The organism is Chondromyces apiculatus DSM 436 (assembly GCF_000601485.1).
GTDB classification, from domain to species: domain Bacteria; phylum Myxococcota_A; class Polyangia; order Polyangiales; family Polyangiaceae; genus Chondromyces; species Chondromyces apiculatus.
On sequence record NZ_ASRX01000022.1, the window covers coordinates 57,672 to 115,342 of the forward strand.

The window sequence follows — 57,671 nt, forward strand, 5'->3', positions numbered from 1 at the left end:
CGCCGTCGACGCCAAGACCGAGGCTGCGATCCTCGCCGCCATCGAGCGCCAGGCTGCGCGCCGCACCGTCGTGCTCATCACCCACCGCGTCGCCGCCGCCCGCCGCTGCGACCAGATCGTCGTCCTCGATCAGGGCCGCGTCACCGAGCGCGGCACCCACGACGAGCTCTCCCGCGCCGGCGGCCTCTACGCCTCCTTCGCCGAGGAGCAGCGCATCGAGGAGGACCTCGCCATGATCGATCTCCCGCCCTCGTCACGCGCCCCCGAGGCGCCCCCGGGGGTCGCATGAGCGAGCCTCAGAAACCGGGCGACCGTGCCTCCACGGGTGCCCCTGCGGGCACCTCCGCGCGTCCCTCCGCGGGCACCTCCCCGCGCGGCCTGCCTCCCCCGCGGGGCCGCATGCCGAGCACGGGCCCCCGCGCCAGCCGCACCGAGGAGGCCCTCACCCGCTTCCACGAGGAGTCCACCCTCGGCCAGTCGTACGACGCGCGCAACCTCGTGCGTCTCTGGCCCTTCGTCCGGCCGCACGCGCGCTTCCTCGTCATCTCTCTCGCCATCCTGGTGGTCAGCTCGCTCCTGGCGCTCCTGCGCCCGCTCATCATGCGCAGCGCGCTCGACACCCTCGACGCCCCCGACGGCCTCGCCCACCTCACCCGCGCCGGCTGGATCCTCGCCGGAACGCTCCTCACCGAGCAGCTCCTCGCGTTCCCGCAGCTCTACACCATGCAGCTCGCTGGCGCGCGGGCCATGGCCGACCTCCGCGCCCACATCTTCTCGTTCCTCCACACCCGGCGTCTCGCCTTCTTCGACCGCACGCCCGTCGGCCGCCTCGTCACCCGCGTCACCAACGACACCGACGCCATCAACGAGATCTTCGCCTCGAACGCGCTCAACGCCTTCGGCGACCTGATCCGCCTCGTGGTCATCGTGGCGATCATGCTCTCGATGGAGTGGCACATGTCGCTCATCGCCTTCGTCGCGGTGATCCCCGTCGCCATCGGCGTGAACTGGACGCGCCGCCGCATCCGCGACGCCTTCCGCGAGGTCCGCACCAAGACCTCCCGCATGAACTCGTACCTGAACGAGCAGGTCTCCGGCATGGCCATCGTCCAGGCCTACGCGCGCGAGGACCACGCCGCCGCCGAGTTCGACGACATCAACCGCGCCTACCGCAGCGCCAACAACCGCTCCATCGTCTACGACGCCACGCTCGACGCCGCCATCGAGATGGTCTCCAGCGTCTGCGTCGCCATGGCCCTCTGGTACGCGGGCCGCTACGCCGGCGTCGAGAGCCTGAAGGAGGTCTCCTTCGGCACCCTCTTCGCCTTCGTGGCGTACATCGACATGTTCTTCGTCCCCATCCGGGACCTGTCCTCGCGCTACACGCTCCTCCAGTCGGCCATGGCCGGCGCCGAGCGCGTCTTCGAGCTGCTCGACAACCGCGACGAGGACGCCGCGAGCGGCGCGCACCAGGCGCAGGACGCCACCGTGGCCGGCGCCGCGGAGGGCGACGCGAGGGTGGCCGACAGGAGCAACGCCTTCGCGCTCGAAGGCGTCACCTTCTCGTACAAGCCCGGCGTCGACATCCTCCACGACGTCTCCATCACCGCCCGCGCCGGCGACAAGGTCGCCCTCGTCGGCGCGACCGGCGCCGGCAAGAGCACCGTCGCCTCGCTCCTGCTCCGCCTCTACGACGTCCACACCGGCGTGATCCGCGTCTTCGGCCGCGACGTCCGCGCCTACCCGCGCGACGAGCTGCGCCAGCAGTTCGCCGTCGTCCCCCAGGACGTCTTCCTCTTCCCCGGCACGGTGCTCACCAACATCGCCGCGGGCGACAGCACGCCCGACCGCGAGCGCGTCGTCCGCGCCCTCCAGCGCATCGGCGCCCTCGACCTCTTCGAGCGCCGCGAGGGCGGCCTCGACGCCCCCGTGCTCGAGCGCGGCCACAACTTCAGCGCCGGCGAGCGCCAGCTCATCGCCTTCGCCCGCGCCCTCTACCGCGACCCGCCGATCCTCATCCTCGACGAGGCCACCGCCAACATCGACAGCGACACCGAGGCCAAGCTCCAGCGCGCCCTCGAGGGCGCCATGAAGGGCCGCACCGCCCTCATGATCGCCCACCGCCTTTCCACCATCCGCGCCGCCGACCGCATCGTCGTCTTCCACAAGGGACGCGTCGTCGAGCAGGGCACCCACGATGAGCTGCTCGCCATGGGTGGCATCTACAGCCGCCTCTACCGCCTCCAGTTCGCGCGCGAAGCCCAGGAAGCCGGCGTCCCCTCCTCCAAGGCCAAGCCTCCCGCCGCTGCCGCGCCCGCCGCCGCTCCCTGACCCTCGCGCGTGCCCCCCTACGTCGCGCGCGCTGCTGCGAACGCCGCCACGCGCGCGCCCGCGTTCTGCCGCAGGTTCATGAAGAACATCTGGTACTCGATGGGGTGGTAGTTCCCGGCGCCCATCAGGCGATCGAGGATCCGGCTCGGCATGTCGCGGGGAGCCACGTCGACGCGCTCGACGACGAGCGTCCCGTCCACGCACCGCGCGTCCGCGAACCCTGGGCGCGGCGCCGGATCGTCGCTCTCCAGGAACACCGCGCCCAGGTTCAGCGCACGCGCCGCGGGAGCGCCGTCGAGGCGCCAGGTCAGCGGGTTCGTGCACAGCCGCTCGCGCGTGTCCGGGCGGTGCATCTCGTACTCCGATGCCGTGTAAGTGGGGCTCCGCGCGTTCCAGGCGACGACGCAGTGAACGTCATCGGGCGCGCGACATGCCGCGACGTCCCGAGCCCGCTCCGCGAGACTGGCGGTGCCGACCCGGCCTCCGATCAGGTAGGCCGCAACGAGCTGATCCCGGAGCGCGGTGCCAGAGATCACCTCGTACAGCAGTCGCTCCGCCATCACCGTCCCCTGGCTGTGCGCGGCGAGGATGAACGGCCTCCCGGCCCCGCGTCGTGCATGGAAGGCCTCGAAGGCTCTCCGCACATCCTCGTACGCCACCTCGATCGCGCGATCCCCGTCGGCCGAGGGGCGCACGAACGACGTGCTGTTGGCCTGCCGGTACCGCGGCGCGTACACCGCGCAGCAGGCGTTGAACGCCGACGCCTGGATCCCGGTCGCGACCCGGTCGGTGGCCTCGTTGAGCGACGCATCGTCGGTCGGCGCGTTCCAGCGACTGCCCACGTACGAGGTCGGGTGCACGTAGAAGACATCCGTCCCTGCCTGGCGCGAATCCATCGCCGGGGAGCCCGTGGGCGCGCGGTCCGCGAAGTCCTCGCGTTCCGGAAGCGCGCTCCAGCTCCGGGCGTCTGCGTAGTCGGGCGCAGGCGGTGTGGCTCCGGCATCGAACGGATCACGCGGCGTGATCGCGAAGCGCACCAGCCCGTCGATGTTCCACGCGGCCAGCACTCCCAGCCCGACCACGCCGAGCCCCACCCAGCCCGCGACCCGTCCCACCTTCTTCCACCTGCTCATCGGCCACCCTCTCCTCGCGGGACCCCTGTCTGCTTCGTCGCGTCGATCCGCCGGAGAACTTGCCACCTCCTCTTCGTATTCCTCGGCATTCGCTCTGCGGGTCACCCACCTCGCCACCGCTCAGGTGCTTCGCGCTAGCGCCCAGGGCTTTCCAGCTCGGTGCCCACCTGCAGCCGGTCGAGATAGTCCTGGTACACGAGGGCGCGGTCCCGCTTCTTGCCGGTGCTCTCGACCAGAATGCCTGCCTGCGTGAGCAGATCGACCGCGCGACCGGCCGTGGGCTTCGTCGTTTTCAAGGCCTCTATGACGGACGCGATCGTCACGATCGGATGCTGCGGCAGAAGCTCGAAGAGGCGCATGGCAGCGACCGAGATGTCGTCGCGTGCAAGGAGGCGTGACCTCGCCGTGGCGACCAGCGCGAACAACTCACGCGCTGACGCGATGGCCTCATCGGCGATGGTCGCCACACCATCCAGAAAGAAGTCGAGCCAGCCCTCCCAGTCGCCGTCGCTCCGCACGGCGGTGAGGCGCCGGTAGTACTCATCGCGGTGCCGTAGCTGCTAGTAACGCAAACGTGTCTAGCGGAACGAGATAAGAACGAATCCTTTACCAGCGAGCCGTCCGCTCTGGGCAGGAACGCAACCCACCCACCTCACCTCAATCTTTTCGGCCACTTACGCCCCCCCGCCGAAAAAAAAACGCAAGGCGTGCTCCGGCCATGTCGAGAACCGAGCCCGGGCTCCGACTACGGGGTGAAGGCGCGCTCCACCGAGGGGCGCCCGCGCTGAACGCACGCAACGACCCGAACGAAGAAGGAGCCCACCATGAAATTCATGCTGATGATGCACACCCCGAACGGCGGCCCCTACCAGATCGCGAGCTGGCCCCACCAGGACATCAAGGGGCACATCGCCTTCATGATCGACCTTGCCAAGAGGCTCGGCGCCTCGGGCGAGCTGGTGTTGGCCGAGGGCCTCTCCGGTCCCGAGGAGGCCAAGCTCGTCCGCGCTGGCAAGGACGGCAAGCCGATCACCGACGGCGTCTTTCCCGAGACCAAGGAGTTCCTCGCCGGCTTCTGGATCGTGGACGTCGAGAGTGCCGAGCGCGCCTACGCCATCGCCGCGGAAGCTTCCGCCGCGCCCGGGCCTGGCGGCGCGCCCCTCAACATGGGCATCGAGGTCAGGCAGGTGCCGAGCGGCCTGCCGGCGGACATGATGCCCTGACGTGACGACGCCGCGCGCCTCCGCCTCCTCCGTCCAGCACCTGCTCCGCGACCTCGCGCCGCAGGTGCTGGGCGTCGTGGTCCGCCGCTTCGGCGACTTCGCCGCCGCCGAGGACGCGGCGCAGGAGGCCTTGATCGCCGCCGCGACCCAGTGGCCGCGCGAAGGGATCCCCGAGAACCCGCGCGCGTGGCTCGTCCACGTCGCCTCGCGCCGCATCGCCGATCACATCCGCGCCGAGAGCGCGCGCCGCCGCCGCGAGGCCTTCGTGGTGAGCCTCATCCCCCCGGAGGACCAGCTCGCCCTCGCCCCGGACGACGAGGCTCCGGAGCGCGACGACACCCTCGACCTCCTCTTCATGTGCTGCCACCCCGCGCTCTCGCCCGCGTCGGCCATCGCCCTCACCCTGCGCGCCGTCGGCGGCCTGACCACCGCCGAGATCGCCAGCGCCTTCCTGGTGCCCGAGGCGACCATGGCCCAGCGCATCAGCCGCGCGAAGCAGAGCATCAAGACCTCCGGCGTCCCCTTCGCCATGCCCTCGCCCGAGGAGCGCGACGCCCGGCTCGGCGCCGTGATGCACGTCCTCTACCTGATCTTCAGCGAGGGCTACACCGCGAGCGCCGGCCCCGAGCTGTACCGCACCGACCTCTCCAGCGAGGCGCTCCGCCTCACCCGCATGCTCCACCGCCTCGTCCCCGACGATGGCGAGGTCGCTGGCCTCCTCGCGCTGATGCTCCTCACCGACGCCCGTCGCGCTGCCCGCAGCGGCCCTGCTGGCGAGATCATCCCGCTCGACGAGCAGGACCGCGCGCTCTGGAACCGCGACGCTATTACCGAAGGCGTCGCGCTCATCAGCGCCACCCTCTCCCGCGGCGCCGTCGGTCCTTACCAGCTCCAGGCGGCCATCGCGGCGGTGCACGACGAAGCCCCGCGCGCCGAGGACACCGACTGGCCCCAGATCCTCGCGCTGTACGATCTCCTCCAGCGCATGAGCGACAACCCCATGGTGACGCTCAACCACGCCGTCGCCACGGCCATGGTCCAGGGCCCTGCCGCGGGCCTCGCCTGCCTCGACGCCATCGCCGACGACCCCCGCCTCCGCGACCACCACCGCCTCGATGCCGTCCGCGCCCACCTCTTCGAGCGCCTCGGCGATCGCGACCGCGCCGCCGCGCACTACCGCCGCGCCGCCGACCGCGCCACGAGCATCCCCGAGCGCAACTACCTCCTCGTGCGCGCCGCGCAGGCCGCGGAGCCTCGGTCCACCTGAGGCGACCCCTCCCGCCCGGAGAGCGCCGCGCTGAGGTCACTGCCCCTTCCGCCCGGAGAGCGCCGCGCTGAGGTCACGCCTCCTGCCGCTCCCGACGCCTCACGGCGCATGATCCCCCTCGGGCCCTGACGCGGTAGGCTGCGCGTGCGCGGTGGATCGCGCGCATCGGGTGCAGGTTGCCACGAGAAGAGGCAGCGCCCGGCCACCCAGCACAGGGGAAGCGATGACGACGAGCAGCAGGTTTTGCTGGTACGAGCTGAGGACCACGGACACGGCCTCAGCGCAGGCGTTCTACACCGACGTGGTCGGCTTGCAGGTGCGCGACGCCGAGGGTGCTGCCGCGTTTTGCCTCGCGGACAGGCCCGTCGCCACCCTCATGAAGCTCTCCGAGCGCGCCGCGGCCCAGGGCGCTCCGGCGCACTGGCTGGGGCACCTCGGCGTGGACGACGTCGACGCCGCCGCGCAGCGGGTGATCGCGCTCGGGGGCGCACAGCTCGGCCCTGCGCAGCGCACGGCCGACGGCACGCCGCTCGTGCTCCTGCGTGACCCTGGCGGCGCGGTGCTGGCGCTGCGCCCCCGGATGGACGAGGCGAGCAATGCCGTCATCTGGCACGAGCTGCACACCGTGGATCGCGAGCGCGTCTGGCCGATGTACGCCGAGCTGTGCGGCTGGCACGTGACCGACTCCCTCGATCTCGGGAGCGAGGCGGGCACCTACCAGATCTTCGGCTGGGATGAGGGCGACCTCGGCGCGGGAGCGATGATGAACAGCGCCCGCTCCCCGGGGATCCACCCGCACTGGCTCTTCTACTTCAGGGTGGAGGATCTCGACGCCGCCGTCGCCAAGGTCCGCACCCGCGAAGGCAAGGTGATGTTCGGCCCCATGCCCATCCCCGGTGGCGGGCGGATCGCGATGTGCGAAGACCCGCAAGGCGCAGCCTTCGCCATGCTCGAACCCATGCCCGGCTGACGACGCGTCCGCGCCCGCGTCACTCCTCGTCGGGCAGATCGTCGGGCGGCGTGGTGTCGGCGCCGCCGGCGACGAGCAGCAGCCAGTACTCGGAGCAGGTCGCGTTGACGAGCGTGATCACCGTGTCGTCCACGTCGCGCACCTCGACCTGGTTGCCGGCGGCGATCGCGAGCGACTCGGTGTCCGAGCCGTACCTGTCGAAGGAGAGGTAGGCCGTCCACCAGCGCGGCACCTCGCCGAGGTGGTGCGCGATCTCGTAGCGCATCCCGCCCGGGAAATAGAGCAGCTCCTGCGCCGCCTTCGGCGCGTCGAGGTCCCACGTCGCGCTCATGTACACGCCCGCTTCCACGGTCCCCTCGGTGTAGGGGATGGGCGGGTTCGCATCGATGGACCTGTCGCAGTTCGCCGGCCCCAGCTTGGAGAGCACGTTGCAGCCCATGCCGGAGAGCGTGAGCGCGAGCGCAGCGACGCCCATCAGCGCGCGCCGCACCAGCGCGTGCTCCTGCCGCGCCACGTCACACCCCTCCATCATCCGAGCCACCGTGACGCATCGAGCGCGTGGTAGGTGAGGATGAAGTCGGCACCGGCGCGCCGGATCGAGGTGAGCAGCTCCAGGACGGCGCGCCGCTCGTCGATCATCCCCCGCTCGCTCGCGGCCTTGATCATCGCGTACTCCCCGCTCACGTTGTATGCGCCGAGGGGCAGCGGGCTCGCCTCGCGCACCTTGGCCAGGATGTCGAGGTAGGTGAGCGCCGGCTTCACCATCAGCATGTCGGCGCCTTCCTCCTCGTCGAGCGCGGCCTCGCGCAGCGCCTCGCGCGCGTTGCCTGGATCCATCTGGTAGCCGGCGCGGTCGCCGAACTTCGGCGCGCAGTCTGCCGCCTCCCGGAACGGCCCGTAGAACGACGAGGCGTACTTCACCGCGTACGAGAGGATGGCGGTGTGCGTCAGCGACTCGGCGTCGAGCGCGCGCCGGAGCGCACCCACGCGCCCGTCCATCATGTCGCTCGGCGCGACCACGTCGGCGCCTGCCTGCGCGTGCACCACCGCGGCGCGCGCCAGCACCTCCAGGGTGGCGTCGTTGTCGACGTCCATCTCCCCGCGCGCGTCGGCCTTGAGGATCCCGCAGTGCCCGTGGTCGGTGTACTCGTCGACGCACACGTCGGTGATCACCAGGAGCTCCGGCACGGCGTCCTTCATCGCCTTCACGGCGCGGGGCACCGGGCCCTCCGGATCGTAGGCCGCGGCGCCCGTGGGGTCCTTCGCCTTGGGCAGCCCGAACAGGATGACCCCGCCGATCCCGTGCTGCTTCGCGAGCCGCGCCTGGTCCGCCGCCGCCGACACCGGGAGCTGCGCCACGCCGGGCATCGTGGAGATGGGGCGCGCCTCGTCCAGCACCTCGTGGAAGAAGAGAGGAAGGATCAGGTCCCCCGGCGCCAGGGTGGTCTCGCGCACGAGCGCACGAACTGCAGGGGTACGCCGGAGCCTCCGCGGTCTCTTGGTGGGAAACACGGCGCGAAGCATACCACCCGGGCGCCGCGCACCCAGTCCGTCCTGAGACCTCGGCGGCATGTCACGGAGTGCGCCCAGAAAGTCTTGAGACCTCGGCGGCATGTCACCGAGTGCGCCCGAAGAGTCGTGAGACCTCAGCGGCATGTCACCGAGTGCACCCAAAAGGTTGTGCGCCTTCAGCGGCATGTCACCGAGTACGCCCGAAGAGTTGTGCGCCTTCAGCGGCATGTCACCGAGTGCACCCAAAAGGTTGTGCGCCTTCAGCGGCATGTCACCGAGTGCACCCAAAAGGTTGTGCGCCTTCAGCGGCATGTCACTGGGTGCGCTCGAAGAGTCTTGCGACTTCAGCGACATGTCACGGAGTGCGCCCAGAGAGTCCTGCACGCTCCGAGGAATGCCGCTGAGCCGCCCAGAAGATCTGTGCGACTCCAGGAGCGTGTCTCCGAGCCCCCAGAGTCGGGAAAGAGGGCGCAGCGAGGGGCCGGCGGTGACAGAGGTCACAGACGGCGAGGCTGCTGCGTCTGCTCAGGGGCGGTACGTGTGGGTGATGCGCGGCAGCGTCGGGCGTGAATCCCGGCCGGAGTCGGGAGGACGGGCCGTCATCCAGGCAGGGATGTGCGGGAGTGTGGGGCGTGCGTCGGAGTCGATGCCGTCGGTCCAGGGCTCGTCGCCGTACTCGTCGAAGGTCCCGTCGAAGGCCCTCGCGAACGAGCTGTCCGAGCTGTCCGAGCTGTCCGAGCTGTCCTCCGTGTCGGGTGAAGGAGGAGGAGGGAGCGTGGTGGTGCCCGCGGCGAAGACGGGAACGGGCGGGGCGGGCGCGGCTGTTCGGGTGTGGAGCGTGGGAGCGCGGGGTGGCGACAAAGTCCCCGGAAGCTGGGGAGGTCTGGGCAACGGGATGGGCGGAGCCACCTTCACGACGGCGATGTCGGACAAGGGACACCACACCGTCCACGACTCGTTGCGCACCAGGCAATCAAGCGGCACTTTGCCGGTCTCGATGCCCCGGGCGAGCAGATCGATGCTCACCGGACCGACGGAGCCCTCGTCGGTCGAGACGTACCATTGATCCGAGATCCCGCCGGACACAGCCCCTGTCAGAAGTTGAACCGAGCGCATGTCACACGTCGCCCCCTCTGGTGCGGCATCCCACCTCGTTGTAGGCGCCGTCGTCGGGTCGTAATGCACGGTGTCAACCAACAGAGAGCGGGCTTTATGCGCACACGCGAGACGTTGCAAGAGGCGCAGGACACCCATCATGGCCACTGAGCAGGAAACTGACGCGCCCGTGAATGACGCGCGCACGCCGAGCACGCCGCGCACGCCGCGCACTCCGGGCGCCGCGCGCGCGGGGGTGGTGTACCTGGTCGGCGCAGGGCCGGGCGATCCAGGGCTTTTGACGGTGCGCGCGTCGGAGCTGCTCGCCTCCGCCGAGGTGGTGCTGCACGACGAGCTGGTACACCCCGCTCTTCTCGACGCCGTCGGGTCCGATGCGGAGGTGCGCCATGTTGGGAAGCGGGGACACGATCGGGTCGCCAAGGATGCGAAGCAGGCGGAGATCGACGCCGAGCTGGTCGCGCTCGCCCGGGCCGGTCGCAGCGTGGTGCGCCTCAAGGGCGGAGATCCATTCCTGTTCGGACGCGGCTCGGAAGAGGCGGAGGCCCTCGCGCGCGCGGGGCTTCCGTTCGAGATCGTGCCGGGTGTGTGCTCGCCGCTCGGCGCGGCGGCGTATGCGGGCATCTCGCTCACGCACCGTGACCTCGCCTCCAGCGTGACCATGGTCAGCGCGTTGAGCCGCGCGGGAGCCGCGTACGACTGGAGCGAGCTGGCCAGCGTGCGCGGGACGATCTGCGTGCTGATGGGCATGCACGCGATCGACACGGTGGTGGCAGGGCTGCTCGGGCCAGGGCGCTGCGCACCGGACGCACCCGTGGCGGTGATCCAGTGGGGGACGCGCGCGGCGCAGCGGGTGGTGACCGGGACACTCGCCGAGATCGCGGGCCTCGTGCGCGCGGCGGGGCTCGGGAGCCCGGGGCTCATCGTGGTGGGTCGGGTGGTGTCGCTGCGGGAGACGCTGCGCTGGTTCGATGCGCGTCCGCTCTTCGGCAAGCGGGTGCTGGTGACGCGGCCGAAGCGGCAGGCAGGCAGCACCTCGCGCCTGGTGCGGCTGCGCGGGGGCGAGGCGGTGGAGCTGCCGACGATCGTCATCGGTCCTTCGCCGGATCCGGCGCGCATGGCGGCGGCCGCGGAGGCGGTGGGCAAGTACGACCTCGTGGCGTTCACCAGCGACAATGGCGTGGACCGCTTCTTCGCCGAGCTGGGGCGGCTCGGGGGCGATGCGCGCGCCTTCCGTGATGCGCGCGTGGCAGCGATCGGGACGGGCACGGCGGCGGCGCTCGCGGCGCGTGGGGTGCGCGCGGACATCGTGCCGGGGGCGTTCGTCGGCGAGGCGCTGGCGCAGGCCATCCTGGAGGATCCGGTGCTGGCGGCGAAGCGCGAGGCGTGGCGCGCGCAGGAGGCGGAGCGCGTGCAGGGCGGGGAGCGCGCGCAGGAGGCGGAGCGCGCGGCGCCGGTGCGGGTCCTGATCCCGCGGGCGCTCCTGGCGCGCGAGGTGTTGCCCGAGCGGTTGCGGGAGGCGGGGTGCGAGGTCGACGTGGTGCCGGTTTACGAGACGTTCCCGGCGCCGGTGGAGCAGCGGGAGGCGCTGCTGCGTGCGCTCGAAGCCCGGGAGATCGACGTCGTGCTGCTGACGTCGAGCAGCACCGCGACCAGCCTGTGCGACCTGCTCGGGGCGCGCGCCGTCGCGCTGCTCGCGCCGGTGCTGGTGGCGAGCATCGGCCCGGTCACCACCGCCTCGGCCGAGAAGCGCGGCCTCACGGTCGGGGTGACGGCGACGGTGAGCACCGTGGCCGGTCTGATCGAGGCGGTGGAGCGACACCTCGCCGCAGCGTTGCCGGACTGATCGAGGCGGTGGAGCGACACCTCGCCGCAGCGCTGCCCGGCAGCGCTTCAGTCGAACTGGGCGCGCACGAGGAGGAACTTGTTGTTCAGCTCGGGGGTGGTGAGCCGGTCGAGGTGGGGGCCGCCAAGCTCGTTCGAGAGTGAGTTCACGCGGCTGTGCTCGGTGACGAAGTAGAAGGTCTTCACGCCCTCGCGCTTCTGGCCGTTCACGTACTCCTGGAAGCGCTTGCCGCTCGAGACGAAGGCGGGGATGTGGTTGCCCGTGTAGAAGTTCTCGCCCTTCCAGTTCATCTGGTAGGCGGCGATGGGGCCCTGGATCTCGTGGTTGGCCTTCACGTAGGCGAGCATGGTCTCGCGCTGGCCCCAGTGCGGTGAGGTGCGGACGAAGTAGACGTCGATGGCCCAGGCGGTGAAGGCGACCGCGAGGCCGGTCAGCGCCCAGACGAAGACGCGGCGGGTGCGGGCGATGGCGAGGAGCAGGGTGAGCGCGGCGGCGGCGGCGGTGAACACCCAGAGCGCGGTGCTGAAGTCGAGCGTGGCAGGCCAGACGCGCTTGTAGTTGTACGTGAAGAGGTGCAGGAGGCGGCCCTGGCTCGGCTGGCCTTCGCGCACCATGGCGAGGTCGCGGCCCACGAGCGCCACCAGGATCGCGCCGCCCACGGCAGCGGCGCCGAGCAGCACCCGGTCCATGTCGGCGGCGCGCCCCTTCACCCGGGTGAGCGCGTCGTCGAGCAGGACGCCGGTGAGCATCGCCGCCGGGGGGAGGGCCGGCAGGATGTAGTGGTGGAACTTGGTGAGCATCAGCGAGAACAGCGCGAAGGCGAAGAAGAACCACATCGCCAGGAAGACGGCGGCGTCGCTCTGCGTCGTCTCCGCGTCGTCGCTCGACGTCGCGTTGATGAGGCCCTTGGTCTCGTCGGCGGTTCGCTCGCGGAGGCGGAGCCAGCGGGTGAGGGCGACGGGGACGAGGCCCGTCCAGGGGAACATCGCGTAGCCGAGCTGCCAGAGGTAGAACCGGAAGCTCACGTCGTCGCCGTCGTTCGTGTCGTGCACGTGGGTGAAGGCGCGTTTGTACATGTCGTGGAACAGGAGCCGGTCGGTGAACGGCTGACCGTGCCGCGCGTACATGGCGACGAACCAGGGCAGGGCGAAGCTGGCGAGGAGGAGCAACCCGGCCGGGATCTCCATCTTGAGGAGGTCGCGGTAGCGGCCGGAGACCGCGACGTACACGAGCGCGCAGAGCACGGGCAGGCCGGCGCCAGCGGGGCCCTTGGCCATGGTGGAGAGCGCGGCGAAGAACCAGGCGGCGAGGAAGAGGAGGCGCTGAACGCGGCGCTCTCCCCAGCTCACGTAGAGCAGGATGGCGAGGGTCTGGGCCCAGACGAGCGCCTGCAGTGCCGGCTGGAGCCCGCGGATCACGGGGTCGCTGGCGCGGCAGGCGTCGTTGCCGGGGAGCATGCAGTTGCCCGGCGAGCCGGCGCTGAAGACGTCGCCGTGGATCTTGAAGACGAGGGGGCTCGGGCGGATCTCGAGGTTGCGCGAGAGGAGGTAGAGGATCTGCGGGAGCGCGCAGGCGACGATGACGCCGAGGACGAGGTGGTACGCCGAGAGGCGGAGCCGCAGGGGGCCGGCGTCGAGCTGGTAGAGGCGCACCTCGTCGGTGTCGCGGGTGTGGATGCCGAGCAGGAACAGGGCCATCGCGGCGGACATGGTCGCGACGAACGGCATGTCGGTCATGGTCTGGTGCGAGACCAGGAACCACTGCGGCATGGTGGTCAGCGCGAGCGCTCCGAGCAGGCCGGCGCGCCTGCCCCAGATGCGCGCGACGGCCTTGTAGAGGAGGTAGGTGGCGACGAGGGTGAGCAGGAAGATCGGGAAGCGCACCGCCCACTCGGGCCAGGGATCGCGCCCCTCGGCGGCGGCGGAGAGCATGGCGCCGGGCTGGAAGCGGACGCCGAGCGTCGACATGCCGAGCGCCTGGATCCAGAAGATGAGGACAGGCTTGGACCAGAACCAGCCATCCTGGGCCCACCAGAGGGAGATCCAGTCGTTGCGCGCGAGGATCTCGCGGGCGACCTCGCCGTAGTGGGTCTCCCATGGATCGGAGAGCGAGTGGCTCCCGAGCATGGGGAGGTAGAGGACGGTGACGGCGACGACGAGCCAGAAGCCGTGGCGGCGGAGGAGCGGTCGAGGCGCGCCGCGGGCGTCCGCGCGGGCGTTCGCAGAGGAGCCGGTCGGATCGGCGGCGGGCGTGTCACCCGGGGCGGTGTCGAAGATGCCGAGGCGCGCGGCGAGGCGGTAGGCAGCGACGACGACCGCGAGGAACGCGGCAGGGATGAGCAGGGCGCTCGACCGGTGCGGGCCCGCCTGGAAGCCCGGGGCGAGGTGGCCAGCCACGGATGCGCGGAGGAGGAGCACGAGGACGGTGACGCTCGCCGCGAGCACGGCGAGGGGACCGAGGAGGCTTTTCAGGGGGCGGCGGGCGGCGACGCGGTGGTCCGGATCGTCGAAGGTGCCGAGCAGGTCGAGGATGCCGAAGGTGGCGATGGCGATGCCGAGCGCGCCGACGGGGACACCCCAGGCGAGCTGCGGCTTGAGGGCCATGATGCAGAAGGTGAGAAGGGAGCCCACGCCGAGCGGCGCGAGACCCCGCCAGCGGAGCGGGTTGCCGAGGGGGATGAGCCGCGGTTCACCTGGAGGCGGAGCTGCGCTCTCGGTGAGAGGCGGAGCTGCGCTCTCGGCGAGGTGCGAGGCTTCGCTCTCGGTGAGAGGCGAGGCTTCGCTTTCGGCGAGGTGCGAGGCTTCGCTCTCGGCGAGATGCTGAGGCTCGCCCGGAGCACCCGCGCGCTCGGCGTCGGGGCGTGGCTCGCCCGGTGCATCTGCGCCTGGCGCGGGGTGGTCCTCTTCCGGGTCGCTTCGGCGCGGCGGATCGCTCATGTGGGCTGTGGGCGGGTGGGGTCAGTCCAGCTCGGCGGCGATCTTGCGGGCGTGTTCGAGGCCCGCGCGCTTGTCGCGGAGCGCGGTGAGCTGGGCGTGGGACTCGGCGACCACCTCGGGCGGTGCCTTGTCGGCGAAGGAGGGGAGCGCGAGCTTCTTCTCCAGCGCGGCGATGTCCTTCTCGGCCTTCTTGATCTCGCGCTCGATGCGGGCGGCTTCCTTGTGGCCCTCGACGAGGCCGACGAGGGCCACGAGGACCTCGACGCCAGCGGCGACGCTCATCACGGCGCCGCGGGGGCGCTCGGCCTCGCGGGGACCGATGGTGGGGTCGCCCGCGCTCTTGACGAGGGTGCGGATGGCGACGCTCTGGCTGGTGAGCAGGGCGCGCAGCTCGGCGTCGTCGGTGCGGAGGGTGAGGGGGACCTCGGCGCCCGGGTGCACCTCGTGCTCGCTGCGGACGCTGCGGGCGGCGCCGATGATCGCCTGGACGACGGCCATGTCGCGCTCGGCGGCGGCGTCGCGGGGGGCGACGGTGTCGTCGGGGAAGTGCGCGAGGCCGAGGGAGAGCGGGGGAGACTCGGGCCGGGGGAGGCGGTGCCAGAGCTCCTCGGTGATGAAGGGGACGAAGGGGTGCAGGAGCCTGAGCGCGGCTTCGAGGGTGTAGGCGAGCACGTCGCGGGTCTCGATGGCGGCGGCGCTGGTCCTGTCGGCGAAGACGGGCTTGGTCAGCTCCAGGAACCAGTCGCAGAGCTCGCCCCAGAAGAAGTGGTAGAGGCCGAGGCTCGCGTCATCGAGGCGGAAGTCGTCGATGCCGGTGCGCGAGGCGGCAGCGACCGCGGAGAGGCGGGAGAGGATCCAGCGGTTCGCGAGGAGCGTGGCCGGGGGCGCGGTGGCGCCGACGCGGGCGCCTTCGAGGTACGTGAGGGCGAACCGGGTGGCGTTCCAGATCTTGTTGCAGAAGTTCCGGTTGCCCTCGATCTTCTTCGGCGAGAGCGGGATGCGCTTGGCCTGGGGGGAGTAGGTGGCGAGCGTGAAGCGGAGCGCGTCGGCGCCGTAGGCGGCGAAGCCCTCGCCCATCTGTGCGGTGGAGGGGTAGGCCTTCTTGAACTTCTTGAGCGCCTCCTGGAGGGGCGCGCCAGGGAGCGCCTTCTCCACGACCTGCTCGAACGTGGCGCCGTGGATGAGGTCGAGGGGGTCGATGACGTTGCCCTTCACCTTGCTCATTTTCTCGCCGGTCTCGTCGACGACGAGGCCGTGGAGGAGGATGCGCTTGAAGGGCGGCTCGCCCATGAAGTGGATGCCCATCATCATCATGCGGGCGACCCAGAAGAAGAGGATGTCGTAGCCGGTCTCGAGATCGCTCGCGGGGTAGAAGCGCTTGAGGGCGAGGGTGTCGTTGGGCCAGCCGAGGGTGGAGAAGGGCCAGAGCGCCGAGGAGAACCAGGTGTCGAGGACGTCCTCGTCCTGGTGGATGTCGGTGGAGCCGCACGTCTCGCAGGCCTTCGGGGACTCGTCGGTGGTGACGGTGATGTGGGCGCAGCCGCTGCAGTGGAAGGCGGGGATGCGGTGACCCCACCAGAGCTGGCGGGAGATGCACCAGTCGAGGATGTTCGACATCCAGTGCTCGTACGTCTTGCTCCACTCCTCGGGGATGATCCTGGTCTTGCCCTCGCGGACGGCGGCGAGCGCGGGCTCGGCGAGGGGAGCCGTCCTGACGAACCACTGGGTGGAGATCATCGGCTCGACGATGGAGTTGTTGCGCTCGCTCCGGGGCAGGACGAGCTGGTGCGGCTTGGTTCCGCGGGCGAGGCCCTTCTCGTCGAGGGCCTTCTTCACGGCCTTGCGGGCGGCGAAGCGGTCCATGCCGGCGAAGTCACCGCCGATGGCGTTGATGGTGCCGTCGGGGTTGAGGATGGAGATCTCTTCGAGCTTGTGGCGCTTGCCGGTGGCGAAGTCGTTGAAGTCGTGGGCCGGGGTGACCTTGACGGCGCCGGTGCCGAACTTGGGATCGACCAGCTCGGCGTCGGTGATGATCGGGATGAGGCGGTCGACGAACGGGTGGCGGACGCGCTTGCCGTGGAGGGCCTTGTAGCGCTCGTCGTCGGGGTGGATGGCGACGGCGGTGTCGCCGAGCATGGTCTCGGGGCGGGTGGTGGCGACGACGATCTCGCCCGTGCCGTCTTCGAGGGGGTAGGCGAACTCGAACAGCTCGCCGTTCGCGGGCTCGTTCTCGACCTCGAGGTTGGAGAGGACGGTGCGGGCCTCGCAGTCCCAGTAGATGAGGCGGGTGTCGCGGTAGATGAGGCCCTCGCGGTGGAGGCGGACGAAGGCCTCGCTCACGGCGCGAGAGAGGTCCGGATCCATGGTGAACTTGGAGCGGCTCCAGTCGGCGCTGACGCCGAGGACGCGCTGCTGTTCGAGGATGCGATCCCCAGCCTGGACGCGCCACTGCCAGACGCGCTCGATGAACTTCTCGCGCCCGAGGTCGTGGCGGCTCGTGCCCTCGCGCTGGAGGAGGCGCTCGACGACGAGCTGGGTCGCGATGCCGGCGTGATCGGTGCCGGGCTGCCACAGGGTGTTGTGGCCCGTCATGCGGTGGTAGCGGCTGAGGATGTCCTCGATGGTGCAGAAGAGGGCGTGCCCCATGTGCAGCGAGCCGGTGACGTTCGGCGGCGGCATGGGCAAGACGTAGGTGGGGCGCGTGTCGTCGGGCGCGTCGCTGGCAGCGAAGACGTTGTTCTCCGTCCAGTAGGTGTACCAGCGGGTCTCGACGTCCTTGGGCTCGTAGGCTTTTGCGAGATCGGTGCTCATGGGGGATGCGGCAGGGCCGCCTCGATAATTCGCGTTCGCGGGAGTGAGTGCGCGGAGCGTGCCACAACGCGCGGTGCTGCGTACCCTGAATCAGGGGCCGTCGCCCGTGGTGTACGCGCGGTGTGTGCGGGGTGAGGGGCGCGAGCCGTGCGGCGCGCGAGGGGGGGAGGCAGGGAAGAGGGGAGGCAGGGAGGAGGGCGCGGGCGACGCTACTTGGTGAGCCGCGCGATCTCTTCCTTGATGAGCGACTCGGCGAGGACCGGGACGACCTCCCACACGATCCGCTCGACGACGTCGCGGGAGATGGCCGCGACCGCGTCGACCTGGGCAGGGGTGAGGCCGAGGCCTTCGAGGCGCGAGGCGATCTGGCCGGTGCCCGCGAGGGAGGCCGCAGCGGCCGCCGCGGCAGGCGCTGCTGCAGCGGCTGCGGGCTGGCGCGCGGGCGCGTTGCCGGCCGTCGCGGTGGAGACGGTCTTCACCGCGGAGCCCTGGGCTGCAGGCGCGGTGGCTGCGGCGGGAGCACCGCCTCCGGCAGGCGCACCAGGTGCAGGGGTGCCCGCCGTGTAGATGAGGGTCTTGGCGCGCTGGAGTGGGCTGCCAGGGGTGCCCGCGCCCGCTGCACCAGCGGCGGCAGGAGGTGCGGCCGGGCTGCGCGCGACGGCCTGTGCGGGGGCCGGGGTGGCCGCGGGAGCGGTGGCTTTGGGCTGCACGGCAGCGGGGGCCGGGGTCGCTGCGGCCACGGGCTTGGCGGGCTCCGGCTTGGCGTCGGTCGCGCCGCCGAGCAGCTTCTTCACCTTGTCGATCATCACCTGCGTGTCGAAGGGCTTGTCGATGTGGTCATCGGCCTGTGCGGCCGAGGCCTTGCCCTGATCGAACGGGTTGTGCTTCGACGACAGGATGAGGACCGGCGTCGACGGCGAGGCCTGCTTGATGGCCTTGCAGAGGTCGTAGCCGTTCTTCGGCTCCAGGGAGACGTCGGCGATGACCACGTCGGGCTTGTCGCTCTTCAGCTTCTGCAGGGCAGCGTCGGCGCTGTTCGCCGTCACGATGCGAAATTCCGGACCCGCAAAGGTGATTTCGAGCACTTTGCGTAGGGTCACGCTGTCATCGACGGCGAGGACGGTGCTGGGCACGAAGGGAGCTCCTCTCAAGTGGCCGGAGATCAAGTGGCCGGAGATCAGGTGGCCTGATCTCTGATGGCCAGACAATCAGCCTGCGCCGCTATCTTCGGCCCCTGCCGCGCGATGTGTCAACATCGCGGTGGTTTTCATTCCCCCCGGCCAGTTTCCCCGAGCCACTCCTGCATGAACCGACGTCGCACCGCCGAATCTTCCGCTGCACGAACGACACGTATTCCCCCGGGACAGCAAGGCAGGCGCGCGCCCCGCCCGGTCGGGGTAGGTGGCCCGGATGCGCGCGCGACAGCGGCGCAGGCAGGGCCTCACGAGGTGTCGGAGGCGCCGGGGGACCGGGCAGGGGTGGCGGTCGCGGATGGGCCGGGGATCTCGGCTGCCTCGGGGGCTTTCGAGGGGCCGGAGCGGGTGGACGGGGGGGAGGCCGCGGTGGCGGAGGTGGCGGAGGTGGCGGCGGCCGCGGCGGCCGCGGCGGTCAAGGAAGGCGTGCAGGCGCTGAGAGATGGGACCTGGACGGTGCCCAAGGAAATGAAGGGGCGGCCCCTCGACGGGGTGGTGCGCGCGCTCCTCGGGGTGACGTGGGCAGAGGCGCGGCGGCTCGTGGCGTCGGGGAAGATCCTGGTCGGGGAGGCGGTGATCACCGACGCGCGGCGCCTGACGGCGGCGGGGGCGAAGGTGTCGCTGCGGCTGCGGGCGCCGCGGCCCGAGACTGCGCGCCGCAAGCAGGTGGAGGGCGATCTGCTGGTGCACGTGGACGCCGCGGTGGTGGTGGTGAACAAGCCCGCCGGGATCAGCTCGGTGCCGTTCGGGGATGAGCCTTCGGAGGAGGTGACGCTCGACGCGCTGGTGCGCGAGGTCCTGGCGCACCGGGATCGGATCCGGGGGCGGGCGCCGCTCGGGGTGGTGCACCGGCTGGACAAAGGGACGAGCGGGCTTCTGGTGTTCGGGCGGACGGTGGCCGCGAAGCAGCACCTCGGACAGCAGCTCCGGGAGCACTCGACGTACAGGCGCTACCTGGCGATCGCGCACGGGGCGGTGCGGAGTGGCACGGTGCGCTCGCACCTCGTGGAGAATCGAGGGGATGGGCTGCGGGGATCTGCGCCGCGAGGAGCGCGGGAGGGGCAGCTCGCGGTGACCCACGTGGAGGCGCTGGAGGCGCTCGCGGGTGGGGCGACGCTGGTGGGGTGCCGGCTGGAGACGGGAAGGACGCACCAGATCCGGATCCACCTGGCGGAGGGGGGACATCCGATCGTGGGCGAGCAGGTGTACGTGCGGAATTACCGGGGCGTGAAGCTCGCGGCGCCGCGGCCGATGCTGCACGCGGCGGAGCTCGGGTTCGTGCATCCGACGAGCGGGCGAGAGATGCGTTTCCAGGTGGATCCGCCCGAGGATTTCGTGAAGGTGCTGGAGCGGTTGCGGCAAGGCGGCGGCTGAGCGCGCGAGGGAAGCGCGCGCCGCTCAACGCAGGCGGGCGCGGGCTTCGCTGACGGCGGCGGCGGTGGCGTCGACGAGGGGCATGACCTTGGCGTAGTCCATGCGGGTCGGGCCGATGACGCCGACGGTGCCGGCGAAGCGACCGTTCTCGGTGTAGGGCGCGGCGACGACGCTGAGCTGACCGCCGCCCATGCCGGCCTCGCTGCCGACGTACACGGCGATGGCGCCGGTGCCTGCGGCGAGGGTGCGGTCGAGCAGGTCGAGGATCTCCTCGCGCTCCTCCAGCGCTTTCATGAGCATCTTGAGGCGGTCGACGTCGGCGTATTCGGGCAGGTCGAGCAGGCGGTTCTGGCCCTCGATGACGACCTCGCCGCGGCGACACATGTCGGCGGTGGCGAGGTGGCCGAGTTCGAAGGCGCGGCGGCGCAGGGCGTCGAGCTCGTGGCGCTCGTCGGCGAGGCGGCTTGCGAAGAGGTCGCGGACCTCGCCGAGGGTGCGGCCGCCGATGACGTCGGAGAGGAGGTTGTGGATGCGGAGCAGCTCGGCTTCGGGGATGGGGCCGTCGATGGAGATGAAGCGGTTCTCGACGGAGCCGTCGGCGAAGACGAGGACGGCGAGGAGCTGGTTCTGGCGGGTGGTGATGAAGCGGAGCGTGGAGAGCGCGCGGACGGCGGTGCTGGGTGCGGCGATGACGGCGGCGGTGCCGGCCAGCTCGGACAGGTAGCGGCCGGTCTCGCGGAGAGGGTCGCTCGCGCTCGTGTAGATCTCGTGGAAGCGGGCGCCCATCTCGGCCTGCTGTGGCGGGATGGCGCGGACTTCGAGGAGGGTGTCGATGAGCACGCGGAGGGCGCGATCGGTGGGGATGCGGCCCGCGGAGGTGTGCGGCTGGTGGAGGTAGCCGGCCTCTTCGAGGTCGGCGAGGACGTTGCGGATGGAGGCGGCAGAGAGGTCGAGGCCGTAGCGGCGCGCGAGGGTGCGGCTGCCGACGGGGATGCCGGTGGAGATGAACTCGGTCACCGCGGCGAGGAGAATTTTCCTGGAGCGGCTCGGTAGATCGTTCTTCGGCGGGTCGCTCATGGTGCTGCGCGGGGCCTGGACGGACCTGATTTCTATAGCTTTCCTGGTGGGCAGGTCAAACGTGGCAGAGGCCTCCCGCGGGCTGTGGAAGACGGAAAGTCGGGGTAGGCTCGGGCGTGGTCGGAGGGCGTGGTCGGGAGCGCTTCAGGATGTCGTCGGGATGACGAGGATCTCCGTGGGTCGAACCTCACCGGTGTGCCTCAGCCGTGGGCGTCTCGGGGGAGTGCCGTGACCGGGCGTGCGGGTCTTGTGATCGCCGTGCTGGTGGCGGTCCTCGCCGGGGCGTTGCCGGTGATGGGAAAGCCGAAGGTGCGTTACCAGCAAGGCTGGGCCGGGAGGCCGTGGGCGCGTCATGCGGCGATGTCGGGGCCGCAGTGCCTCGCGGAGCTGGAGCGGCGCGGGGTGCGGGCCGTGCGCGCCCCCGCCGAGGGAGCGCAGGGGGTGATGGCGCCGGTGCGGTTGCCCGAAGGGGCAGGGAGGGTGATGTACAGGACAGCCGCTCCAGCGCACGTGAGGGCGCGTCAGCCGGGGGACGTGATGGACTGCCGGATGGCGCTGTCGCTCGCGGAGTTCAGCAAGGTATTGCGCGCGCACGGGGTGGTGGAGGTGCAGATGGCGTCGGCGTACCGGCCTGCGCGCGCGCTGGGGACCCAGGGAGCGCGGGGAGTTCAAGGAGCGCGGGGGGGTCAGGGCGGGGCGGTGCTGGAGGGGCTGGGGCTGCGGCACGCGGGGGGGCTCGCGGTGGACGTACTGCGCTTCGGGAAGGAGGGGGGGAAGGGGGCGCTGGTGTGGCTCGACGTGGAGCACGATTTCGGCGGCACCCTCGGGGCGCCGGTGTGTGGGGCGGGGCAGGAGGGCCTTGCGGGCGCGGCGAAAGCGCTGCGGGCGTTGATCTGCGAGGCTGCGGCCCGCCACCTGTTCACCTCGATCCTCACCCCCAACTACGATCGGGCGCACAAAAACCACGTGCATCTGGAGGTCACGCCCGGCGTCCAATGGGAGTTGCTTCGTTAAGAACGTTGAGTGCCGTCGACGCATCGGAGGCAAGCCGGCTATGTTTACGCGCGTGACAGCCCGAAAACCTTCCCGAGTCCGTGGCGCTGCGCTGACGCTCGCCGTCATGGTCGTGGCCCTGTCGTTTGCGGGCTGCCCTTGCATCAGTGGCCCGGTCAACGCGAGTCCCGCGCTGCGGTGGTTCCTGTTCTCGAACTTCGCCGCGAGCAAGATTTGCCCCGAGATGTTGAAGTCGGGGATGTCGCTGAAGATGCAGGACAGGGCGCCGGCGATCGGGCGCTTCTTCCCGATGCAGTGCACGTACAGCGTGGACGACAATGCCAAGACGGTGACGGTGCACCTCGGGGGCACGGGCTACGGGTATCTGCAGCCTGCGAAGCGGGTCGGGTTCTCGCTCACGGCGTCGGTGGAGTACCGGCCCGACTTCCAGATCGCGGGCGATGACATCTACCTGTGGGGGAAGCTGAACCGGGTGGTGCAGGGGCCGAACTTCCAGCTCGGCTACGTGGAGAACCCGGTGGTGGACGTGATGGCGAACATGCCGCCGTTCGGCAGCCTCGCGAACTTCCTGGGAAGCCAGGTGGTGTCCGGGTTCATGAGCCGCGGGTTCACGGTGGTGTACAACGAGGACACCGGCAAGGAGTTCACCCTGGGGACGCTCCTGCCGCCGAGCAAACCGCACCGGCCGTTCGACGTGACCTCGACGGAGTACTACACGTTCGCGAACGAGGTGATCGAGGTGAACGCGCAGCAGCGCGACTACCTCGGGCCGTTCGAGGTCGCGGACTCGGGGCAGTCGATTCAGCTCAAGATCAGCACCGAGGGGGCGCCTGTCGACGTGATGATCGTGGACAAGGTCACCGGGGACGTGTGGCGCGATCAGTACCAGACTGGCAAGCCGCTCGGCCCGCCGCTCGGGAATGTGCTGGCGGGGGGGCCGCTCCAGCCAGGTATCACGGAGAACCGCAAATATCCGCTGCCGCCAGGGCTCTACTACGTGGTGATCGACAACACGAGCGCTGCGGGGCTGGTCAGCCCGCCGATCAACATCCTGAACCCGCTCGGGGGCTCGGCGGCGCGCGTGAGCTACCTGGCGCAGCTCGTGGAGTGAAGGGCGGACAGAGGTAGTCGAAAAGGGTTATCGGTTTCCATCTCCCGCGTCCTCTCGCGTCCTCCCGCGTCGGGTTTCTGCCGGGTGCGCGCGCCGGCTGCCTTGACGCCCCCGACGACCGCGGGATAACTCCCCCATGGTGCATGCGCCGGGAGAGGAGGAGCGGGTGACTCACGTCGACGAGGCTGCTCTCGAACGGCTGCGGACGCGGCTTCAGACGTACATGGTGGAGAAGGGCCTGCGGTCGACCGCGCAGCGCCGTTTGATCATCGACACGTTCTTCGAGGGCGCGCCGCACATGACCATCGAGGAGCTGCTGCAGCAGGTCCGCGGCGTGGACAGGGGCATTGGCTACGCGACGGTGTACCGGACGCTGAAGCTGCTCGCGGAGTGCGGGGTGGCTTCGGAGCGGCGCTTCGGCGACGGGTTGAGCCGGTACGAGCTGGCGGATGACGCGAGTTCCCACCACGACCACCTGATCTGCCTGAGCTGCGGCAAGATCATCGAGTTCGAGGAGCCGCAGATCGAGGCCCTGCAGGACGCGATCGCCGAGAAGTACGGGTTCCTGGTGACGTCTCACAAGCACGAGATGTACGGCGAGTGTGCCGACTGCCAGCGCACGAAGAAGAGCGCCGCGTCGGAAGGCGCCGACGGCATGCGAGACGGCGCGTAACCGCGACCGCTGTTCATCGCGACATCTTCTGCCGGGTAGCGACCAACGGGAGCGTAGGGGCCGCAGGCCCCTGATCCAGGGTACGCAGTACCTCAGCTCTTGGCGTCGAGGGCGCGGGCGTGGATGACGGCGACGATGCCGCCGAGCAGGGCGGCGATGGGCGCGTAGGAGGGGGGCAGAAGGCCGACGGCCACCACGGCGGCGCCCACGAGTGCGGGGACCACGGAGAGGGAGAGGCCCGTGCGCGCTTCGAGGCGCGTACGGTGGGCGAGGGCGAGGGAGAGTGCGGCGTCGCGCACGTCGTCGGAGGCGAGGGTGATGGCGAAGTCGCCAGGGGTCGAGCCGGCGGCGCCGAGGGCGACGGAGACGTCGGCGGCGCCGAGGGCTGCGTCGTCGGCGCCTGCGTGACCGAGCACGCCGACGCTCATACCGGCGTCGATGAGACGCCGGACCTCGGCGCCGCGGTGCGCGGGCAGCACCTCGGGGCGGATGTGATCGATGTCGAGGGAGCGGCCGATGGCCTCGCAGGTCTCGCGCGCGTCGCCTGACATGAGGACGGGCTCGATCTGAGCGTCGAGCAGGTGCTGGATGGCGGCGCGGGCGCCGGGGCGCAGACCGTCTTGCAGACCGATGAGACCGGCGAGGCGGCTGCCCACGGCGATGAGCACCACGGTGCGGCCGAGGGCTTCGAGCTCGGCGATGCGCTCCTCGGCGGCGGCGATGGACACCCGCTGTTCGAGGAGGAGGGCGCGGTTGCCGACGCACAGCTCCTCGCCTGCCGAGGTCACGGCGGTCACGCCGAGGCCGGGGAAGCTGCTGAGGTTGCGCACGCCGTCGAGGCGGACGCTGCGGCCCCGGGCGGCGCGGACGATGGCGGTGGCCACGGGGTGCTCCTCGGTGCGCTCGGCGCCGGCGGCGAGTGCGAGGATGCTCTCGGGATCGAGCTTGCCGCCGATGGCTTCGAGTTCGGCGAGTTCGGGTTCACCGAGGAGGAGCGTACCCCGAGCGCAGAACACGGAGACGGTGACCCGGCCTGCGCGGTCCCAGGCGTCGGCGCTCTTGTAAACGATGCCCCGCCGCAGGGCGAGGAGGATGCCGCGGGCCACGTGCACCGAGGTGATGGACGCGGCGACGGCGGTGGTGAGGGCGGCGAGCACGGCGACGGTGGCCATCGCGATCTCGACGGGGGGCCGGCCGGCGACGAACGCGGAGAGCGCCCCGATCGCGGCGGCGGCGAAGGCCCAGCGCTCGGTGAGGGCGCGGGAGGCGCCGGCGATGGGCGCGAGGGCGTCGGCGCGGCGGCGGGGGTCGAGCAGCACGCGGGCGACGGCGCGGTCCATGCCGGTCCAGGTGCAGGCGCCGCGGAGGCGCCCGCGGACGACGGTGGCGCCGGCGATGATGGGATCTCCGGCGCGGCGGCGGACCGGCGTCGTGGCGCCGAGCCAGGGGAGGACCTCGACATCGCCGGAGGTGACGGTGAGATCCACGGGGACGACCTCGCCGGGCTCGACCTGGACCTGCTCTCCGGGGCGCAGATCCCAGGCTTCTTCGCGGGCGGATTCGGCGCCCGGATCGTCGACGGGGCGGCGCCCGGGGATGGAGAGGACGGTGGCGATCCAGGCGCGCTCGGCGGCGATGCGGTGGCGCGCGCTCTCGATGAGCCAGGCGCTGATGGCGCTGGCGGTGGCGATGACGCCGGCGAGGGAGGCCGCTTCGGCGGCGAGGGCGCGGTCCTGGCCGAGCAGCGCCCAGGCTGCGATGAGGAGGCCGCCCAGGACTGGCGCGAGGAGGGCGGCAGGGTGCGGGTCGGTGGACTCGCGGGGTGTGGTGGCGGCGCGTCCGACGAGCATCCCGGCGCCGACGGCGGCGAGGACGATGCGCGCGCCGATGACGATGGTGGCGTCGCCCGCGAGCGCGAGGGCGACGGCGAGCGCGCCGGCGACGATCGCGAGGACGAGCAGCAGGGCGCCGACGTCGCGGGTCTCGGCCTCGTGGCGCTGGTGGTCGTCGCCCAGGTGGAGCGCGGAGCTGCTGCCGGCGTCGAGGATGGTCTGTCCCAGAGGCTCGAGCAGGGCGCGGTCGTCATCGATGGCCGGCGGCTCGGGGGGGCTCTGATCGAGCGCGACCGGGGGGTAGGCGTCGCGGATGGCGGCGTCGAGATCGGCGGGGCGCGTGGCGAGGTCGATGCGGGTCGGGGAGACGCGGTCGAGGGACGCGCGGCCCTCGCGGAGGCGGTCGTCCGAGGCGCGGCCCTCGCGCTCGCGGAACACGTCGTCGAGCGGGGCTCCGGCGACGGTGGGCCGCGGTGCGGGCTGGGGCAGCTCCGGGGAAGGCTCGGGCGTGTGACGGGGCTCGTCGGCGCGGAGGCCGCGCGCGACGAGGTGCGGCAGCACCTCGCGGGTGAGCGCGGGCACGGGCTCACCGAGGAAGGTGAAGCGGCAACGCGCGTTGCAGAAGTAGTGGAAGCGGAGGTCGAAGATCGCGACCTGACCGGCACGGAGGGGGTCGATGAGCTTGCCGCACCCGGAGCAGGGGAGGGGATCGACGGCGGGGCCTGAAACGCGCGTTGCTGCCAACGGGCGTCTCTTACGCGAATGCTTCGGTGAGCGCGATCTCTACCTTCTCCAGGGCCTCGTCGATCTGCGCCTCGGAGATGATCAGGGGTGGGGTGAAGCGGAGCGCGTCGGAGCCGGCCACGGTGAGGAGGACCCCGCGGTCGCGTGCGGCGTTGAGGGCCTTGCGGGGATCGATGCCGGGGGCGAGGACGAGCGCCCGGAGGAGGCCGCGTCCCCGTTCGCCGGTGGCGAGGTGCGGGTGGCGCGCGGCGATGCCGGCGAGGCCCCGGGCGAGGTGGTCGCCGTTCCTGGTGGCAGCCGCGCAGAGGCCGTCCTCTTCGATCACGGCGAGCACGGTGCGGGCCGCGGTCGAGGCGAGCGGGCCGCCCCCGTACGTGGAGCCGTGGGCGCCGGGCGGCAGGGCGCTGTTGAGCTGCTCGCGGAGGACGAGCGCCCCGATGGGGAAGCCCCCGCCGAGGCCCTTGGCGAGGGCGGCGGCGTCGCCGCGCACGTCGTCGCCGTGGCTGCCGAGCCAGTGGCCGGTGCGGCCGATGCCCGTCTGGACTTCATCAAGGAGGAGAAGAGCGCCGTGCTCGTCGGCGAGGCTGCGCATGGCGGCGAGGAAGCCGGGGGGCCCGGGGATGACGCCGCCTTCGCCCTGCACGGGCTCGACGAGGATGCCGGCGACGTCGGGGCCCATGGCCGCGCGCACCGCCTCGACGTCACCGTAGGCGACGTGGGTGACGCCCTGGAGGGGCGGCCCGAAGCCCTCGCGGTACTTGGGGGTGCCGGTGAGGGCGATGGCGCCCAGGGTGCGGCCGTGGAAGGCGTTGTGGAAGGCGACGATGCGGTAGCGGTGGGCCTCGCCGCGGTTGAAGAAGTGGCGGCGCGCCAGTTTGAGGAGCGCTTCGTTCGCCTCCGCGCCGGAGTTGCAGAAGAAGGCACGGTCGAAGCCGGTCTTCTGACAGAGCTCCTCGGCGAGCAGGAGGTTCTCCTGGTTGTAGAAGTAGTTGGAGGTGTGGATGAGGCGACCTGCCTGGGCCGCGATGGCCGCGGTGAGGCGGGGGTGGGCGTGGCCGAGCGCGCTGACGGCGACGCCCGCGCAGAGGTCGAGGTAGCGGCGACCCTCGGTGTCGAACAGCTCGCAGCCTCGGCCGTGCTCGAGGACGAAGGGCGCCTGGCGGTAGTTGCCGAGGAGGCGGTGCTCTCCGGAGGCGAGCAGCTCGGCCTCGCTCGAAGCGCTCGAAGCGCTCGAAGCGCTCGAAGCGCTCGAAGCGCTCGAAGAAGGAGCGCTCGAGGCGAGCGGAGCCGGCCCCGGCTCCGCGGCGGATTGCCGCGCGCGGGATGGCGACGAGGGCGCGGACGAGGATCCGGCGTCCGTCGCGGGGGAGGCGAGGGACTGCTGTCGTTCGGCGCTGGGGGCGATCGTCATGATGGCGATCTACGCCGGGCCTGGTGCCGGGGCAAACCCTCGGCGACGCGGGGACGATTGCCTCCGGATCCGGGCTGGTTATAGTGCCGCCGAACCATGAGCGAAGCGGAACGTGACGGGCTGGATGGGGATGCCGGGCAGCAGGCGTCGGAAGTCGTGGACGGGAGCGCGCCTGCCGAGGGGGCCGCGGCGAGCGCGCGCCCACCGACGCCGGAGAGCAAGCTCGCCGAGGTGCAGGCCGAGGCTGCACGTACGCGGGATCAGCTCCTGAGGACGGCTGCGGATTTCGACAACTTCCGCAAGCGCACCCGCCGGGAGATCGACGATGCGCAGCGGCGCGGCCGGGAGACGACCCTCAAGGATCTCCTGCCCGTCTTCGACAACCTGGAGCGGGCCACCCTGCACGCCGACACCGCGAGCGACGTGAAGTCGTTCGCGGAGGGGATCCGGATGGTGATTCGGCAGTTCACCGACACGCTGGATCGGATGGGGATCAAGCGGGTGCCTGCCGTGGGCCATCCCTTCGATCCGACCGTGCACGAGGCGATCCAGCAGATCGAGTCCACCGAGCACGCCGCCGGGGTGGTGATGGCAGAGATCCAGCCGGGCTATGTGATCGGCGACTACCTGGTGCGGGCCGCGCAGGTGGTGGTGTCGAAGGGCGCACCTGCAGCCCCTGCTGGCTCCGACGCCGCCAACTGAAGCGCTGACTGGCAGAAAACCGGCCCTGGAAGCCGGAAGCCGGGGCAGGCGCACGGCGGGTCCCATGGCTGAGGTGGGGCCTCCTTACTCGCAGGTAGGTGGCCGCGGGCGGGTGTGTGCCTGCCCTCATTCCCCGAGGCCGCGAGCACCATCGCGCGCGGCTGCTGCCTCCGTGGAGCATGGCCGGCGAGAGGATCGCGCGGTTCTCTCTCGTTGAGCAGCCGGAGCGCACGGCGGGCTGGTGTATCCTCGCGCTGGCATGGCGAAGGTGATCGGTATCGACCTCGGGACGACGAACTCCTGCGTCGCGGTCGTTGAAGGTGTCGGCGTGGCCTCGGCGAGCCAGGTGCGGGTCATCCCCAACGTGGAAGGAGCGCGGACCACGCCCTCCGTGGTCGGGTTTCCCGCGAGCGGTGAGCGCCTCGTGGGACAGATCGCGCGGCGGCAGGCGGTCACCAACCCGCAGAACACCGTCTATGCCATCAAGCGGTTGATGGGGCGCAAGTTCCGCGCGCCCGAGGTGTCCAAGCAGATCCTGCTCGCGCCTTACAAGATCATCGAGGCGCCGAACGGAGACGCCTGGGTCGAGGTGAAGGGGCGCAGCTCGTCGCCGCCCGAGGTCTCGGCGATGGTGCTGACGGAGATGAAGGACATCGCCGAGCGCTACCTCGGCGAGCCGGTGACCGAGGCGGTGGTCACCGTGCCGGCCTACTTCGACGACGCGCAGCGGCAAGCGACCAAGGACGCGGGGCGCATTGCCGGGCTCGAGGTGCGGCGGATCATCAACGAGCCGACGGCAGCGGCGCTCGCTTACGGGCTCGATCGCGCCGAGGCGGAGATCATCGCGGTCTACGACCTCGGCGGCGGGACCTTCGACATCTCCGTCTTGGAGATCGCGGGCGGTGTGTTCAGCGTCAAGTCGACGGGCGGCGACACCCACCTCGGCGGTGAGGACTTCGACCAGCGCCTCATCGACATGCTGGCCGACGACTTCGAGAAGGAGCACCGGATCGACCTGCGCCGCGACCGGATGGCGCTGCAGCGCCTGAAGGAGGCGGCGGAGAAGGCGAAGCACGAGCTGAGCTCGTCGCTGGAGACGGAGATCAACATCCCGTTCATCGCGGTGGGCCCGGGCGGCGGGCCGCTGCATCTCGAGCGCGCCTTCAAGCGCAACGAGCTGGAGCTCCTGTGCGCGGATCTGGTGGAGCGGACCATCGCCGCGTGCCGCTCCACGCTCGCCGACGCGCGGCTGTCGGTGCAGGCCATCAAGAACGTGGTGCTCGTGGGAGGGATGACGCGGATGCCGGCGGTGCAGGCGGCGGTGCGCGAGTTCTTCGGGCGCGAGCCGCACAAGGGGGTGAACCCCGACGAGGTGGTGGCGGTCGGCGCGGCGCTGCAGGGCGCGGCCCTGTCGGGGCAGGTCGACGAGGTGCTGCTGCTCGACGTGACGCCGCTCTCCCTCGGCGTGGAGACGGGGGGCGGGGTGATGTTCAAGCTGATCCCGCGGAACACCACCATCCCCACCGAGAAGTCCGAGATCTTCACGACGAGCGTGGACGGTCAGAACTTCGTGCCGGTGCACGTGCTTCAGGGCGAGCGCGAGATGGCCGCGGACTGCCGGAGCCTGGCGCGCTTCGAGCTGACGGGGATCCCGCCCGCGCCGCGCGGCGTGCCGAAGATCCAGGTGACGTTCCGCATCGACGAGAACGGCATCGTGCGCGTGGAGGCGAAGGACCTCGGCACCGGCCGCAAGCAGGAGGTGAAGGTCACGCCGACGAGCGGCCTGTCGCCGGACGAGGTGGACAGGCTGGTGGACGAGGGGGATCGGTTCAAGGAGACCGATCAGCTTCGCCGGGAGCTCGCCGAGCTGCGCAACCAGGCCGAGACGCTGGTGTACACCACGGAGCAGGCAATGGAGGGGTACGCGGATCTGCTGGACCCGGCCCTCTTCGAGGAGGTCTCGGGCAACTGCGCGACGCTGCGGAAGCTTCTCGAAGGTGGTGGAGATCTCGAAGCGCTGCGGACGGCGTACGCGCGCCTGGAGTCGGCGGCGTTCCGGATCGCGGAGTCGATCTACGGAGGCGACGATGAGGGTGGGGCAAGCGAGGCGAGCGAGACCTGAGGGCCTCGCGGTGACCAGGGCGGCGGTTTGAATTTCCCCGGAGAGCCCTTCGGGCGTTATCGCCTGCTCGAACGCCTCGGCGAGGGCGGGATGGCCGAGGTGTTCAAGGCCAAGAGCTTCGGTGTGGAGGGCTTCGAGAAGGTCCTCGTCATCAAGCGCATCTTGCCGAAGCTCGCCGCGCAGCCGCGGTTCGTCGACATGTTCGTGCACGAGGCGAAGCTCGCGGTACGGCTCTCGCACGCGAACATCGTCCAGGTGTTCGACCTCGGGCGGCTCGACCTGCCGAGCGGAGATCCGACGAGCTACTTCATCGCGATGGAGTACGTGCCGGGGCTCGACCTCGCCTCGGTGCTCCAGCGGTGCCGGCGGATGAAGCGCAAGGTGCCGGTCGGGATGGCGGTGTTCATCGCCGCCGAGGTGGCGAAGGCGCTCGACCACGCGCACAGGCGGCGCGACGAGCAATCAAGGCCGCTCGGGATCGTGCACCGCGACATCTCTCCCCAGAACATCCTCGTGTCCTGGGAGGGCGAGGTGAAGGTCACCGACTTCGGGATCGCCAAGGCGACCCAGTCGATGACCGACGAGGAGGTGGGTCCGACGCGGGTGGGGCGGGTGCGCGGAAAGCTCGCGTACATGAGCCCCGAGCAGTCGCGCGCGGAGGCGATCGACGGGCGCAGCGATCTGTTCTCGCTGGGGACGGTGCTCTACGAGATGCTCGCGGGGAGCAACCCGTTCGCGGCGCCGACGGCGTTCGAGGTGGCGCGTCGGCTGCAAGCGAGCGAGTTCCCGCCGCTGACGCTTTCGCGTCCGGACGCGCCGCCGCAGCTCGTGGAGATCCTCGGCAAGGTGCTGGCCCGTCACGCCGGAGAGCGCTTCGCGGACGCTGGTCGGTTGCACGAGGCGCTGCTCGGTTACTTCTACGCGACGGGGGAGCGGTTTGGCGCGGGAGACCTGGCGAGCTTCCTGGAGCCTTTCCGGGAGCCGACCGCAGGCGGGGGGCTCGAGCACGGTGAGGTGTTCGCGGTGGAGCCGGCGGGCGCGAACGAGCGCACCCCGGTGGAGGGGGCACAGCCGTCGGGGGCGCGCAGCCGCACGGGATCGGGGGCGATGCAGCTCCTGGATCGCGGCGACGCTGCCCTGAGCCAGGCCGTGGGTGAGCGTCGGGAGGTGACGGCGCTCGTGCTGCACGTGGACACGCGCGACGAGGGAGCGGCCCAGAAGGTGCTGACGCGGGCGGAGGAGGTGCTCGCGCGGTACGGGGCGATGGTGATCGAGCGGGAGGAAGGCCACGTGGCCGCGCTGTTCGGGCTGGAGGAGGCCGACGCGCGCGATACGGAGGCGGCCGTGCGCGCAGGGTTCGTGATCCTGCGCGCGGGCCGGCGCGCGCTCGTGTCCGCAGGCATCCACCTGGGGCGCATCCTCGTGGGACCCACGGGGATGCCGGTGCGCGACGAGCGGCTGACGTCGCTGATCACGGCGGCGCAGGCGCTGGCGCGCGCCGGCGAGGGACAGGTCGCGATCTCTGCGGCGGCATCGCGGGTGATCCGGGGGGCTTTCATGACGGACGCGCTCCCGGGGGCCGGGTCGAGCGCTCCCGAGGGCGGGCGGATGGTGGCGGCGTCGCACCCGCCCGCGTCGCTGTACGGGCGCTTCGTCGGACGTCGCGAGGAGCTGCGGCTCCTCGGAGACATCCTGGCGGCGGCGACGCGCAGGCGTCCTCAGATCGTGGTGATCCAGGGAGAGAAGGGGGTCGGGAAGACCCGGCTGCTCTCGGAGATGGAGCGGCGCCTCTCGCTCGGGAACTACGACGTCGGTTACTACCGCGCGCCGTGCCCGCGCAACGGGACGGACGCGCCCTGGAGCGGGCTGACCGCGATGCTGCAGGTGCTCTGCGGGATCCAGGAGGGCGACGACGAGGATCGGATCCTGGCGCTGCTCCCTCGCCTGCGGGCGCTCGGCTTGCGCGACGAAGAGGCAGCGGCCGTGCTGGGACAGCTCGGGGCAGAGTTGGGCGATCCGGTGCCGTCGTCGCCGGGGAACGACGCCGCGCTGCGGACGGCGTTCGCGCGGATGGTGCAGAGCTTGTGCGAGGACAGGCTCCACTGCTTCGCGTGGGACGAGGCGCAGGGGATGGATCCACAGACGCTGGAGGCGATCCTCAGCACGGCAGGCCGCGCGAGCATGCGCGCCGTGTTTCTGCTGGCGACGCGCGGCGATGCGCCACCCGTCCTCGCAGGACACCCTTACTTCCACCGCATCCACCTCCGGGAGCTCTCCGAGGAGGACGCCGTGAAGCTTCTCGCTGCCCGGATCGACGCCAAGGTGTTGCCGCCGGAACTCGTCGACTTCTGCCGGCAGCGCGCAGGGGGCCACCCGTTGTTCGTCGAGGAACTGCTGCGTGAGCTCTCGGACTCGGGGGCGCTCTCGGTGAGAGGCGGGGTGGTCAAGGCGCGCCTCGAGGGCGCCTTCGCGATCCCGCGCTCGCTGCGCACCCTGATCTTGGCGAGGATGCGCCGGATGGACGCCGAGGAGCGCGCGGTGCTCCAGGCGGCAGCGATCCTCGGCGACCCGGTGTTCATCGAGGTGCTCGCGGTGCTCCTGCAGAAACGCCTCCCGGCGGTGAGCCGGGTGATCGCAGGGCTGGTCGAGCGGGACCTGCTGCGGAGTGCGGGCCCGGCGCAAGCGAGCTTCGCTTCCCCGATCCACGGCGAGATCGTGCTGGACTCGTTGCCAGCCGAGGCGCGGCGCGATCTGCACGCGGCGGCGGCCGCGGCGTACGTGACGGTGATCGGTGAGCATGGCGTGGAGCACGCGGAGCGGGTGGGGGAGCACCTGTACCAGGCAGGGGATCGTGATCGCGCGGCGACGTTCTTCGCGCGCGCGGCGCTCCACAAGGCGCGCGCACATCAGGTGGAGCCGGCGCTGCGGTTGATCTACAGGGCCCTCGACCTGGCCGACCACGAGCAGCGCTCCGCGGACGAGCTGTCCGCGTGGCTAGGGGTGCTCGCCGGTGCCCTGGGACGCGTGCGGGTGGCCCCCGACCTCTCCGACCTGCTCGCGAGAGCGCTGCGTCGGATCGACGCCGTGGGGAGCGTCGAGATCCGCATCCTGGCGCGGCTGGACGCGGCGCGGGCCATGGGCGCCGTCAACCTGTTCGAGGCGGCTTACGCGGAGCTGGAGGAGGTCTCTGCGCTGGTGGGCGACCGCGAGGAGCTGCGCCGTCGTGCGCTGCTCTGCGAGATCCACATGGCCACGAGGAGCGGCGACTTCAACCGAGGCGCTCGGGTCGTGGAGCGGCTGGAGGCGCTCGGGACAGCGCAGGATCCAGAGGTGCTCATGGCCATCAGCGACGTGCGCGCCGCCTTCGGAGACTCCACGTCCGCGCTGGCCGCGCTGGATCGCGCCGAGGCGCTGAGCGACCCGCGCGACCTCGCGGCGGCCTGCGAGCGCGCGAAGCACCGCGTCCTGATCTACGCCTACTCGCGCAACATCGAGGCGTCGCTGGAGGCGTCGTCGAAGGCCGTGGATCTCGCCCGGGCCACGGGGATCCGCTACGAGATTGCCGCTGCGCTCCACAACCTGGGCGACGGGGCGCGGCGCCTCGGTGATCTGCAGCGCGCGTACGCGTCGCTCACGGAGTCGAAAGAGATCGCGGAGGCGCTCGGCAACGAGCGGCTGCTGTCGCTGAACCGCGTCCACCTCGCCTACCTCGATGGGCTGAGCGGCGTACCTGGCGCGGACGACCTCCTCCGGGATCTCATCCGTTACGCCGACGCCCGTGGCTACTGGACCGATGCGCTCGAAGGGCGCTTTCTCCTCGGGGCCTTGCTCCTGCGCCGCGGTACGGGCGACGAGGCGCGGCGCGAACTCGAAGAGACGCAACGCATGGCGGAGTCGTATGGCTACCGGCTCATCGCCGAGGACGCGCGGGAGGCGCTCGGCCAGATCCCGGTGTGAGCCCGACGTGAGCAGGCGACGTGAGGTGGGCGCCTCACGTCGACACCGCTCACTCCTCGGCGGCGAGCTTCTTTTCGAGGGCTTCGAGGTGAGCGCGCACCTGGGGGTCGGAGTCGCGCTGGGCTTCGATTTTGCGGACCGCGCTCATCACGGTGGTGTGATCGCGGTTGCCGAAGGCGCGCCCGATCTCCGGGAAGCTGCACTTCAGGCGTTGCTTGCACAGGTACATCGCCACGTGACGGGCGAACGCCACGCTCTTGTGCCGATCCTTGGAGGTGAGATCGGTCGAGCGCAGGTGGAAGTGGTGGCACACGGCGCGCTGGATGTCCTCCACGCTCACCGTCTGCGCACGAGGCGGAGATGTCGCGGTGATCTCGGCGCGCGCGAACGCCAGATCCACGGGGCGCCCGGTGAGGGAGCTCTTCGCAGCCAGGCGGATGAGGGTCCCTTCGAGCTCTCGAACGTTCGAGCGGATCATCTGGCCCAGGTAGAGGGCCACATCGTCGGTGAGCGCGATCCCCTCTTGCGCCGCCTTGTTGCGCACGATGGCGACCCGGGTCTCCAGCTCGGGGACCTGGATGTCCGCGACGAGGCCCCAGGAGAAGCGCGACACGAGCCGCTCCTCCATGCGCTCGAGATTCTGGGGATACTTGTCGCTGGTGACCACGATCTGGCGATCGAGGGCATGGAGGGCGTTGAACGTGTGGAAGAACTCTTCCTGCGTCTGCTCGCGCCCGGCGAGGAACTGGATGTCGTCGACGAGCAGCAGATCACAGCTCTGCCGGTACTTCGTGCGGAACTCGTCCATCCGGTGGTGCTGGATGGCCGTGATGAAGTCGTTCGTGAACCGCTCTGCCGACACGTAGATGATGCGCGCTTCGGGCCGCTCCTCGTAGACGCGGTGGGCGATGGCATGCACGAGGTGCGTCTTGCCGAGACCGGTGCCGCCACAGATGAAGAGCGGGTTGTACCGTCGCCCGCCGCCGCCCGCCGCCGCGACCGCGGCGGCATGCGCGAGCTGGTTGGATGGCCCCACCACGAAGTTCGCGAAGGTGTGCTTCGGGTTCATCTCGTCCGGAGGCGGCATGCGGCGGACGATCTCCAGGCGGGGTGAGGGCGGGCCCGAGATGGGAGGAGAGACGAGGCGGACCGCGATGGGCCGGGGTCGCACGGGAGCCACCTCGGTGCGCTGCGCGATGGGCGTGGCGAGCCCCGAGTCCAGCGTCCACGCGACCTGGATGGACCACCCGGTGAGCTCGCGGATCTTCTCGGTCAGGGTGGGGAGGAAATTGTCCCTCACCCACTCGAGGACGAACTCGTTCTGCACACGCAAGCTGAGGACGCCATCGGTCAGATCATCGAATTGCACCCCGCCAAACCATTGGTCGAATGTGGCGGGCGATAGCCTCCGCGTATGCTCAATCGCCCGGTCGAAGATCTCGCGTACGTCGTGCTTCGGAATCGTCATCGCTGCCTGAAATTCCGCTCCGCAATACCAACGACAAAGACAAAACCGGGGAAGCTCAGTGTATTGCTTCCCCAGTTTTTCCACAGGGGTTCCCGTCAGGAAAGGACCCTGCAACTGCCGGATTACCCAGCAGTAATTCTGACTGTTTCCGAGGCGCCTGCCGACTTTTCAACAGTCCGCGTGAGGCCTTCGTGTCATTGCCCCGAGCGGGGCGAAACTCCCAGCTCCAAGGTGGATACCCCTACAATCTCGTCACCTGTCACCTGGCGTGAGCCGGGGGTGTGGTTTCACCTTGCGCTCACATCCGTGGCGCCATTTGACCCAAGCTGGTGCCCCCCTCGTGAGGTTCTCCCCTGGAGATCCACCGAGTCCTTGGCGCGGTGTCGACCGCCCATGGGACGCTTTCGGACGTAGCACCGGGTCGGTCCGGGCGTCCATCCCCAACGTGTGAAGTCTCCGTAGTCCCTTGAAACTGCTCGGTTTTGACGAGAAGAAGAGGAGGTGTGTAGAGCCCTTCACGTCAGGGCCGCCCTGTCAGATCGCGCCCGGTCTCCCAAACCGACGACGCTGCGCGGCGATTTTGCAGCGCGTCCGAGGTTTTCGCGACAAACTTCGCTGATTCTGATGGTCAAGAGGCAAGTAAGCAGGCATCTCCCCGAGGATTGCGAAAATCAACGCCGATCCGAAGCCCCAATGGGTGTTTTTCCGGACGTCCCGCAGCAGGTGCAACTTTCGCTCAGAGAGTGGCGGAGGCCTCATCCAGGAACGATTCGGGCAGGAGCATCCGAAAACTTGTCCCATCCCGGTGACAATCGCTATGGCCGGCTCATGCGCTTCGAGGCCTTGCGGTGAGGTGTTTCATGTGCTCTGCGCGCTGGGCCTCCCTGGTGCTGTCGATCGGGGTCGTGATTGCTGCGGCGCCACGTCGCGCTGCCGCGGACCCGACCCCGATTACTCCGCAGCTTGCGTACGCCTATGGTGAGAATGAGACGCCGCGCGCTGCCGGTATGGGCGGTGCTCTGCGATCGCTCGGCAACTCGACGTCGGCGATCTTCCTCAACCCCGCCGCGATGGCGGAGACGCGCGTCTACCACGTCGAGGGGCTCGCGCAGGTGAGCCCCGAGGCGAGGAGGCAGGTCTATGGAGGCGTGGTCTCCGACTCCGTCACCGGCAGGCTCGCAGGGAGCATCGCCGTGGTCGGAGGGTTCATCGACGGCGATGGCTTCGACCGGTCGTTCCTCGACGCCCGCCTCGCCCTCGCGTACCCGATCACCGAGCGCCTCTTCATCGGTCTGACGGGCAAGTACGCCAGGATCTACCAGGAGGGGACGCTCGGCGCGGGCAGCGCGGGTGGTCTCGGAGAAAGTGCAGCCTCGGGCGGTTTGCGCGATCCGGACGACACCGACGGCGGCTACCTGCCGATCGTCGACGAGTTCTCCTTCGACGCAGGGTTGGTCCTCAAGGTCAGCGACTCGGTCTACCTGTCTGCGGTGGGTCAGAACCTGACGTACCCGGGCAACGGGCTGCTGCCCACCACCGTCGGAGGCGGGGTGGGTATCGGAACGACGGACTTCTCCATCGAGGCCGATGCGCTCGCCGACTTCAGCTCCTACCTGAGCACGAGCATGCGGCTGATGGTCGGGGGCGAGTACCTCGTGGGTAACCACGTCCCCATCCGGCTGGGATACCGGTTCGACCAAGGCGCCGGTGAGCACTCCCTCTCGGGGGGACTCGGCTACGTGGGGAACGAGTTCGCCATCGAGGGTTCCGTGCGGCGCGCCCTGGCCGATCCGGGCGCCACCACGATCTTCATCGGTCTGAGCTACCACCTCGATGCGGCCGGGCTGACCCGGTCGCCCGCGGAACTCTGAGGCTCCACGAGGGGACGCGCGTCCCCTCTGCCGCGTGAACTTGGAGCGAGCGTAACCCTCCTCTTCTCTCCGGGGTCTGCCTGCCGTAGGTGGAAGGGGCGTGCTCTGCCTGACTACCCGAACCGACCCGCGGTGGGCCGAGATCGCGCTGGCTGATCTGCCGGCGCTGCTCACCGATCATGCCCACTGCGAGATGAAGGCCGCTTCCAACGCGCTCTCTCTCGGTACCCGCTGCGCCTCGGTGCTGGTCGGGCCCGAAGCGTCCGTGGGCGCTCGCGTGCTGCGGACGCTCGTGGAGGTCGCGGAGGAGGAGCTGCGCCACTACCGGGCCTTGCTCGATGAGCTGGGGCGCCGCGACATTCCCATCGGCCCCCCGGAGGTCGACGCCTACGCGGCCGAGCTCCGGAAGATCGCCGGGAACAAGGGTGGCCGGAACGCCCGCGAGGCGATGTCGGACCGGCTCCTCATCGGGGCGCTCATCGAGGCCCGCTCCTGCGAGCGGTTCCGGCTCCTCGCAGACGCGCTGAGCGCACGGCAGCACGAACTCGCGCCGCTTTACGAGGACCTCTTCGTCTCGGAGGCCAGGCACTACCGCACCTTCACGGACCTGGCGGCGGACGTGCGTGGCGACGGCGCGGCGGCGCGCGCACGGCTCGGGGAGCTGGCGCGGGCCGAGGGGGAGATCGCGGCGCGACTGGGGGCTGCGCCTGCCATCCACGGCTAGGTGAGGGGATCGAGGTGGTCGTCTCGGGGCCGATCGCCGCGGCGATCGGGGTGAGGTAGAGGAAGGTCGTCAGACGGAAGTCAGGGGAAGAAGAGGGGTCATGGACGCGAAGGCAGCGCAGCTCGATCAGGAGGTGGCGCGGGCCGTGGCGAGGTGGCGCGACACGGTCCGCGCGCTCCGGCGTGGGGGGCCCGCGGCACTGGCGGAGCTGCTCGGGGTGGAGCCGGACGCGGACACGTCGCTCGCGGAGATCGGAAACCCCCTCACGCCATTCCGGAGGGTCAGCTCCAGAGCGACCTTCCTGACGCTCGCGCGCCGCGACGAAGGGATCGGAGCAGCGTTCGGTCTGCCAGGGAGCGCGGCTGTCCCCATCCTCGGCGCCGATGGGGCCACGCCCATCTCTCTCGCTGACGCCATGCTTGCCCCGGATCCGCTCTCGCAGGCGCTCGCCGGGTGGGTCCAGCACCTCACGCTGGAGCGGGTGCTCTTCGACGATCGGCTGCGGCTCGCGGAGGCGTGGCACGCGCCCGTGGCGTCCATCGACGCAGGCGCGGTGCGCTCCGCGGGGTCGCAAGGTGGGCCGGCCCGCGGGAAGGCCACGGCGATGGTGTCGGCGCGCGAGGCGCTGCTCGGGCTGCTGGGAGCGACACGGGCCGATGCGCGTCGGTCCTGGGCCGACGCGCTCGTGGAGGCGGCTCTGTCCATCGCCGAAGCCGCGCGGGTCGAGGCAGAGCGGCGCGACGAAGCGGCGAGGGTGCTCGGCGTGGACCCGGCGGCAGCGCCCCTGGATCTCCCCTGCGATCCACCCGAGGCCGCGCTGCACATCGCGGCCTCCTTGCTCGAACGCTCGGCTGCGCTCGTGGAGCCAGCGCGCTCCTGGGAGGTGGCCCTCGATCGCGCCGTGGCCCGCGACGCGGCGGACGGTTGGCCTGCGCGCCTGACCCGGCGCTGGGTGGAAGATCTCTTCCGACCCGGAGGGGTGGCCGAGGGTCTGACGCTCGATCTCGGGCCGCTCCCTCGCGCCTGGGGTGCGAGTTCGTTCGCGCGCGCCCTGGGCCGCTTCGGGGCTGCGCTCGCGGAGGCGTCGGCGCCGCGTTCGGCACCGTTCGCGCTGGTGCGTGTGCCGTTCGATCTGCGGCGCGCCCGGCGTGCTGCGCTGTTCGCAGGGTTGCCGGCCGACCCCGTGTTCTACGCGCGCGTGCTCGGCCTCGGCGGGGGGCGGGCCCGTGACCAGGCGCGCATCGTGGCCCGGGCGCAACTCCTCACCCTCCGCCTCGATGCGGCACGGATGCGGCTCTTGCATGGGCGACGGGTCGGGCTACCCGGGCATCCGTTGCTGCTCCCTCGCCGTGAAGCGACGGGTCACTTCGAGGAGGAGACCCGGCAGGCGATCGGCGCCCCCATCCCTGGCGTGCTCGCCGGGATCGTCCCCGACCTGAGCCCCGGCGCCTCGCTCCCGCTGCTCGGAGCGCTGCTCGCCGTGCGCGACAGGCGCCAGCTCATCGACCGGTTCGACGACGACTGGTTCCGGAACCCCCGCGCCGCAGAGGCCATCCGCGATGAAGACAGTGTCTTCCCCTCGGCACCAGGCCTGCTCGCGCCGGCCGCCCCGCGGCTGGCCCCCTCGGCGGCAGACCTGGAGGAGGGCCTCTCTCTCCTGCTTGCCCACCTGTCCGAGCTGGGGTGACCATCCGGCCTCCCTGGAGGCATCTCAACCCCACGGGATCGAGGTCCGGACGGGTAGACCCGAGCCACGCTGGCCGGTCCGTCGAGTGCGCGGGGGAGCCACGTCTCCAGGTGATAGCTCCGGGCGTCCGCCGGCATGGTCCGGGGCCTGCCGCTCAGGACCGAAGAGACTTCCGCCTTTGCCTTTCACATGGTAGTGCCGGCGCCTGAAAAGCTCCTCCCGGGGAGCCCACGCACCGCGCTCGCAACGTCAGCGGCGCCCGTCGCCGACCCTATGCCAGTGAACCGCATCCTCCCTCCTCTCGCCTCCGGCGCCATTTCCGTCGATTTCGATCTGACGTTTCTGGCGCAGCTGGTTCTCTTCACCTTCTTCATCCTGCTGCTGAAGCCCCTCCTCTTCGATCCGCTGGTGCGGGTCTTCGAGGAGCGAGAGCGGCGCATCGATGGAGCCAAGGCCGAGGCTCGAAAGATGGATGAGGAGGCCGGCGCCCTCCTGTCTCGTTACGAGCGCGAGCTGGAGAAGATCCAGCAGGAGGCAGGGCAGGAGCGCGAGCGGCTCCGCCGCGAGGCGGCCGTCCTGGAGGCGAAGATCCTCGCCGAGGCCCGCGAGGAGACGGCCCGGTTCCTCGCGGAGGGCAAGGCCCGCATCGCTTCGGAGGTCGCTCAGATGCGCAAGGAGCTCGCCGAGGCCCAGCCCGAGCTGGCCGCGGAGATCGCTTCCCGCGTGCTCGGTCGGGAGGTGCGCTCATGAGCCCGCGTCGTCTTGCTGTCAGGGTGTGTGTGGCAGCGATGCTGGTGTCCGCGGTGGCGGGCGCCCAGCAGCCGCGTCCTCCGGCGGACCCGAACCAGGGCTTGCCGCCAGGTCACCCTCCCATGGTGCCCCTCGGACAGAACCCCGCGAATGCCCAGCAGCCTGAAGGCGTCCCCGTGCGGCCCGTGCCCGGGCTCCCGCCGGGTCGCCCCATCGGTCCCGGTGGGCAGCAACTCCCGCCTGGCCGGGGTTTGCCGGGCCAGCAGCTCCCGGGTGGGCGCCAGCTCCCCGGTCGCCAGCTCCCCGGGCGTCCTCTCCCGCAGCCTGGTCTCGGGGGACGCGCCGTCGCCCCGCCGGCCGCCGCACCGGCGCCGCGTCCGGAGCACTGCCCTGGTCACGGTCCGATGGACGCGCCCCACCACGTCAACTGGTGGCGCGGCATCCTCGCGGTGAACAACGAGGCAGCCCAGAAGGACGGGTTCCTCAACCACCTGCTGTGGCGTTACAACAACAAGCTCGATCCCTGCGATCCGAAGAACGAGCCGCCGCCTTTCCTGGCGTCGATGATCAACTTCGGGGTGCTCGCCAGCGTCCTGTACGTCTTCGGCCGCAAGCCGCTCCGCGAGGCGCTGGTCAAGCGCCGGCAGGTGATCATGCAGGACATCGACACGGCGTCCCGCCTGAAGCAGGAGGCAGAGCGCCGGCTCGGCGACTACGAGGACAAGCTCGCGCACCTCGACGAGCGCCTGGAGACGCTGAAGACCGACTACGCGGCCCAGGCGGAAGCCGAGCGAAAGAACCTCCTCGTCGAGCTGGAGGAGCGCCGGGCGCGCATGAAGCGCGACGCGGCCTTCCGGATCGATCAGGAGCTCAAGGAAGCGCGCGCGCAGCTCCTCGCGGAGGCCGTGCGCGGCGCGGTGACGGCCGCCGAGCAGATCATCCGCACCCAGGTCTCGTCCACGGACCAGCAGCGCCTCGCCGAGGAGTACCTCGGTGCGCTGCCCGTGGCGCTCGGCCCCACGGGTGGTCAGGTCAAGGACCGCGAAGGCAAGTCGCAGGGAGCGACCCTATGAGCTACGACAGCATCGCGCGGCGCTACGCGCGCGCCATCTTCGAGATCGGCAAGGAGACGGGGACGCTGCCCCGCTTGACCCAGGACCTCGGCGAGTTCAGCGCCACGTACGCTGAGAACGAGGAGCTGCGGTTCGTGCTCGACAACCCGCTCCTGCCCGAGGCCCAGCGCGAAGCGCTCCTCGCGGATCTGGGCACCCGCATGAGCCTGTCGGATACGACGCTGCGCGCGCTGCGCCTCCTCGGCCAGCGGCGGCGGCTCCCCGCGCTCCCTGCCATCGCCCGGCAGCTCTCCCGCCTGGCCGACGAGGATCAGGGCGTGGTGCGGGCCGTGGTGACCAGCGCCGGGCCACTCAACGAGGCCTACCTCGCCCGGCTCCGGGCGGAGATCGAGAAGGCGACCGGAAAGAAGGTCGCCATCACCCACAAGCAGGACCCCTCACTCATCGCCGGCGTGGTCACCAAGATCGGCGATCAGGTGATCGACGGCAGCGTCCGCGCTCGCCTGTCGAGCTTCCGCGAGTCCCTGCTCCGAACCTGAAGTTTACGTAACAGCCCTCCCACCGAGGATCCCGAATGCAGCTCCGCGCCGAAGAGATCTCACAGATCATCAAGAAGCAGATCCAGAACATCGACAAGACCGCGCTGGTCAGCGAGACGGGGACCGTGTTGACGGTCGGCGACGGTATCGCCCGCGTCCACGGCCTCACCCGCGCCATGGCCGGTGAGCTGATCGAGTTCACCGGGGGCGACGGGACGACCCTGATGGGGCTCGTGCTGAACCTTGAGCAGGACAACGTCGGCGCCGCCCTCTTCGGCGATACCAGCATCATCAAGGAGGGTGACCAGGTCCGGCGCACCGGCCGCATCATGGAGGTGACGGTCGGCGAGCAGACCGTGGGCCGCGTGGTGAACGCGCTCGGCATCCCCATCGACGGCAAGGGCCCCCTCGACAGCACCCTGCGGCGCCGCGTGGAGCTCAAGGCGCCCGGCATCATCCAGCGTCAGCCCGTCACCGAGCCGATGCAGACGGGCATCAAGGCCATCGACGCGATGATCCCCATCGGCCGCGGCCAGCGCGAGCTGATCATCGGCGACCGCCAGACCGGCAAGACGGCCGTCGCGATCGACGCGATCATCAACCAGAAGGGCAAGGGCGTCTTCTGCGTCTACGTCGCCATCGGCCAGAAGCTGTCGACGGTGCGGCAGGTGGTGGATCGCCTGGAGAGCCAGGGGGCCATGGAGTACACGACCGTGGTCGCCGCGACGGCGAGCGAGACGGCGCCCCTCCAGTACATCGCGCCGTACACCGGCGTCACCCTGGCCGAATTCTTCCGCGACAGCGGCCGCCACGCGCTCTGCATCTACGACGACCTGTCGAAGCAGGCCGTCGCGTACCGCCAGCTCTCGCTGCTGCTCCGCCGGCCGCCGGGCCGCGAGGCTTACCCGGGTGACGTGTTCTACCTCCACTCGCGCCTCCTCGAGCGCGCGGCGAAGATGGCCGACATCTTCTACGTGGTGAAGAAGGGCACGAAGATCGAGGGCGGAGATCTCAACTACCGCGGCGTCGACGACAAGGCGCACATCGGCGCGCACGGGATGCCCGAGGCGCGGGCGTCGCTCTACGCCCTCATCGACAAGGACGCCGCCGAGAGGCTCGAGCGCGCGCACAAGGACGAGAAGAAGGACGAGATCAAGAAGCTCGAGCAGCAGCTCTCCGACAAGGCGAAGGCGAGCGACTACGAGATCATCAAGGAGCCGCACTCCGGCGGTTCGCTCACGGCGCTGCCGATCATCGAGACGCAGGCAGGTGACGTGTCGGCCTACATCCCGACCAACGTCATCAGCATCACGGACGGGCAGATCTTCCTCGAAGCCGACCTCTTCTTCTCGGGCGTCCGCCCGGCCATCAACGTCGGCATCTCCGTGAGCCGCGTCGGCGGTAACGCCCAGACCAAGGCGATGAAGTCGGTCGCCGGCACCCTGCGCCTCGACCTCGCCCAGTACCGCGCGATGGCCGCGTTCGCGCAGTTCGCCTCGGACCTCGACGCCAAGACCCGCGCCCAGCTCGAGCGCGGCGCGCGCATGGTCGAGATCCTGAAGCAGGGCCAGTACGTGCCGCTCTCGGTCGAGAAGCAGGTGCTCATCGTGTATGCAGGCGTCAACGGCTTCCTCGACGACCAGCCGGTGTCCGCGCTCAGCCGCTTCGAGTCCGAGCTGTTCGCCTTCATCGAGCAGAAGCACCCGCAGATCTTCAAGGACATCGCCGACAAGAAGGCGATCGACGACGACCTGAAGACGCGCATCAACGAGGCCATCAAGGCCTTCAAGAAGAAGTTCATCGGGGGCGAGGCGCAGCAGACTGCGGGCAGCAAGACGGCTGCTGCGGCTGTGGCCGACGACGCCGATGACGAGGATGACGCCGACGAGGACGAGGACGAGGACGAGGACGAAGAAGAGGACGAGGCGCCCCCCCAGAAGGCGGCGAAGAAGGGGAAGTAGTCAGTGCCCAGCCTCAAGGCCATCCGTAATCGGATCACGAGCGTCAAGTCCACGCAGAAGATCACCCGCGCCATGAAGATGGTGGCGGGTGCCCGGCTGAACCGCGCCCAGACGCGCATCACCGAGCTGCGGCCGTATGCCGTCAAGGTTCAGGAGGTGCTCTCGCAGATCACCCGCGAAGTCGAGCGGGCTGGCGCCGAGGTCGAGGCTGCGCGCCCCGGCGAAGGCTCTATCGAGAAGCCGGCGCACCCGCTGCTCGTGCGACGGCCCGAGCAGCGCGTGCTGATGGTGGTGCTCACCAGCGATCGCGGTCTGTGCGGCGCCTTCAACACCAACATCAACAAGCGGGCCGAGCGCGAGTGGCGCGAGCGGAAGGATCAGGGGCAGGACGTTCAGCTCATGCTGATCGGCCGCAAGGGGCGTGACTACTTCACGCGCCGAGGCGCGCCCATCCTCGAGTATCTCCCCGGGGTCTGGGACAAGCTGAACCTGGAGTCCGCGAAGCGGGTGGGGACCCAGGTCCTTCAGCCGTTCCTTCGCGGTGACGTGGACGCCATCTACCTCGTCTACAACGAGTTCAAGAGCGCCATGACCCAGAACGTCACCGTCGAGCGGCTGCTCCCCGCCGGGGCACCCGCCGCGCCGCTCGGTGCATCGGAGGGGACCGCGCAGGCCGAGGTTGCCGCCGAGTTCCTCTTCGAGCCGAACAAGGAGGCGCTGCTCGAGCAGCTCGCCCCCATGTACGTCGAGGTCTCGGTGCTGCGCGCTCTCTACGAGTCCACGGCCAGCGAGCTCGGCGCCCGCATGACCGCCATGGACTCAGCGACCAAGAACGCCACCGAGATGATCGATGGGCTGACGCTGAAGTTCAACAAGGCCCGTCAGGCCGCGATCACCAAGGAGCTGATGGAGATCATCGGCGGAAGCGAAGCGTTGAAGGACTGAGGTCCGTCCTTCAGACCCAAATCCCCGTGCTGTTGCCGCTCAATCCAACCCACCCTGAGCCCAGGAAGATCGCCCGCGCTGTCGAGATGCTCGAGCGCGGGGAGATCATCGGCTACCCCACCGACACGGTGTACGGTCTGGGCTGCGACATCCTCAACAAGCAGGCCATCGAGCGCATTTACCAGCTCAAGGGCATGCGCAAAGACAAGGCGCTGGCGTTCATCTGCCCCGACCTCAGCGACATCTCTCGCTACGCCATCGTCGAGAACCACACCTACCGCCTCCTCAAGCGTTTCTTGCCCGGGCCGTACACCTTCATCCTGCCGGCGACGCGCGAGGTGCCGAAGTACCTGCACCTCAAGCAGAAGACCGTCGGGATCCGCGTCCCGGCGCACCCGGTGCCCGTGGCGCTCGTCCAGGCCCTGGGCAGGCCCCTGATCAGCACCACCGCCGCTCCGGTCGGCGAAGACCCCCTGGTGGATCCTGCCGAGGTCGACCAGCGCTTCAAGGGGCTCGGGCTCGTGCTGGATGCCGGCGGCGGCGGCATGGTGCCCACGACCGTGGTGGACCTCAGCGAAGGCCGCGTCCACATCGTGCGCCAGGGCGCAGGACCCACCGACGAGCTGGTCTGACGAGCGCGGGAGGTAGCGTCCCCTGGCTACGGAGGCGTGGAGGCGTCGTCTGGGATCCCGGCGTCGCGGGTCACCGTGTCGCCCTCGACGGCGTCAGGTGAGGGATCGCTCGATGGCGTGAACTCCACCGACTCGAGCACGACCTTGCCAGGGACGCGTAGATCGAACGGTGTGATCTGGCGCTTGGCCGAGGCGAACTCGAAGACCTGGGCAGCGATCGGATCCGCTTTCACGGGCTGGTCCGAAAACACCACCAGGATCTGCACCTTCCCCTCCTCGGCGGGGATCCGGAAGGTCAGCCCGCTGATCGGCGTGTCGGCGCTGCAGGGCACCGCTTGCCGGCTGGGCGCCATGGTGAGCTGCCGGATGGTGCCAAGTTCCGACACCGTGAAGGCAAGGCAGTACGGAAGCTGGCCTGCCGCTGGAACGAGCTGCACCGACGAGGGACCGATGGGCCGGACCTCGACACGTTGAGAGCGACCCCCGCCCCGCTCGGAGCACGCGGGGAGCGCCACAGCAAGGAGCAACCCGAGCCACCAGCCCTTCATGCATGATCGGTTAGCCTCTCCCGGCACGCTCGTCCACCCACCGCTGTGCGCTGCATCGCTGCTGGGTGCGCCGCTGCTGGGTGCGCCGCTGCGGGCTGCACGCTCACCGCCGGAGTCGCCGCCGGATGGCCTCGCAGTACGCCGGGTCTCGTTCGATGGCCAGGTACCGGCGTCCGGTCTCCTGTGCTGCCACCGCCGTGGAGCCGCTGCCGGCGAACGGATCCAGGACCACGTGTCCCGGCAGCGTGGTGAGCTCGATGAGCCCCTTGAGCAGGCGCACTGGCTTCTGGGTCGGATGCTCCCCACCCTCGCCTTGCTCCAGCCCGCACATGATCACGTTGTCTGCGCTGCCGAAGGCGCGACGGAACGCCTCCTCGTGGTAGGCCCCCACCTCGTGGTCGATCACGTTGTCCGCGATGGTGATCCGATACGGCTTGAAGCACCACAGGATGGGCTCGAAGGTCGGCCGCAGGTTTCCGAGGCGCCACCCCTCCCACTGCTGCGCACGCGCCTCATCGCCCCGCCGTGTCAGCACCACGCTGAGGCGCTGGGCTCGGTGCACGGCCTGAGGTCGCACCCAGGCGAGCATGTCGCGGAAGTTGAACCCCGCGTCTTCCAGCGCCGCCACGCAGCGCGGCGCGAACCGCCGCCCCGCGAACACGAGGGCCGACCCCCCTGGCTTGAGCATCCGCAGCCACTCACCAGCCCAGCGCGCGCAGAAGTCCTGGTACGCCCGGGGGATCTCGCCATCGGCCTCGCTCCACCCGTTGATCGGCTTGCCACGCCGCCGGAACACCGCCCCCGCCCGCTGCTGTGCCGGGCTCGCGCCGAGGAGCGCCGAGTTGGTGTTCTCGTGGAGCACGTCCCACGCATCCGCGCCGATCCCGTAGGGGATGTCGCTCAGGATCAGGTGCACCGAGGCATCTGGAATCTGCCCGGTGAGCTCGAGGCAGTCACCTTCGAGCACCCCCGTGCCCTCGGGACCGAAAAGAGAACCCGCCGCCATCAACTCCCCACTCAGTGCCTGGACGGAGGCGTTCCAGAGAGCCTGTCGGGAGCCGCGGGCGGCTCCACGGGACCCTCCACCGCAAGCGGCACACCTGCACGGCGGCTCCGGAGACGGCTGAGCAGCTCGAGACCTGCTGGAAGGAACACCACGCATGCCACCATGTTCACGCTGAGCCCGAGCAGCGACAGATACCCCAAACTGGCGAGCCCAGGGTGTGAGGCGAGCGCGAGGACGCCGAACCCGAACACATCCGTCAGGATCGCGCCCGTGATGTCCCAGCCGGTGTGACGCCAGACCTCTCCGAGGGGCTCACCCGCGTCGATCCGCGCCACGAGGTGCGCCCCGTCGTCGACGCCGATGCCCAGCAGGATCGGCAGGATGATCATGTTCAGGTAATTGATGTCGAGCCCGAACAGCGGCAGGAGCCCCACGGTGACCGTCAGGGTGACGACGGCCGGCGCGAGCGCGAGCAACGCCAGGCGCAGCTTGCCCAGGGTGAACAGGAGGGTGAAGAAGACGAAGGCGCCCGTGAGCACGAAGATGCGCGGCGCGTCACGCTCGACCGCGTCGAGCACGTCGGCCATCACCATGGGCTCCCCTGCGGCGGCGACGACCTTCCCGGAGGGCAGCGTGATCGCGCGAAGCTGCGACGCGAGCCGCTTGACCGCGGCGGCCTCGCCCATGCTCACCGTCGGGTAGAGCAACACGAAGTGCGCCGGACCGGTACCTGCCCGAGGCTCGAACGCATGGCGCAGGGACGGCGGCAACTCCGCCGCACCGAAGGGCAGGGCGCTCGCCATGCGGCGCAACCGCGCGAGGCGATCGCGGTCTGCCTCCGTCAGCTTGGCACCCTCGAACCGGGCGGCGATCCGCTCGATGTCCTGCAACACCGGCCGCTTCGCTTCCTGGTCGGAAGGAAGCAGATCCCCGCGCGTCGCGATCGTCCCCACGGTGGCGTCGGACCCGCGCGCCTCCATCTGGGCGCGTAGCACCTCGGACACCTGGCGCGCCTCGACCTCGTCGTCTGCGAGCACGACGAGGGGCGTCTGGGACCTGCCGAGCATCGCGTTCACCTCCTTGTCGCGGCGGAAGCTCGGCAAGTCGGCGTCATCGAGCCGCGAGAAGTCCGCATCGAAGTGCGCGCGCGGAATCTGCGTCACCGCCACGAGCCCCAGCGCGCCCAGCCCGCAGAACAGCACGGGCGCTGCCCGGCGCATCCCGCGGACACCGGGGAGCGAGATCCCCTTGCTCGCCGAGGACAGGCGCGGCGCGAACCGCGCCAGCATCCCCAGGAGCGCCGGCAGGGCCGTCACGTAGGCGATGAGCACCAGCATCGTCCCTGCGCCAGCGAGCAACCCGAACTCCCGGAAGGCCCGGAAGTCGGTCCAGGTCAGGCAGAAGAACGCCGCCGCCGTCGTGAGCCCAGCCGCGAGCGAGACCCTCCCCGCCTCCCCGAACGACAGGCGGATCGCCTCCTCGTCAGACGCGCCGCCGCGCCGCTCTTCCTCGTAGCGCCCGAGGAGGTGAATGCCGTGATCGATGCCGATGCCCAGCAGGATCGCCCCGATGAACGCCGTCAGGATGTTGAGCGTCCCGAAGAGCGCGCTGGCGACGCCGTAGGCGAGCGTCAGCCCCACGTAGAGCGGCGTGAGCACCAGGACCACCGCGAGCACGCGCCGGAAGTGCAGCGCCACCCAGGCCACGATGAGCGACGTCGCCAGCACCGACGTGAGCGCCAGATCTCCGGACAGGAGCGCTTGCAGGTCGACCCGCTTCGGATAGCGCCCGGTGAGCTGCACCCGGAGATCGGGCGCGTAGGTGGTGAGCTGCGCCTCGGCGAGCACGCGCTGCACGTCGGCCACCACGCGCCGCGAGAAATCGAGATCGGAGGCGAGGTGGGTGGGACGCACGAAGACGGCCAGGGTCTTCCCCGCCTCGTCTTCGTAATAGGCACCCCGACGCGAGGCCCCCGTGCTATCCAGCCGCCGACGGTACTTCGACTCCAGGTCGGACATGTCCACCGACGGCGGCGGCTCATCGTCCAGATCCACCATGGACCGCTCGATCTCCCAGCGCCTGCGCGCGTCGAGCCTGTCGCGCAGCGCCTCCAGATCCGCCTGCTCCATGAAGTAGAGCGCGCGGTCCTCGAAGAACTCCCCGGGGAAGCGGTGGTCGACGAACTGCACCGTCTCGAGCCGTTCGAGCCGGGGAGCCATGTCGTCGGCGAAGCGGCGGCGCGCCGCGGCGTCTCCCCCTTCGACGAGCAGCACCACGTTGCCCACGCCGCCGAAGCGCTCCCGGAGCTTCTCCACCCCCTGCACGCTGGCGTAGCTCGGGGGCAGGAGCTGCGTGATGTCCGGATCCAGCCGCAGCCTGCTCGTGGCCCATGTCCCGAGCGCCCCGAAGAACACCACCGCCACGATCGCCAGCAGCGGATGGCGGAAGGAAGCGAGCGCCCCGCGCTCCAGCAGCGTCTTCAGGACGGAAGTGACGACGCCGAGCCCTCGACGGGGCTCAGGGGTGGTTCCCATCGGTGCCTCCCGCATGCGCGAGGCTCACGGGTCCTGCCTCGGGCTCCTCGGAGGACGACACCTCCATGCGGCGAGCCTCCCTCAGGCCCCTCGCGAACACGTGGTCGCGCAGCAGCGGGTAGTTCCAGGTCAGGAACACGACGAGCCGGGTGACGGCCCAGGCCAGCTTGTCGCCCATGGCCGGGAACAGGAGCAGCAAGGCCACCCCGCCGGCATTGAGCGCGGCGCTCGTGCCCGAGACGAAGACGAAGCGCAGCGCCTGGTGAGCCCGCGAGCCCGACCTGGCCTCGAAGACCCAGGTGCGCGACAGCGTGAAGGCCAGCACCCCGCCCGCGACGCAGCCGAGCGCCGTGGCCAGCGGCGCCGAGAGGCCCCAGGTGTGGACGAGCACCCGGACCACGGTGAAATCGAGCGCCGTCGCCAGCACGCTCACGACGATGCTCCGCGGCAGTGGCCGATGATCGGCGTTCCCGCCATCACCGAGCGCGCTCACGAGGTGCACGAGCCTCTGGATGGCCGTGATGTGCGAGGTCACCGCGACGAGCCCCACGCCTGCCATCGCCAGGAGGTGCGGCGGCTGCAGATCGAACGGCACCCGGATCGCCTCGACGATGGGGCTCAGCGCCACGGAGAGGCCGAGCACGAGGATGCGCTCCGGCCGCTGCATGAACCCGACGTCCTTCATGGTCGCGCCGAGCGCCTCTCCCCGCGCCCTCACGTACGGCACGAAGAGAGAGCCGGTGAGCGCGAGCAAGCACGGGAACAGCATGAAGCTCTGCCGGTAGTACCAGCACAGCCCCACGATCACCGCCGACTCGCAGTAACGATCGAGCACCGAGTCGAGGGCCGCGCCCCCCGACGAGGCGCGCCCCGTCTCGCGCGCGACCCGCCCATCCAGGAAGTCGAGGGCCCCGGCGCACACGTAGAGCCACCCACCGAGGGCGAAGCGCCCTGCCGCGAGCGCCACGCCCGCGCCGAGCGCCAGCCCGACCGAGAGCGTGGTGATCGCGTTGGGCGGGACCTCCGCAGCCGCGAGACCTCGCCACAGCGGACGCATCAACCACGCGAAGAAGTGGCGCGCGCGCGCCGTGGTCAGGCCGCCGAGCCCGCGGGTATCCATCTCCTCGTCGTGAAACCGACCGACGAGCGCGCCCCGCAGCGCGTACGCCAGGAGGCCGAGCAGCAGATAGGTGATCAGGAGCAGCGCAGGAGCTGCGGCAGTCCAGATGCGGCCCACGGCCGTGAGGTTGGTGGAGAGGTCATTCCAGAAAGGCGTCATGCAGAGACCTCCGTCGAGGCGCGGTCGCGCTGTGGATCCGGAGCGACCGCCGTCCGCTGGGCAGCGCACACCAGCCGGTCCGCAAGGAGGGCCGTGAGAGCGCCAGCGAGCACGTCGAGGATGTAGTGATGTCTGAGGTAGACCGCCGAGAAGGCCATGAGCACGGCCCACACCGCGGTGAATGCGCGGATCTTCCCGCCGAGGGTCCAGGTCGCGAGCGCCGGGAGGATCGCGTAAGCCACGTGCAGAGAGGGCATCGCCCCGAAGACGTTGGAGCTTCGCGCGTAGAACGTGGCGAACACGTTCACGCCGAACAGCGCGTCGAAGCGCGCCCCCCCGGCCGGGCTGGAGGGCGCCGTGAGGAGCGCCGGCCCCGTGCCGTGGACATCGACGTACCAGGGCGGGGCAGCCGGCCACACCACCCACACCACCCAGCCGAGCAGGCTTGCCAGCGCGAAGCTCCAGGCGAGCCGCTGCATGCGCTGGCGATCGCGGAACCACATGGTCCCGCCCACCGCGAACAGCTCGATCAAGTAGAAGATGTAGACGAGGCCGGTGAGGGCATCGAGCAGCGGGTGGGTGGTCCTCGCGAGCAGCTCGCTCACCGCCACCCGCCCGAGCGTCGTGGGCACTCCGAAGAGGGTCTGCTCGGCCGCGTAGAGATCACCCACGTGCACCTCGCCGCGCAAGTGGATGAAGAGCCGCAGAAAGTCGTACGCGAGCCCCGTGAGCACGAAGGGGGCGGCCAGCGCCAGGAAACCCCGTGCGCGTGGTCCCACCCAGGCGAGCGCGACGCAGCAGCCCGTGAGCAGGACGTGCTCCGGCCGCAGCCCCAGCGTCGCGTGGATGAGGAGGAGCAGCAGCGGCCCGAGCCCGAGCGAAGCCCACGCCCAGCCGCTCTTCTGATCCGACGGTTTCCACTTCATCGCAGGCCCTCGGTCTCGCGCATGGATCGGCCGTGGTGTTCGCTCAGGGGTGCACGATCGGTTCCGCGCCGACCATCTGGCGCAACGTGTTCTGCAGCTCCATCGACTGCACAAACAGATCGTGCTCCGCCTGGAGACCCTCCCCCGTCATCGGGCTCTTGAAATAGAAGCTCAGCCACTCCTGATTCCCGTGGAGCCCGGCGCGCGCCGCCAGATCCAGCAACAAGGCCAGATCCAGCACGAGCGGCGCTGCGAGGATCGAGTCGCGACACAGGAAGTTCACCTTGATCTGCATCCGGTAGCCGAGCCACCCGAACAGATCGATGTTGTCCCATCCCTCCTTGGCGTCACCGTGGGGCGGATAAAACTCGATCCGCACCTTGTGGTAGAGGTCCCCGTAGAGATCCGGATAGCGCTCCGGCTGGAGGATGTCCTCGAGCACCCCGAGCTTCGACACTTCCTTCGTTTTGAAGCTGTCCGGATCGTCGAGCACCTCGCCGTCGCGGTTGCCCAGGATGTTCGTGGAGAACCACCCCCGCAGCCCCAGGCTCCGCGCCTTGAGCCCGGGCGCGAGGATGGTCTTCATCAAGGTCTGGCCCGTCTTGAAATCCTTGCCTGCGATGGGCACGCGCATCTCCCGCGCGAGCTGCCACGCCGCCGGGAAATCGATGGTGAGGTTCGGCGCACCGTTGGCGAACGGCACGCGCTCCTTCAGGCACGCCCACGCGTAGATCTGTGAGCTGGAGATCGACGGATCGTTCTTCGCGAGCCCTGCCTCGAAGGCCTCGATGCTCTGGTGCACAGCCGAGGGAGCGAGGAACACCTCCGTGCTCCCGCACCAGATCGCCACCGCGCGCTCGGCCCCGTGCTCGCGGAGGAAGCGCCGGATGTCCTCGCGGATCTGCGCGACCATGTCGGCCTTGGACTCGGCCTCCTTGACGTGCGTCCCGTTCAGGCGGCGCACGTACCGGGGATAGAACGCCCCCTTCATGGGCTCGATCCGCGCGAGCTCCTCGGCGACCGCGTCGAGGTGATGCGGCTCCAGCACACCGGCGTCCCGCGCGACCTCCAGGGCGTTCTCGGGGAAGATGTCCCAGCCGCCGAAGGCGAGGTCGTCCAGCGTGGTGAGGGGAAGCGCCTCGCGGATCGAGGGCGTGGGATCGTCGGCGCGGCTCCCGAGCCGGAGGGTGCCCATCTGTGTCAGCGACCCCACGGGTCGGGCCAGCCCGCGCCGCGAGAGGAGCACGCCAGCAATGAAGGTGGTCGCTACGGCGCCGAGCCCTGGCAGGAGCACGGCCAGCTTGCCTGAGGCAGGGCGGGGAGGCTTGGGAGGCACCGCGCTGACTTGTGGGAAGTAGGCACGTCCCGGCAAGGGCCCCGGGGGCGATCCTCGTACGAAATCGACCGCCTGTGGATCAAACGCCGAGCACCACACCCCGCGCGCGCTCTCCCGTCGCGGCCTCGATGGCCTCCAGGTAGAGCCGGAGCTGCGTCTCGTACCGCACGCGCGACTCCGTGGGGTCCACGTCGGTCTTGAAGTCGACCACCGTCCAGAGCGCCGTCCCCGCGCCTTCCTCCCGGAAAGCCAAGTCTACCGATCCTTCCACCACCGTGCCGTCCGCCATGGTGAGGAGCACGGGCATCTCGCGGACGCAGTCCCCCCGCAGCGCGCTCTCCGCCGCCCGCCTTAGCGTCGGGTGCGCAAGCGTCACCAGCGCGCACTCCACGGCCGCGTCGAGCTCGCCGGACGTCGCCCCCAGCATGCGCGCCTGCGCCTCCGCCACCGCGGCGATCTCGGGCCGCCCCGCGTCGAGGTCCACCTCCGCGAGCACGCTGTGCACCAGCGTCCCGAACCGGTTCCCCCGCGGCCTCCCCTGGCGCGACATGCCGGTGCCCTCGAAGCTGATCTCGCGATCGCTGGTCCCCAGCGCGGGCAGCGGCGGCGGCAAGCTCCCCTCCTGCACCTCACCCCCCGCACCCTGCTCTTCCAGCAGCCTCGCCCGCAGCCCCGCCTCCTTGCTGAGCACACTGACCCCCCGCACCCGCAGCGACGCCACCGACCCATCCTCGATGGCCCGCCCCCGGTCCGCCTGCCACCCCTCGTGCGCCTTCTCGCCCGCGCTCGACAGCGCCCCACTCCCATCGGCCTGCAGGATCCGCTGCTGCCGCAGACCCGCCGCCGGCTCCCGATCCAGATCGAGCAGGTGCGGATCCCACCACACCACCGCGTGGCGCCCCTGCTGGGGCGCGTGCAACCCTGGCGCCACCGAGTCGCGCTCACTCGCCTCGCAGCGCGCCGGGCGCTCCAGCACGCTGTCTGGACCGAAGGGCGGACACCCCGGCCCCGGCGACGCGCTCCTCCGCTGCTTCGGCGGCGGGTACAGCACCGGGTTCAGCACGTCGAGCCATGACTCCCCCACAGCCGTCCCCGAGGTGTCGCCCACCGCCGGCACCACCAGCAGCTCGCGCGCGCGCGTCGCCGCCACGTACGCGAGCCGCACCGACTCCTCCCGATCGCGGCGCAGCACCTCTTCCCGCCGATCCCACAGCTCCACCGGCAGGCACCCCGCGATCGGCTCCGCCCACAGCCCCCGCTCCGGATCCACGTAGCGCGACGGGTTCTGGTGCACCGCGGGCGTCGTGGGATCGGCGAGGATCACCACCGGGAACTCCAGCCCCTTCGCGCGGTGCACGGTCATGATGCGCACCCCCTCGGTCCCCTCCTCGACCACCGGCGCCTCGGCCGCCTCCCCCCGCTCCGCGTCGGCCGCGAGCCGCTCCACGAAGGCCCTGAACGACGTCGCCCCGGCAGTCTCGAACCGGCGCCCGAGGTCCATCACCCGCAGCACGTTCGCCAGCGCCTGCTCCCCGGTGGGCCAGATGGCGATCCCCGCGTGCGCCCGCGTCTCCTCCAGCAGCAGCCCGAGCGTATCGGCGATCGGCCGCCGGTTGCGCTGCCGGTGCAGCCTCCCCAGCACCCCCAGCGCCTCCGCCACCTCCGCGAGCGGCTGCCCCCCTGCCGCCGAGGTGAACGAAAGCTCCTGCGCGTCCGGCGAGAGCAGCGGGTGCAGCGAGCGGAAGCGATCCCGGTAGAGCAGCAGCACGTCATCCGTCAGCGCGAACAGCGGACCCCGCAGCGTCGCGTAGACCGACAGCTCGTCGTCGGGCCACTCGATCGCGGTGAGCGCGTTGCGCATCGCCATCACCTCCTCCCGATCGTGGAAGGAGCGCCCACCCACCAGCACGTGCGGGATGCGCCGCGCCTCCAGCGCCCGCACGTACGCGCGCGTGGTGTCCTCGCCGAAGGTCTGGAAGCGCTTGAACAGCAGGCAGATGTGGCGCGCCTCGATGGGCACCCGCTCGTGGGGGCGCTCCCGCTCGGTCACCGTCCACCGCCGCTCCTTGATGACGTGGTGAATGAACGCCGCCACCGCGTCCGGGATCGACTCCCTCACCTTGAAGTCCACGATCCGCCCGTACTCCCCGTACGGCCGCGGCACCGAGAGCGCGACGAGCGTCGGCTGATCCGGCGGATCGTCGCGGAAGCGCTCCAGCGCCACGTACTGCGCTTGCGTGATCGGCGTGGTCGGCGCGCCCGGCTCTGCCACCGGTAGCGCCCCGCTTTCGCGTGCCCCCTCCTCGCGCCCTCCCTCCTCACGCGCCCCCCGCCTCGCGGGTGACGCGGCGCCCTGCATGAGCGGCGCGAACGCCGCGTTCACCGCCTCCTGGATGGAGGGAACGCTGCGGAAGCTCGTGCTCAGGTAGAGCACGTCCGCGCCGCGCGCCATGAGCCGTTTCTTCGTCGCCTCGTAGAGCGCCACGTCCGCGCGGCGAAACCGGTAGATCGACTGCTTCGGATCGCCGACCAGGAACAGCTTCCCCGGCACCACGTTCGCGCGCGTCCAGTCCGTCGCGCCGGGATCGTCGGCGGCGAGCAGGAGCAGGATCTCGGCCTGCAGCGGATCGGTGTCCTGGAACTCGTCGACGAACAGGTGGGTGAACCGCTGCTGCAGCTCCTCCCGCACCGCGCGCCCTCGTCGGATCAGGTCACGGGTGCGGAGCAAGAGGTCCAGGAAGTCGAGCCTCCCGGCGCGGGTCTTCAGCGCATCGTACGCCTGGATCGGCGGGCGCAGCTCGCGGTGCAGGCACGCGGCGAGGTCGGCGCTGAGCCGGTTCACCAGGGCGTCGAGCGAGGCCTTCACCCGGTCACGCTGCTCCACCACCTCCGCGCGGGTGAGCCCGCCCCCGTAGTACTTGCCGCCGCCCCGCCAGCGCCACTCCTTCCACCGGCACAGCTCCTGCAGCTCCGCCTCGAGCCCATCGTGATCACGTTCCCCCGTCACCTCCTCGCGCCGCTGTAGCTCCGCGAGGTAGCGGCCCAGCTTGATCAGGTTCTGGGCCAGGTAATCCCCTTCGCTCTCCGCGTGCACGGCGAGCCCTGCCAGCGTGGTGAGCTCCTCGATCGTGGCGTCGATGGCCTGCGTCCGCGGGAATGGATCGCGCCTCCAGCTCCCGGTGAAGTCCCGGTGATCGCTGAGCCGCCACGCCGAGTCCCGCAGGAGCGCCCGCGGCCCGTACGAATCGGCGCGCCCGCGGCGGCGCAGGATGCGGCGCACGCCCTCGGGCGGCTCGCTCAGCGCGCGCTGGAACCACGCATCGAAGGCCTGATCGAACAGCCCCTGCGCCTCCTCCTCGGCCGCCACCTGGAAGAGCGGATCCACCACCGCCTCCACCGGCCGCTCCCGCAGCAGATCGGCGCAGAACGAGTGGATGGTCCCGATGCGCGCCGCCTCCAGGTGCGCGAGCGCCGCCTCGAGCCGCGCCCGCTCCGCAGGCCTCTCCATCGCACCCGCCCGCGCGTGCTCGATGCCTGCCCTCAGCCGGAGCTTCATCTCCCCGGCTGCCTTCTCGGTGAAGGTCACCGCCACGATGCGATCCAGCGTCCCGCCACCCTGCTCTGCCGGCCTGCGCAGCACCTCCACGATGCGCGACACGAGCGCCGTGGTCTTGCCCGTCCCCGCGGCTGCCTCGACGATCAACGTCGACTTCAGATCCTCGCGGATCCGGCGCCGCGCCTCGCTGTCGGGCAACACCCGCGCCCCGCTCCCGACCGCCGCGCCGACCGCCGCGCCTCCCGACGCCACCGTGGCTGCCGCTGCTTCTCCCCCCGCTGCCACGGGCGCGCCTTGCGCCGCCTGGGCCGCCAGCGCCGCGTGTCCCTTCTCGGGCGGAGCGCTCACGTGAGCCTCCGGAGCAGCTCCAGCCGCCGCCGCTGCTCCAGGTCGCGCCGCTTGATCCGGCCCACCCGCAGCTCCTCGTAAGGCCCGCACACCGGGCGGTAATCGCAGTACGTGCACGCCCCCTCGGCGGGGATGG

At 70.5% G+C, this 57,671-nt stretch carries 42 protein-coding genes (2 of these 42 cut by a window edge); 22 read left to right on the top strand and 20 right to left on the bottom strand.

From position 1 onward, the window contains the following. On the top strand, window positions 1-289 hold the final stretch of the coding sequence (locus tag CAP_RS16165; protein ID WP_044241575.1) for an ABC transporter ATP-binding protein. 1,523 nt of this gene lie to the left of the window's left edge; 289 of the gene's 1,812 nt are visible here — the last part of the coding sequence; the start codon falls outside the window, past its left edge; its stop codon occupies window positions 287-289. Beyond that, window positions 286-2,331 (top strand): ABC transporter ATP-binding protein, encoded by a 2,046-nt coding sequence (locus CAP_RS16170; protein ID WP_231511511.1) that lies wholly within the window; start codon window positions 286-288, stop codon window positions 2,329-2,331. Before CAP_RS16165 ends, CAP_RS16170 begins: the two co-directional genes overlap by 4 nt. A gap of 17 nt (window positions 2,332-2,348) precedes the next feature. Here the strand turns inward: CAP_RS16170 and CAP_RS16175 are convergent, their stop codons facing one another. Both CAP_RS16175 and CAP_RS16180 read right to left on the bottom strand, forming a co-directional pair. Then, entirely contained in the window at window positions 2,349-3,464 is a 1,116-nt protein-coding gene (locus CAP_RS16175; RefSeq protein WP_052375373.1) for a DUF3089 domain-containing protein, read from the bottom strand. 134 nt (window positions 3,465-3,598) lie between these two features. Further along, window positions 3,599-3,982, bottom strand: a complete 384-nt coding sequence (locus CAP_RS16180) for a Fic family protein (protein WP_052375374.1) — start codon at window positions 3,980-3,982, stop codon at window positions 3,599-3,601. A gap of 306 nt (window positions 3,983-4,288) precedes the next feature. On the opposite strand from CAP_RS16180, the gene CAP_RS16185 reads away from it, so the two are divergent. From CAP_RS16185 to CAP_RS16195, 3 genes are all read left to right on the top strand, one after another. Next, the gene (locus CAP_RS16185) at window positions 4,289-4,687 is read left to right on the top strand and encodes a YciI family protein (protein ID WP_044241577.1); all 399 of its coding nucleotides are present in this window, start codon (window positions 4,289-4,291) and stop codon (window positions 4,685-4,687) included. A 1-nt stretch (window position 4,688) separates the two neighbouring features. Then, window positions 4,689-5,954 (top strand): RNA polymerase sigma factor, encoded by a 1,266-nt coding sequence (locus CAP_RS16190; RefSeq protein ID WP_044241579.1) that lies wholly within the window; start codon window positions 4,689-4,691, stop codon window positions 5,952-5,954. 223 nt (window positions 5,955-6,177) lie between these two features. Further along, window positions 6,178-6,924, top strand: a complete 747-nt coding sequence (locus CAP_RS16195; RefSeq protein ID WP_044241581.1) for a VOC family protein — start codon at window positions 6,178-6,180, stop codon at window positions 6,922-6,924. 19 nt (window positions 6,925-6,943) lie between these two features. Here CAP_RS16195 and CAP_RS16200 read toward each other — a convergent pair whose 3' ends face one another. The 3 genes from CAP_RS16200 to CAP_RS16210 all read right to left on the bottom strand — a co-directional run bounded on the left by CAP_RS16200 (window position 6,944) and on the right by CAP_RS16210 (window position 9,552). Then, on the bottom strand, window positions 6,944-7,465 hold the full coding sequence (locus tag CAP_RS16200) for a hypothetical protein (RefSeq protein ID WP_197041201.1): 522 nt from the start codon (window positions 7,463-7,465) through the stop codon (window positions 6,944-6,946). Continuing rightward, on the bottom strand, window positions 7,453-8,448 hold the full coding sequence (hemB, locus tag CAP_RS16205; protein WP_044241585.1) for a porphobilinogen synthase: 996 nt from the start codon (window positions 8,446-8,448) through the stop codon (window positions 7,453-7,455). Before hemB ends, CAP_RS16200 begins: the two co-directional genes overlap by 13 nt. Before the next feature lie 513 nt (window positions 8,449-8,961). Beyond that, window positions 8,962-9,552, bottom strand: a complete 591-nt coding sequence (locus tag CAP_RS16210) for a DUF4339 domain-containing protein (RefSeq protein WP_156040860.1) — start codon at window positions 9,550-9,552, stop codon at window positions 8,962-8,964. Window positions 9,553-9,721: 169 nt separating this feature from the next. On the opposite strand from CAP_RS16210, the gene cobA reads away from it, so the two are divergent. Beyond that, the gene (cobA, locus tag CAP_RS16215) at window positions 9,722-11,395 is read left to right on the top strand and encodes a uroporphyrinogen-III C-methyltransferase (RefSeq protein ID WP_052375375.1); all 1,674 of its coding nucleotides are present in this window, start codon (window positions 9,722-9,724) and stop codon (window positions 11,393-11,395) included. A 47-nt stretch (window positions 11,396-11,442) separates the two neighbouring features. On the opposite strand, the gene CAP_RS16220 is transcribed toward cobA, so the two are convergent. The 3 genes from CAP_RS16220 to CAP_RS16230 form a co-directional block, all read right to left on the bottom strand. After that, entirely contained in the window at window positions 11,443-14,331 is a 2,889-nt protein-coding gene (locus CAP_RS16220; RefSeq protein WP_052375376.1) for an ArnT family glycosyltransferase, read from the bottom strand. Window positions 14,332-14,352: 21 nt separating this feature from the next. After that, on the bottom strand, window positions 14,353-17,142 hold the full coding sequence (locus CAP_RS16225; protein WP_052375377.1) for a valine--tRNA ligase: 2,790 nt from the start codon (window positions 17,140-17,142) through the stop codon (window positions 14,353-14,355). A gap of 209 nt (window positions 17,143-17,351) precedes the next feature. After that, window positions 17,352-18,275, bottom strand: coding sequence for a response regulator (locus CAP_RS16230; protein WP_044241589.1), 924 nt, complete (start codon window positions 18,273-18,275; stop codon window positions 17,352-17,354). 315 nt (window positions 18,276-18,590) lie between these two features. Here CAP_RS16230 and CAP_RS16235 point away from each other — a divergent pair, with 315 nt between their 5' ends. After that, a complete protein-coding gene (locus CAP_RS16235; RefSeq protein WP_269324372.1) occupies window positions 18,591-19,709 on the top strand; it encodes an RluA family pseudouridine synthase in 1,119 nt (372 codons plus the stop codon). A gap of 24 nt (window positions 19,710-19,733) precedes the next feature. Here the strand turns inward: CAP_RS16235 and hrcA are convergent, their stop codons facing one another. Then, window positions 19,734-20,786: a heat-inducible transcriptional repressor HrcA gene (hrcA, locus tag CAP_RS16240; protein ID WP_044241591.1), complete on the bottom strand. Its 1,053-nt coding sequence runs from the start codon at window positions 20,784-20,786 to the stop codon at window positions 19,734-19,736. 228 nt (window positions 20,787-21,014) lie between these two features. On the opposite strand from hrcA, the gene CAP_RS16245 reads away from it, so the two are divergent. From CAP_RS16245 to CAP_RS16255, 3 genes are all read left to right on the top strand, one after another. Next, complete coding sequence (locus CAP_RS16245) at window positions 21,015-21,800, top strand: extensin family protein (RefSeq protein ID WP_044241593.1); 786 nt, start codon at window positions 21,015-21,017, stop codon at window positions 21,798-21,800. Window positions 21,801-21,852: 52 nt separating this feature from the next. Next, window positions 21,853-22,911 (top strand): hypothetical protein, encoded by a 1,059-nt coding sequence (locus CAP_RS16250; RefSeq protein ID WP_231511512.1) that lies wholly within the window; start codon window positions 21,853-21,855, stop codon window positions 22,909-22,911. A 223-nt stretch (window positions 22,912-23,134) separates the two neighbouring features. Next, complete coding sequence (locus tag CAP_RS16255) at window positions 23,135-23,584, top strand: Fur family transcriptional regulator (protein ID WP_044241651.1); 450 nt, start codon at window positions 23,135-23,137, stop codon at window positions 23,582-23,584. 92 nt (window positions 23,585-23,676) lie between these two features. On the opposite strand, the gene CAP_RS16260 is transcribed toward CAP_RS16255, so the two are convergent. Together CAP_RS16260 and CAP_RS16265 are read right to left on the bottom strand one after the other, a co-directional pair. Then, on the bottom strand, window positions 23,677-26,160 hold the full coding sequence (locus CAP_RS16260) for an HAD-IC family P-type ATPase (protein WP_044241597.1): 2,484 nt from the start codon (window positions 26,158-26,160) through the stop codon (window positions 23,677-23,679). 10 nt (window positions 26,161-26,170) lie between these two features. Beyond that, a complete protein-coding gene (locus CAP_RS16265; RefSeq protein WP_063748702.1) occupies window positions 26,171-27,571 on the bottom strand; it encodes an aspartate aminotransferase family protein in 1,401 nt (466 codons plus the stop codon). 96 nt (window positions 27,572-27,667) lie between these two features. Between CAP_RS16265 and CAP_RS16270 the strand changes: the two genes are divergently transcribed. The 3 genes from CAP_RS16270 to CAP_RS44755 all read left to right on the top strand — a co-directional run bounded on the left by CAP_RS16270 (window position 27,668) and on the right by CAP_RS44755 (window position 34,352). Continuing rightward, window positions 27,668-28,273, top strand: a complete 606-nt coding sequence (locus tag CAP_RS16270) for a nucleotide exchange factor GrpE (RefSeq protein ID WP_044241598.1) — start codon at window positions 27,668-27,670, stop codon at window positions 28,271-28,273. Between the two features lie 259 nt (window positions 28,274-28,532). After that, window positions 28,533-30,395: a molecular chaperone DnaK gene (dnaK, locus tag CAP_RS16275; protein ID WP_044241599.1), complete on the top strand. Its 1,863-nt coding sequence runs from the start codon at window positions 28,533-28,535 to the stop codon at window positions 30,393-30,395. Window positions 30,396-30,422: 27 nt separating this feature from the next. Beyond that, on the top strand, window positions 30,423-34,352 hold the full coding sequence (locus CAP_RS44755; protein WP_052375378.1) for a serine/threonine-protein kinase: 3,930 nt from the start codon (window positions 30,423-30,425) through the stop codon (window positions 34,350-34,352). Between the two features lie 49 nt (window positions 34,353-34,401). On the opposite strand, the gene dnaA is transcribed toward CAP_RS44755, so the two are convergent. Further along, window positions 34,402-35,721, bottom strand: a complete 1,320-nt coding sequence (gene dnaA / locus CAP_RS16290) for a chromosomal replication initiator protein DnaA (protein ID WP_231511513.1) — start codon at window positions 35,719-35,721, stop codon at window positions 34,402-34,404. A gap of 959 nt (window positions 35,722-36,680) precedes the next feature. Here dnaA and CAP_RS16295 point away from each other — a divergent pair. The 9 genes from CAP_RS16295 to CAP_RS16335 all read left to right on the top strand — a co-directional run bounded on the left by CAP_RS16295 (window position 36,681) and on the right by CAP_RS16335 (window position 46,002). Beyond that, window positions 36,681-37,691 (top strand): hypothetical protein, encoded by a 1,011-nt coding sequence (locus CAP_RS16295; RefSeq protein ID WP_231511514.1) that lies wholly within the window; start codon window positions 36,681-36,683, stop codon window positions 37,689-37,691. A gap of 100 nt (window positions 37,692-37,791) precedes the next feature. After that, window positions 37,792-38,415 carry a tRNA isopentenyl-2-thiomethyl-A-37 hydroxylase MiaE gene (gene miaE, locus CAP_RS16300; RefSeq protein WP_044241601.1) on the top strand — a complete coding sequence of 208 codons (624 nt, stop codon included), beginning with the start codon at window positions 37,792-37,794 and terminating at the stop codon, window positions 38,413-38,415. A gap of 100 nt (window positions 38,416-38,515) precedes the next feature. Continuing rightward, window positions 38,516-40,102 carry a hypothetical protein gene (locus tag CAP_RS16305; RefSeq protein WP_044241602.1) on the top strand — a complete coding sequence of 529 codons (1,587 nt, stop codon included), beginning with the start codon at window positions 38,516-38,518 and terminating at the stop codon, window positions 40,100-40,102. A 279-nt stretch (window positions 40,103-40,381) separates the two neighbouring features. Then, window positions 40,382-40,852: a F0F1 ATP synthase subunit B gene (locus tag CAP_RS16310; RefSeq protein ID WP_231511515.1), complete on the top strand. Its 471-nt coding sequence runs from the start codon at window positions 40,382-40,384 to the stop codon at window positions 40,850-40,852. Next, window positions 40,849-41,925: a F0F1 ATP synthase subunit B gene (locus tag CAP_RS16315; RefSeq protein ID WP_044241603.1), complete on the top strand. Its 1,077-nt coding sequence runs from the start codon at window positions 40,849-40,851 to the stop codon at window positions 41,923-41,925. The genes CAP_RS16310 and CAP_RS16315 overlap by 4 nt, the downstream gene beginning before the upstream one ends. After that, the gene (locus tag CAP_RS16320; protein ID WP_044241604.1) at window positions 41,922-42,464 is read left to right on the top strand and encodes a F0F1 ATP synthase subunit delta; all 543 of its coding nucleotides are present in this window, start codon (window positions 41,922-41,924) and stop codon (window positions 42,462-42,464) included. Before CAP_RS16315 ends, CAP_RS16320 begins: the two co-directional genes overlap by 4 nt. 35 nt (window positions 42,465-42,499) lie before the next feature. Beyond that, window positions 42,500-44,425: a F0F1 ATP synthase subunit alpha gene (gene atpA, locus CAP_RS44760; RefSeq protein ID WP_081864944.1), complete on the top strand. Its 1,926-nt coding sequence runs from the start codon at window positions 42,500-42,502 to the stop codon at window positions 44,423-44,425. Window positions 44,426-44,428: 3 nt separating this feature from the next. Further along, complete coding sequence (gene atpG, locus CAP_RS16330; RefSeq protein ID WP_044241605.1) at window positions 44,429-45,370, top strand: ATP synthase F1 subunit gamma; 942 nt, start codon at window positions 44,429-44,431, stop codon at window positions 45,368-45,370. A gap of 26 nt (window positions 45,371-45,396) precedes the next feature. Then, on the top strand, window positions 45,397-46,002 hold the full coding sequence (locus tag CAP_RS16335; protein ID WP_081864945.1) for an L-threonylcarbamoyladenylate synthase: 606 nt from the start codon (window positions 45,397-45,399) through the stop codon (window positions 46,000-46,002). A 26-nt stretch (window positions 46,003-46,028) separates the two neighbouring features. On the opposite strand, the gene CAP_RS16340 is transcribed toward CAP_RS16335, so the two are convergent. The 8 genes from CAP_RS16340 to CAP_RS16375 all read right to left on the bottom strand — a co-directional run. Then, on the bottom strand, window positions 46,029-46,550 hold the full coding sequence (locus tag CAP_RS16340; RefSeq protein WP_052375379.1) for a hypothetical protein: 522 nt from the start codon (window positions 46,548-46,550) through the stop codon (window positions 46,029-46,031). A 103-nt stretch (window positions 46,551-46,653) separates the two neighbouring features. Beyond that, window positions 46,654-47,556 carry a DNA-methyltransferase gene (locus CAP_RS16345; protein WP_052375380.1) on the bottom strand — a complete coding sequence of 301 codons (903 nt, stop codon included), beginning with the start codon at window positions 47,554-47,556 and terminating at the stop codon, window positions 46,654-46,656. Between the two features lie 11 nt (window positions 47,557-47,567). Then, complete coding sequence (locus CAP_RS16350) at window positions 47,568-50,090, bottom strand: efflux RND transporter permease subunit (protein WP_156040861.1); 2,523 nt, start codon at window positions 50,088-50,090, stop codon at window positions 47,568-47,570. After that, window positions 50,074-51,369, bottom strand: coding sequence for a GtrA family protein (locus tag CAP_RS16355; RefSeq protein ID WP_052375382.1), 1,296 nt, complete (start codon window positions 51,367-51,369; stop codon window positions 50,074-50,076). The genes CAP_RS16350 and CAP_RS16355 overlap by 17 nt, the downstream gene beginning before the upstream one ends. Further along, window positions 51,366-52,295, bottom strand: coding sequence for a phosphatase PAP2 family protein (locus CAP_RS16360; RefSeq protein ID WP_044241607.1), 930 nt, complete (start codon window positions 52,293-52,295; stop codon window positions 51,366-51,368). The genes CAP_RS16355 and CAP_RS16360 overlap by 4 nt, the downstream gene beginning before the upstream one ends. Window positions 52,296-52,338: 43 nt before the next feature. Further along, window positions 52,339-53,631: an inositol-3-phosphate synthase gene (locus CAP_RS16365; protein WP_044241608.1), complete on the bottom strand. Its 1,293-nt coding sequence runs from the start codon at window positions 53,629-53,631 to the stop codon at window positions 52,339-52,341. A gap of 79 nt (window positions 53,632-53,710) precedes the next feature. Beyond that, complete coding sequence (locus CAP_RS16370; RefSeq protein WP_231511517.1) at window positions 53,711-57,535, bottom strand: UvrD-helicase domain-containing protein; 3,825 nt, start codon at window positions 57,533-57,535, stop codon at window positions 53,711-53,713. Next, a protein-coding gene (locus CAP_RS16375) for a PD-(D/E)XK nuclease family protein (RefSeq protein WP_044241609.1) crosses the window boundary here: on the bottom strand, window positions 57,532-57,671 show its final stretch. It continues 3,427 nt past the right edge of the window; only the last 140 of its 3,567 coding nucleotides appear in the window; its start codon lies beyond the right edge, outside the window — the gene reads right to left on this strand; its stop codon occupies window positions 57,532-57,534. Before CAP_RS16375 ends, CAP_RS16370 begins: the two co-directional genes overlap by 4 nt.

Coding starts and splice junctions, on each gene's coding strand:
- CAP_RS16170 (WP_231511511.1), top strand. CDS start 286: ATGAGCGAGCCTCAGAAACCGGGCGACCGTGCCTCCACGGGTGCCCCT.
- CAP_RS16175 (WP_052375373.1), bottom strand. CDS start 3,464: ATGAGCAGGTGGAAGAAGGTGGGACGGGTCGCGGGCTGGGTGGGGCTC.
- CAP_RS16185 (WP_044241577.1), top strand. CDS start 4,289: ATGAAATTCATGCTGATGATGCACACCCCGAACGGCGGCCCCTACCAG.
- CAP_RS16195 (WP_044241581.1), top strand. CDS start 6,178: ATGACGACGAGCAGCAGGTTTTGCTGGTACGAGCTGAGGACCACGGAC.
- hemB (WP_044241585.1), bottom strand. CDS start 8,448: ATGCTTCGCGCCGTGTTTCCCACCAAGAGACCGCGGAGGCTCCGGCGT.
- CAP_RS16210 (WP_156040860.1), bottom strand. CDS start 9,552: ATGCGCTCGGTTCAACTTCTGACAGGGGCTGTGTCCGGCGGGATCTCG.
- CAP_RS16220 (WP_052375376.1), bottom strand. CDS start 14,331: ATGAGCGATCCGCCGCGCCGAAGCGACCCGGAAGAGGACCACCCCGCG.
- CAP_RS16225 (WP_052375377.1), bottom strand. CDS start 17,142: ATGAGCACCGATCTCGCAAAAGCCTACGAGCCCAAGGACGTCGAGACC.
- hrcA (WP_044241591.1), bottom strand. CDS start 20,786: ATGAGCGACCCGCCGAAGAACGATCTACCGAGCCGCTCCAGGAAAATT.
- CAP_RS16255 (WP_044241651.1), top strand. CDS start 23,135: ATGGTGGAGAAGGGCCTGCGGTCGACCGCGCAGCGCCGTTTGATCATC.
- CAP_RS16265 (WP_063748702.1), bottom strand. CDS start 27,571: ATGACGATCGCCCCCAGCGCCGAACGACAGCAGTCCCTCGCCTCCCCC.
- CAP_RS16270 (WP_044241598.1), top strand. CDS start 27,668: ATGAGCGAAGCGGAACGTGACGGGCTGGATGGGGATGCCGGGCAGCAG.
- dnaK (WP_044241599.1), top strand. CDS start 28,533: ATGGCGAAGGTGATCGGTATCGACCTCGGGACGACGAACTCCTGCGTC.
- CAP_RS16295 (WP_231511514.1), top strand. CDS start 36,681: ATGTGCTCTGCGCGCTGGGCCTCCCTGGTGCTGTCGATCGGGGTCGTG.
- CAP_RS16305 (WP_044241602.1), top strand. CDS start 38,516: ATGGACGCGAAGGCAGCGCAGCTCGATCAGGAGGTGGCGCGGGCCGTG.
- CAP_RS16315 (WP_044241603.1), top strand. CDS start 40,849: ATGAGCCCGCGTCGTCTTGCTGTCAGGGTGTGTGTGGCAGCGATGCTG.
- CAP_RS16320 (WP_044241604.1), top strand. CDS start 41,922: ATGAGCTACGACAGCATCGCGCGGCGCTACGCGCGCGCCATCTTCGAG.
- atpA (WP_081864944.1), top strand. CDS start 42,500: ATGCAGCTCCGCGCCGAAGAGATCTCACAGATCATCAAGAAGCAGATC.
- CAP_RS16340 (WP_052375379.1), bottom strand. CDS start 46,550: ATGAAGGGCTGGTGGCTCGGGTTGCTCCTTGCTGTGGCGCTCCCCGCG.
- CAP_RS16345 (WP_052375380.1), bottom strand. CDS start 47,556: ATGGCGGCGGGTTCTCTTTTCGGTCCCGAGGGCACGGGGGTGCTCGAA.
- CAP_RS16350 (WP_156040861.1), bottom strand. CDS start 50,090: ATGGGAACCACCCCTGAGCCCCGTCGAGGGCTCGGCGTCGTCACTTCC.
- CAP_RS16355 (WP_052375382.1), bottom strand. CDS start 51,369: ATGACGCCTTTCTGGAATGACCTCTCCACCAACCTCACGGCCGTGGGC.
- CAP_RS16360 (WP_044241607.1), bottom strand. CDS start 52,295: ATGAAGTGGAAACCGTCGGATCAGAAGAGCGGCTGGGCGTGGGCTTCG.